Raw genomic sequence first — 57,671 nt, forward strand, 5'->3', positions numbered from 1 at the left:
GAAGAAGATCAGGAAAACGCCAGCGCAGCGCAACACTCCATATACTCAGTAATGGAATGATGAGGGCAGTTAAGCTAACCAATAGGACAAATATTGATTTTCCCGGTAAGCGAAATGCTTTTCGACCAGACCAAAGCCATTGATTGATGCCTTTGGTGAGTAACCATTCAATACAGAAGGCTGCGGCTAATAATAGTGAACCTAATGCAAACAGTATGATTGCCCCTGCTGCGGCGCGAGGCATAAGTTGAAGATCGGGATCGCTAAACCATTGCCACACTAAAACTGCAAATGTCGGTGGATTGGTTGGGCCAACAATTTGAGCAACATCAACCACCGATACGCCATAAGCAATGACGGCAAAAATGGCAAAGCGTAGCTTCGATAACCATTGCGGAAACACGCATTTTAACCATGTTTGGGCACGGTTATAGCCTAATGAGGCTGCCACTTGCTCTGTTTGCTGCACATTAAGTTGCTTGAGTACCGATATACTCATTAGCAGTAAAAATGGGGTCTCTTTGAGTGCTAATACTAAAATAAGCCCAAGTCCGTAGGGATCTTGAATGAGTAATGGTGTATTGCTGGTGGCATCGAATGTCGGGTCGATAAGGGCATATAACGCACGTATCCCCATGCCTGTCGGAGCAAATAGAAACGCAAACCCAATCGCAAAAGCCACATGGGGAATGGCTAATAGTGGGTTTAGGGCTGCTTCAATACGTCGCCACCATCGGGCTCCCCAACTGCTTTGTAAAATCGCAAAAGTAAAAAAACAGGCGAAATAAGTGCTTAATAGGGTGATGAAAAAAGTTAATCCAAGGCTATGTCCAATCCCTTGCCACTGGAAGACTTGCGCAAAACCCTGCATTGAAAAGTGATGTAACCCTAGTGCTGGCATATAGCCTAATGCAGCCATGATAACGCCTATCAGCCCAGGTAGGGTTGGCAAAATACATACTGCAATCAGGAATATGTAAAGCGCAGGTAACATACCGTGTTCTCATGGTTAGGGAGTGAACGCCACAGGTGCAGAGCTGTGATAATAGGGAGCTTGATAGTAATTATTATTACTTAATAATCAATGAGATTTTAATAATTCAGCTAATTAATATTCGGCTCTGACAATAAAGACCTATAAATGCAATCTTTTCTTTCATTTGCCGAGGAAAGTAAGAACTTACGTACAATAGCGATTCTTTCCTTTTACATTGGATATTCACGTGTATAGCGATCAATTCATGATGCTGTTAGCGGTATTTGAGCGTGCCGCATTGTTATTAATGGCACTGTTTTTATTAACCCAAACTCAGCACTTTCAGTCGATTGTTAAAAAGCAGCATCGTCGACCAGCAGAAACCGCAATGATCTCTCTTTTGTTTATCCTTTTTGCGGTTTTAAGCACTTACACAGGGGTCAAAGTCGATGGCTCGCTAGTTAATGTTCGCATTATAGCAGTGGTATCCGGCGGCATATTATTTGGCCCTTGGGTGGGGATTCCTGCTGGGATCATTGCTGGTATTCACCGTTATTTAATTGATATTCATGGCCCGACATCGGTAGCGTGTCTGCTAACTAGTATTTTTGCTGGTTTATTGGCGACATGGATCCACGTGTCTTGCCAGAAAAAAAATTATGCCCAATTAGGTATTTTGGCTGGCATGGTGTGTGAGATCTTAACCATGGTGCTGATTGTGACGCTGTCGGAAGATAAAGCGCTGGCGTATAACATTGTCTCGCACATTAGCTTTCCAATGATCATGGGAACCGTCTGTATTGGCTTGATCATCAAACTGGTGCAAGGACTGGATGAAGAAAAAGACATTGTCGCAGCACGGCAAGCGAAACTGGCGTTAGATATTGCCAATAAAACCCTGCCGTATTTTCGGATCAATAGCCGAGAGTCGCTACAAAAGGTATGTAATATTATTCGTGAACACACTCAGGCAGATGCGGTCGCCATTACCGATACTATCGATGTGCGGGCTTATGTCGGCAGCGGTGAAGAGAACTTTCTTGATGCTCACCATCAGATCAGTGGCATGACGCGCCAAGCGGTAACAACGGGTAAGCAGATCATCAGTAATAATTTAAATGTGCATGAGTTTCGATCCTTGTTGATCATTCCATTGTGGGAAAATGGCGAGGTGAGTGGCACATTGAAGATCTTTTATTGTCGCCCTGATCAAATCCGTTTATCGCTACGTGAAATGGCGATTGGTTTATCGCAAATTATCTCGACTCAAATGGAAGTGTCGCGAATTGAGCAGCTAAAAGCGATGGCAAGCAAAGCTGAGTTTTCAGCGCTACAAAGTAAAATCAATCCGCACTTTTTATTTAATGCATTGAATGCAATTTCGACCTTAATTCGTATTCGTCCCGATCATGCAAGAGAGCTGATTGCGAATTTAGCCGATTTTCTGCGATATAACCTAGAACGTGACGTTGAATTGATCGATATCCAAGAAGAGCTGCAGCAAGTGCGCGATTATGTCGCCATTGAGCAAGCCCGCTTTGGTAATAAACTCGACGTTATTTTTGATATTGAAGATGTTCATCCTCATATTCCTTGTTTGCTGATCCAACCGTTAGTGGAAAATGCGATTTTGCATGGTATTCAGCCATCCCGAGAGCCGGGAACAGTGACGATTTCTGTGAAAACTGTCGGTGAGAAAATTGCCATCATGATCCAAGACACTGGTGTTGGTATTTCGCAAAAAGTTATCGATAAGCTGTACAACGGTAATGTGGATTCCCATCGTATTGGTCTAAATAACGTCCATCAGCGTTTATTGCTACTTTATGGTGAAGGCTTGCATATTCGTCGCCTTGAGAAAGGCACTGAAATGTTGTTCTACGTAAAATAAAGGTTATGCCATGCTAAAAGCACTGATTGTTGAAGATGAATATTTAGCGCGTGAAGAGTTAACATATTTAATTCAAACCCATAGTCACATTCAGATTGAAGCTGCTTTTGAAGATGGATTAGAAGCCTTTAAGTTTTTGCAAACCAACCAAGTCGATATTGTTTTCCTCGATATTAATATTCCGTCGATTGATGGCATGTTGCTGGCGCGTAATATTTCGCAGTTTAAGTACAAGCCGCACATTGTGTTCACCACCGCTTATAAAGATTATGCAGTTGATGCGTTTGAATTAGAGGCATTTGATTATCTACTCAAGCCGATCAGCGAAGCGCGAGTGAAAGGGCTGTTAGCGAAATTAGAACAACAGCATCAAGCGATATATCAGCAAGAGCAACAAGCATCAGCGCAAGTACGCCATCAAACGGTAAATTTGATGAAAGATAACCGGATTGTGATCACCCCGATTGAGGATATTGATTATGCCGAAGCCAGTGAAAAAATCACTAAGGTGTATACCGCTGATGGCTGTTTTATTGCGCCGATGACGATTAGTGAGCTGGTGGCGAAATTGCCAGAATCTGAATTTTTTCGTTGTCATCGTTCTTATTGTATTAATGTGGCACGGGTGCAGGAAATCATCCCTTGGGTTAACAGTACCTACCTGTTGAAGTTGCAGCATCATGATCAACAGGTGCCAGTCAGTCGTAGCAATATTAAGTTGTTCCGAGAACGTATGAAGCTGTAATAGCAAAGCGACAAAATGCATTTCATGCGGATATATTGCATTTAATTCCACTGAGCAGGCAGCTCATTTTATAGTTTTTCCATCCTATTGTTATCTTCATTCATCGTCGTATGTTGGGGGCAGGAAGCGGTAATTCATTAGGTTATCGCCAGCGTTATAAGTCCCCTTGGAGAGTACGACGATGAGCACTCACATCGCGAATAGAACACGTGTTCTAACCTTAATTGGCACCATTATTACCCAATTTGCATTAGGTTCGGTTTACACATGGAGTTTGTTCAATGCCCAACTTGCTGACAAGCTATCAGAGCCTGTTAGCCGCGTAGCATTTTCATTCGGTATCTTGAGTTTGGCACTTGCTGTTGCTTCTTCCATGGCGGGTAAAATGCAAGAGCGTTTTAGTGTGCGTAAAGTCACCATTGGTGCAGGCATCTTACTTGGGGCGAGTTTATTACTAACAGCCCACGCTACGAACCTTATTCTGCTATATGTGTTTGCTGGCTTCTTAATTGGCTTTGCCGATGGTACGGGCTATTTAATGACCCTATCTAACTGTGTGAAGTGGTTCCCTGAGCGTAAAGGCTTAATTTCGGCTTGTGCTATTGGTGCTTACGGGTTAGGTAGTTTAGGTTTTAAATTCATCAACATGTATCTGCTTGAGCACAATGGCTTGGAATCAACGTTCGATGTTTGGGGCGTGATTGCGATGGTAATGGTGATCATCGGTGGTTTGATGATGAAAGATGCACCAAAACAAGAGATCTCAGCGGTTGAAGCAGCCGAAGGGGTACGTGATTACTCATTAGCTGAATCAATGAAATGCCCACAATTTTGGATGCTGGCACTCGTGTTCTTAACTGTATGTATGAGTGGTTTATACGTTATCGGTGTAGCGAAAGATATTGGTCAATCATACGTGCATTTATCTGTTGAAGTTGCCGCTTCTGCTGTGGCGATTATTGCGGTGGCTAACCTTGGCGGTCGTTTAGTACTTGGGGTGTTATCAGACAAAATGGCACGTACTAATGTAATTGCGATTGCACTAGCGGTATGTCTACTGGGTGTTTGTGCACTACTGTTTGCTCACTTAAATATGATGGTGTTCTATTTTGCGGTAGCGTGTATTGCATTTAGCTTTGGTGGCACGATCACTGTGTTCCCATCATTAGTCAGTGACTTCTTTGGTTTAAATAACCTAACTAAAAACTACGGTGTGATTTACTTAGGCTTTGGTATTGGTAGTTTTATTGGCTCTATCGTAGCGTCAGTGTTTGGCGGCTTCATTGCTACGTTTTATTTGATGTTCGCACTTTTGGTTGTGTCTTTAGTGATTGCACTAACGATTAAATTACCGAACGGTGAAAGTGATGCCCAGCTAGTGGCGAATAACTAAGTTGCCAGTAACTAAGCAATAAGTAATTTATTCTTTTGTGGAATACCTTTAAATCCGAGCGCTTATGCATGATAAGTGTTCGGATTTTTACTATCTGCATAGAGCGAAATAAACAGTATGGTTCAATACTGGTATCAATAAATGATTACACTGGCTGGTTTGAATAAAGGTAGTTAAAAACACTATTTTACTTGTGAAAATTAGTTACTAGAATGAAAACTTGTTTCAAATATAGTGTCTTATTTTGGTTAAACTCTGATTTAATACGCAAATAAACTGCTTAAAAATTTAAAGGCAGTGAGGGTCACTCTATACAGAGTTATTGTTAGCGTATTATTTTGTGAGATCTTGCTATGTCAGTGATTAAGTTGCCTTTAAAGTATAGAAGTGCCGCTGCAGACACCTTTGCAATGGTGGTATTTAGTTTTGCTGCTGGCATGATGATTGAGATTTTTATTTCAGGCATGTCGTTTGAGCAATCATTAGCATCACGAACCTTATCTATTCCGATCAATATCGCGATAGCTTGGCCTTATGGTGTGTTTCGTGACTTTATGATCCACCAAGGTACGCGCATTTCATCGAAGCGTTGGATGAAAGGAGTATCAGATATGGTGGCGTATGTACTATTCCAATCGCCTGTATATGCGGGGATCTTGTTTGTCGTTGGCGCAAACGTTGATCAAATCGTAACAGCTGTTACCAGTAATATTTTGGTATCAGGTGCTTTAGGTGTGGTGTATGGGCAGTTTTTAGAAATGTGTCGTCGTATGTTCCGTGTACCGAATGCGGCATAACTGAAAATAGTTAACAGAATAAAAAGCAGGGGCGTAAAGGTTAACCTTTACGCCCCTGTTGTTTTTAGGTTTATAACTTTTAAGCTTTAAAACCTTACTAAGTTACGATTACTTATAGCCACCTTGGATTTCAGGTTGCTGTTGTTTTAATACTACTTTATTACGTTCAATTGCCGCTGATGGTAAGCCAATAAAACCATTTTTGATCAATGTCTGCTGAGCTTCTGGTGTCATCACGTAATTTACAAAATCGGTTTGCTGTGACGATAGTGAGCTATTGGTAGGCTCAAGATTTAGATACATGTAGTAGACATTAGCAAGCGGGTAACGGCCAGATAAAATTGTTTCATGATCTAAACCGAAGCTTTCACCGTTTTTATCAATAATATCAATGCGTTTAATATCTTTATCTTGGCTTTGATATACCGTGTAACCAATAGCATTTTCTTTTGATTCAATGGTATCGATTAAGTCATCACGGTTGCTTAGCGATTTTGTCGCTGTTTTTTGACCGTCGTAGCAGGTGATCATCTTGGTGAAATTACGGTGTGCTGATAAATCACCATTTACCGAATAAGCTTGCACTTGAGTTAGCTCAGAATGATTGGCAAGGATTGGATTAACACTTTGCCACTGAACTGGTTCTAATGATGATTTACAGCCAAAAATATCAGCCAGTGCATTGATTGAAATCGACTTTATTGGATTATCTTCATTGACTAAAATCGCTACCGCATCGGACGTAAAGTACAGCTCGGTTGGTTTATAACCGTATTTATCTTTAAAAACCGCGACTTCGCTATCTAACCAACGGCGAGAGCTAATACCAATTTTTACGCCGTCTTCAATCATCACTTTTTGAATATCATTGCTTTGTTCAGTCAACAATTGATTGTTCAGTGTTGCGGTTGAAAGCAGTTCATTAACCACGGTGTTTAGCTCATTTTCTACCGCAATGGTTTTATGACTATCGGCATAAGCAGAAGCTGCAAACAACGCCAGTGGTAGCATGTAAGTAAAAGTTGATTTATTCACGAGTATTCCCTCACTGTGCCGTTGATGCGTGTTGTGCCGATTGCTCAGAGCTGTAAATCGTCCATTTCTTGACTGGCTCCATTTGATTGCTAGTGATCACTGCAATGGTGCGTCGCTCACGCTTTTTAAGGTGCTTAGTTAGCTCTGTTACCTGTGTGAACTCTTGCTCTGAAATACGCTCTGGGGCAATGCCATTTTCAATCAGGGCGTCTTTAATCACCCCTGTACGGCGTTGCGCTAATGCTTTGTTGTATTGATCCGTACCTTCTGGACTAGTATCACCAACAAGGATCACTTTTGCCTGTGGTTTTTGCTCTAACAGATTAAACAATAAGGTGTAAGTTTCGTTTTGATCTAAGCGAATATGGGCATCGTCATAGTTAAAGTAAACCGTTTGAATATCGTATTTCGGTTTCACTTCCCATGGTGCGCAGCCTGTAATATCTACTTTTGTACCTGTTGGCGTATCGGCACACATATCTCGTTGGTTGATCACGCCATCTTTATCATGATCACGAAGATCATCAATTTGATGACGAGTAACTTGGGTATCTGGCATTTGTGCACAGCCAGCTAAAAGCAAAGGCAATAAAATAAGAGAAAGTAGTGATTTAGTCATGATTATTGCTCCTTCGCTTGCCATTGTTCTGGGTATTCAACACGTAACGCGTAGGTTAATTTACCCATCGCATTCAGAATGCGATATGCCGCTAAGGTGTGATCATATTCAGTATTGATGTAGTTTTTACGGGCAAGAAATACTTCGACTTTGGCATCCAGTACATCAAGTAGGCTACGGCGACCTAAACGAAATTGTTCTTCGTATCCCATTTCAGCGGCTTTGGCGGCATCAACGTTTTGCTTTAATAGTTTCTTTTGTTGTTCCAGCATGTTGTAGGCATTCCAGGCAAGTGTCGTACCTTCAACCACTTCACGCTCTGCACGTAAACGAATAGTACGTGCTTCTTCATGACGCCATGCAGAAGCTTCCGTATCTGCATTGGTTTTTCCGCCGTTATAGATGTCGTAATTCATAGTTAGCATGACACGGGCATCTTGATCAGGACCAAGCGTATTACCCACGTTATCGTTGGCATTTGCGTGTACTTCTAGCTTAAATTCAGGGAAGTAGTTGCCTTTTTCACGACGGATTTCTTCACGTGCCGCTTTAATATCCGCGATGGCTGCTTGAATTTCAGGGTGCTGCTCAATGCCTTGTTTAATAGCAACTTCTTTGCTGTTAGGTAGTAGGGCAGTATCTACCACAGGGTCGACTAAACCTGAAGCAGGCTTACCCACTAAGCGCATGAATTGTGCATCGAGATCGTAAAGGTTATTTTCAGCGGCAATCAGTGACGATTGAGCCGTTGCAACACGGGCTGCAATTTGCGCTAAGTCAGAGTTACTGCTTAAGCCTTTTGAGTTTTTATCGAGAATATCTTGATAGATCGCTTCATGTTCACGGACGTTGCGTTGGGTTAACTCATGAATGGTTTTTGCTTTTAGTACTTCAAGGTATAAACGTGTGGTATCTAATGAGATATCTTCGGCATCAGATAATAAAGTTAAGCGCTCAGATTCTGCTTCATAGGTTAGGCGATCGGTATTGGCTGAGGTTTTGAAGCCATCAAAGATCAACTGTGAGGCTTTTAAACCAATTTCAGTACGGTTCATACCACGATCATCTTTGGGGATTTTATTGCCGCTGTTATAACGGGTTTCTTCATAACCTGCCGCAGCATAAAGATTTACTTGGGGTAAGTAATCCGCTTGTGCACCATCGACTTCACGTAGTACAGATTGAAAACGAGCATACTGCCCAGCAATTTGTGGGCTGTAATCAATGGCTGAAGCAACGGACTCTTCTAAAGAGAGCGCATGTGCAGCACTAGATGAAAATAGCGCAGCCGCTATTAAAGATGATAAACGCATTCCTTTTCCTTTATCTTTTAGTTCTGTATGCCGTATTCATTGGCAAAAATCTGTTTGTTATAAATTATTTAAGGTTCTCTTAATGCACTGGCTTTGGCGCGTAACAGCGGTTTTAACCAGTAGCTTAAAACGGTTTTTTCGCCTGTTAAGATATCCACCATGGCTTGCATGCCGGGAATAACTTGAAGACGAGTGTCAGGATCATCATGGAGTTGGATATGAGCACGGTAATAGGCAGTACCATCTTCCGTTTGCAGCGCATCAGCACTGACATAGGTCACCGTTCCTTTACGTCCACCGTAGACAACAAAATCGTAAGCAGTAAATTTAATTGTTGCTTCTAAGCCCTTGCTCACAAAAGCAATATCCTGTGGTGAAATTCGCGCTTCAACGATTAATTTGCTGTCATTCGGTACCAGTTCCATGATGGGTTCACCGGGTTTGACGACACCGCCTAATGAGCGCACCAAGATATCTTTGATCGTGCCATCCATAGGGGCGGTGATTTCGGTACGTTTTAGCTGATCGGCTAATCCTTCTTGGCTATCTTCTAACTGGGCAAATTGGTTGGTTGCTTCATTAAGTTGTGCTTGTACAGACGTTCTAAATTCCAACGCAAGGTTACGACGCATCACAATGGCTTCACGTAAGGCTGCTGATGCTTTTTGTTGAGCGACTTTTGAGCTGGCAATTTCACCGCGTATTTTGACTTGATCGCGGCGTGTTTGGATCAATTCAACTTCTGCAACGGCCCCACGTTTTACCGCACCTTCGAGCATTCTTGCTTCTTTGTTCACTAAGCGAAGGCTACTGTTAAGGGTCGCGGTATTACTTTTTGCATCACGTAGTGCTTCGGTTTGTTGCTCAATGGTGAGTTGCGCTTCTTCAAGCTGTGACTCAATTTGGCTAATACGCTCGTTGTAGTTGGCTTTGGCATTAATTTGTGCACGCTTACTTAAATCATCAAAGTCGAGAGCTTGATGGTTAATGGTGATTTGCTTCTTCCAGTCTTTTTCTCTGGTATTGACTTTAACCGTCTCTAATTCGGCTTTCAGACGTTTGATTTGCGCTTGTAGCGTACGGAAATGCTCATCAGATTCCTGAAAGGCAGTGCGGAAACGAGTATCATCCAAAATAAGTAGGGTTTGACCTTGTTTGACTTGTTCACCGGGACTTACCAAGACTTGCTCGATAATGCCGCCTTCTAAGCTCTGGATTTTTTGAATAGCCTGAGTTGGTACAACCTTACCGTCACCAACCACTACCTCTTCTAATTTGGAATAAGCAGCCCACGTAATAATCGCGATAACCAATAGCGAGCAAAGCCAAATTATCTTACGAGAGCGATAGGCGTGTTTTTGGTTAGCCCATTTTAAATTACTGCTCATTACCGCCTCCCTGAACAATGCTGACAGAGCGAACACGACTAACTGGACGTTGTGGCTTCTGTTTGGCGAGAATAGATTTCGCATCACCATCCGCGACAATTTGCCCACGTTCTAACACGATAATACGATCACATTGCGTCAAAATAGATTGACGGTGAGAACTGATCACCATGGTGATATCACGCGGTAGGCGATGTAATGCCTGACGGAAACGCTCTTCTGCTTGTTGATCTAAAGCGCTCGTTGGTTCATCCATGAGCAATAGACTTGGAGCACGGTATAAAGCGCGAGCCAGTGCAACCGCTTGGCGCTGACCACCAGATAAGTTACGTCCATTTTCACCGACTTGGGTTTCTAAGCCGTTAGCAAGGCGATCCATAAAGCCGTTTAGGCCAGAGGTGGTAATGGCATGACTCAGGCGTTTTTCATCGACGTCATCACAGCCAAATAAGATGTTTTCATAAATGGTGCCGTAGATAAGCGCAGGTTGCTGTCCAACCCAACCGATATTGTTACGAAGTGCGGCAGGCGGCCATAACTGGGCATCAATACCTTCGAAATACAATTGTCCTGAACTTGGACGATATTGGTAAGAAAGTAGAGCTAATAGGGTCGATTTACCTGAACCTGCTGCACCAATAATACCCACTCGCTCGCCTTGGCGAATGGCTAATTTGATATTGCTAAGAGCATTAAACTGTTGTTCAGGATAAGCGAAGTTCGCATCATCTAGCTGTACGTTACCGTTAAATTCACCACGATCCATCACCTGATGTTCATTGCTTTCTTGCGGTAATGCCATCACTTGATCAAGCCCTGTGATTGCTGAACGGCTTTGCTGATAGCGCAGCATTAACATGGATAATTGATTGATTGAACTCGCGGCACGACCACTCAGCATCACAATAGCAATTAAGCCACCCATACTGAGTAAGCCTTCAGAAATGCGGTAAACACCTATGATAATCAAACAAATGGTGACGATCTGCTGACTACTCATCACTGAATGAGACACAACGTTGGTGTATTTACGGGACTTAATGTGCCAATCCGACAGTGCAGAAACCGTTTGCTCCCAACGACGTTGGATTATGCCTTCTGCATTGTTTTGTTTGATATCTGAAAGGTTATATAAGCTATCTAATAATTGGGTTTGTTTCTGGGTCGATAAGCGAGCGGACTCATCTAAGGTTTGACCGATCTTGCCTTTCATAATCGTGCTGATAAGCAGTAATACAATCATCACTGCAATAGGAACAAACATCATAGGGCCGCCTAACCAGCCGATTAATGCAAGGAAGAATAGGGTGAAGGGTAAATCCACCAAGGTAACTAAAGTGACTGACGTGAAAAACTCTCGCACACTGTCGAAATCTTGAATTTGACGCGCAAATGCAGCGGCTGATTGGGGACGATGTTCTAGTTTCATCCCCAATACTTTTTGCATCAAAATGGCCGATAGTTTGGTATCAATATGATGCCCAGCCATGTCAGTGATAGCACTTCTCGCTTCGCGTAATAACCAATCAAATATCAACGCAATTGATACCCCAGCCGCTAACACCCATAAGGTATTAAAAGCTTGATTTGGCACCACGCGATCGTAGACGTTCATGGTAAATAACGGCACAACCAGAGCGAGTAGGTTGATAAAAATAGAGGCAATCAGTAGATCACGATACCAAGGTTTTACCTCTGAAATCGCTGCACGCAACCAGTGTTTTTTCGGTTTTGGTTTGATGTCATCTACTCGAGGATCAGCCATTTGCATTGGTGAGACTTGCCATACATCATCGCTGAGCAGATGTGTTAATTCATCACCTGATTGCTGCGAGACAATAGGCGTTGGGGCATGCTCATCATTGGTTTGAAACTGGATCGTTTTAAAGACACCATCAGTGCATTCACTAATAATGATTGGCGTGCCAGTCTCGGTAATACCAACGGCAGGTAAGCTTGCAGTAGTTAGCTTATTTTTCGGGTGCAAACCAACGTCCAACTGAGCTTGGTTGGCTGCACGTTCAAACAGAGAATCGTCAAGTTTACCCTGTACTAAGGGTAAGCCTGTGGTGACTTTCAGACGATGACAACGAATACTGTAATGCTGGCATAGCCACAAAATAGAGGCGAGCCAGATGTCATTATCTAACGGCGGATTTTTACTACTCATACCATCCCTAGCCAGAAATTAGATTATTATCATCTATCATTTTTTGTAGGATCTCTGCTTCCGTTGCAGAGCTTGCGTCAGCGCCATAAAGCACATCTTTACTTACAGTGTCTAACGTTATCTCTTGTGTAACATCTGCACCATTATCTTTAACATGTAATGTGACGGAACCGTTATTTTCAGTAATATCAATATAGTTATCGGCTGAAATACCATCAGTTACATTTGATAAAATAGCGCTTAAGTCGATGTTGTCGCTATCTTTTGTGGTATCAAAATCTAAAATAGTATCTTGTGCTGGTGTAGCGCTTGTACCGAGATCTTCCGATTTAAAGACGAAACTGTCACTGCCCGCATCACCTGACATTATATCGTCACCTTTACCTCCAATAATTTCATCGTTGCCTTCTCCACCGAGAATCAAATCGTCATTGGCTGTACCTACTAGAGTATTGTCACTAGCCTCTAAGATTTTGAAATCGATGGTTTGCGTTGTTCCCGTTGCGGTTTGGTTGCCGATGCTGGCATTTGGCTCAATTGTTAAGGTAAAGTCCTGTGCGCTGTTGCCCGTCATAGTGAGGTTGGCAATATCAGCAAGTTCGACTTCCCAACCACCATCTTTTGCTTTACCTGCAGAGAAAACATAATCACTTGGAAAGCCTGTGATCATGATAGTGCCTTTCTCATTAGGGGCTGGGTTTTGCATGATGAAATCAATATTTAAGGCTATCGCTGAATCCGTTTCGGCAATAATGCTGGTGTATTGCGCCGTTAATTCAGGCTCATCAGGCACAGCATCAATGGTCAGTTTGATCTCTTCGGTAGCAATAACGCCATCATCAGTGTAGTCAGTGCCTAATACTGTATTTGAATCAATGGTGTTGGCTTCTAAGGTGATTGTCATTTCGCCATAAGCATCGCCAGGGTAGAGCTCAAACTGATCTAACGTGCTGGCATTGATAACCACAGTGGCAAACCAATGATCGCCTTTTTGAGCAAAGGTAATTTCTTGCCCGCCAATAACGATTTTATCTAATCCTTGCAATTGAGCCGGATCGGCGGCACTGATGTTAACGGTTAAACGTAACGATTCATCACTGTTTGTTTCGTAGCTTTCTAAATTCACTGGAATAGTGAAACTATCGCCTTCAGTCCCAGCAAGCGTTTCAGGCACATCGAAGAACTGCACATCATCGCCAATGGGTTTCACACCAACAATCAGATCTGTAGTGGATGTTTTAATGTCGTTGGTGCCAATTTCATTAGTGATGGCTTCTAGTTTGAGCTTCATATCACCACTAAAATCCAGTGGTGGACGGATATAAATTTTATCCATCAAGCTTGGTTCAAAATTCCATGACTGGCCGTTATTGGGTAGCTGAATAAAGTTATTGCCACCATCCGGTGAAAAGAACAGTACAGCCCCATTAGGAAGACCTGAAATATTTAGCGAAATGCTTTCTGAACCATCATCATCAAATAAAATCGCATCGAGTCCAGTAATGTGAATATAGCTATCTTCATCACCGAGGACTTCGATTTTATCTGGCATTTTGGCGTAATCAGTTACAGGTGCAACGTCGATGACCACCGATGCGGTTTTAGTTTGGGTATCGGTTTGGGTTGGGCAATCGGCTTCATCGGTGATATTTGCTTCAACATTAATTGTTAATTCACCACTAAAGTTAAGAGGTGGCACTAGGGTCACTTCACCTAAACGAGTTGGATCTTTAATTGTCCAGCTACCATCATTGTTGTCTTGTATGATTGAAGCATCACCATAAAGTTTTGCATCAGCAGATAAAGTAATTTTAAGCCAGTTAATGGTTTCTTTACCTGTTGCTGATTCACCTTCGCCACTGATGGTTTGGCCTGCGAAAATATTATCACCCAGCACTAACTCAAGGTTGATAGCAGATTCGGTATCTTCCTGAATCGTGGTTTGTCCGGCATTAACAATGATGTCATCAACAACAGGCACGACTTCAATTTTAATCTCTTGGCTTGTTGTTGATGTTTGACCATTACAAGTAGACGTTTGGGTGATCTCAATAGGAAAAGTTAGACATCCAGCCCAGTCTTCATCTAACCCAACAAAGACCATATTCTCTAAGCCGCTTGGTGTAATGGTATAGCCAAGAATTTCACCGATGGCATTGTATTCAGGGATAACGCCATCGCCTTCAATTTCCACACCTTCGGGTAAGTCTTTTACGCTGATAAAGAAAGATAGTTCGATTTCAGGATTATCATCAATGTTGCCATCCAGCAGCCCTGATAAATCAATATCTTCACCTTCTTTAGCAATAATATCGCCACTTTGGATATTGTCAGGATCGTCAATTGGTAGACATGAACCACCGCCACTGTGACCCGTAATTTGGATTTGAAGAGGGGCTTCAATGTAGCGTGAGTTCTCATCATCAATGACGTGGGCAATCACACGTAAATCAATAATGTCAGTATTAAAGCTAGAGCTAATGGTTGCCCCAGCTAAGATATCTTTCATCGCTTCTTTGACGGTATCGCTAGTTAAGCCTGTTGCTGGAATCAACCAGTTACCACTACCGTCAATGGAAGCGCCATTTGGGTGTTCAACGATTAAGTTAATACCATCAGGAATAACGATAATTATGTAATCAAGATATTCAGAGCCATCGAGATCTTCATCAATAAAGTGAACTGCATTAGTTAAATCAATAGGGCTGGCATCAGTGCTGGTGAGAACTTCTGATGTTGATTCTAAACGGGTGTCGTTTTCGACAATACCTGCGACATCAAGCTGAATGGTTGCGTTAATATCTTTTGCTGAAGTTTGTCCTGTTGGTGAGGTGTCAGTGACTTCGTAGCTGATTGAAATAGTAAATAAGCCACTTAAATCTTCATCAGCAAGTACAGTAACACGACCACCGTTAATGAATTCTGCCCATGACTCAGCGCCTTTATAGCTCGCCAGATCTAATCCACCAGCAGGTACAGACACTGCAGCACCATCAATAAAGAGTGTTAATCCAGCAGGTAATCCGGTGATCTTATAGCCTGTTAAACTCTCACTGTGATCAATATCTTTATTGATCTCAGGCTCAACTAAGAAACTTGCATGTTTATCTTCAGTACCTATGGTTTCGAGTACTGCGCCGTCTTTTTCATCAACCACTGGCAGTACATCAATTTCTACTTTGTAATTGAATTCGCCACTGTCTCCATCAGGCTCAGTCGATACCACGTTAACATCAAAGTTAAGTTGGCTACTGAAGTCTTTAGTTGTTTGTAAGAAAGTGGCTTTAAGTTGATCGTTGGTGATCTGGTAGATCACACCTGTCGATGCGCTTTCACCTACGATCTCTAATGTGATCGGATTACCGCTGCTATCAACAAAAATGACTCCGTCTGGAAGGTTGGTGATCATAATGGTGATCTCTTCCGATTTGTCATCATCGCTGGTAGTGATCATGAAATCTAACGGTAATGGGCTATCTTCGTTAAAGCCTGATGTACCTTTGATTGTGCCTTTAAAGCCAGTGGAATTATCTGTGCTAACAGCAACATATTCCCAATGACCATTGCCACTATCAGCAACATTAGGACGATCAATTACACCTGTTAAATCAATGGTAATGGTTTTGGTATCACTTACCGCGTTGACATTAACGGGATCAAGTCCATCAACGGAGGTTTCGGTTGATACAGCTGTTACTTCAATGGTCAGTGTTTCTGTCCACGAGCTTATATCTTCTTTTGGATAAAGTAGTGCTTCACCACTTTCAATAGCTTCAGCACTAATAATGTAAATCCCAGAACCAGCTGGTTGCTCAACAGCCCCACCGCCTTGAATAGACCAACCATCTTGCACTTTGATGTGATAGCTTAAACTTTCTGAACCATCGGTATCGGTAAGCTTGCCGATAAGTACTTGGCTTAAGTTAATCGGTTGATCTTCAATACCTTTAATGTTCTTCACCGATAGCGTCGGTGTATCGGCATCTGGATTGATATTAACGATAATTTGATGGGGTGTTTCTTCGGTTTTATGTTCATTTTTATCAATGAACTGATTACCTTTTTCCGTCGCAATAGCGGTTACGGTAAATTCAAATTTACCTGCAAGGTTTTTATCTGAAACGACAGTGACTTTATTTAGTTGGTTTTGATTTAAAACATCGCCGTCTTTGACGACATTGCCATTGAGTTTCAATGTAATGCCATCTGGAATACCTGATATGCGATATTTAAGGCTTTCTGAATTATCCGTATCGGTGAGGTTTGCGGCAATATCGAGTTTAATACTGCCGTTATCATCCTCAACACCAGTGTATTCGTAGTCTTTTGTTTCATCCCAAACAGGTGCATCAGCGTTTGGATATACCTTAATAGGCAGATCTTTATTTAAATCAGTTGTTCCTGAGTCTCTTGAAATAGTCGCGGTAATTTCAAGGTTTACCATACCTTGCTGATTGATCGCTGCATCAGGGGCTGGTTGATAGGTAAGTTCACCGTTTGGTGAATAGAAATTACCATCTTTCATAAAATCAGTAATTGTGATTACACCGCCGACTGCAGTGAGTAATGTGCCATTAAGGTAAAGCTGCCCACCAGCTAGCGAGCTTTCACTGATGGTGATGCTGGTAAGAGTTTCATTCTGATCTTCATCACCAGGGAATACTTTAATTGAAAGTGGTGCAGTACGTGTATCTTCCAGCACTTCCATTAGCTCTACTTTGATGTGACCTGGGTTATCGCCTAAGACCAGCTTTGCTGTGCGATCAGCGGTATCACTGTCACCATCTTTGACTGTGTATGTGAGGTTATCAACAATTTGCCCATCAAGTTCTGTGGTAGCGAAAGTGGTAATTTCAACCGTGCCATCTGCATGTACTGTCATGGTGCCGTATTTCTTCGAAGGCGTAACTGATGTATTGATCAAATCAATCGGCTTACCGTCCACAGTGTAAGTGGCACCGTTGTAAACAAAGCTGACAATTTCACCACCGTCAGCACCTGTTATGGTGTCAGTCAGTAGTTGTAAGGTTTGTTTTTGTCCTTCGACTAAGGTTAGGGTGCCATCATCACCCGATAGAGGAATATCATCGGTTACATTAACGTCGAATATAGCGGTAGATGAGGTGTCTCCATCACTGTCAGTAAGAATTGCACCAAACTCGAATATGAGCGTATCTTGCGATGTGGCATCTGGGTGGTCAATTGGCGCAAACAGATCAAATTGCACCGTACCATCAAGATTAACTTTTATTTGGAATACTTCTTTACCCGCAGCGGTAGCGATATACCAGCCATCAGCGTTAGGTGTGCCAAGGGTGATTTTATCGTCTGCACTGGTGTAATTTTTACTGTTAAATGGGGCGGTATCTAAGGTGACGGATACCACATCATCACTGCCTGTATTAAAGCTTAGTGTTGGTGTTGCTGTATCAGAGGCATCACTGTCTATACCATCATCCAGTAAATCATTTTCTTGAACATTTAAGTTGCCATTAACGATGATTTCTGGCTTCAAACCATCCCAAATCGTGACCGTTACATTAGAGGTGCCGATACTGCCATCACTATCAGTCGCTTGAACAGGAAGAGTGATATCTAGTTTGGTGTCTTTGCCATTAAGGTGATCGATAAAGTCATTCAGTACAATGGTAATAGTTGCATCTGCACTGCCACCAGCAGCGATAGTGCCAATGTCGGAAAGGTTGATGGAAAAGATCACCGTACCGTCAGCTAAAATCGCATCATAGTTATTACTGCCATCGAACTTCCATGTCAGCGCTTCGCCGTTATGAGTGATTGCATCACCATCGCTAGTTTTAACTGCGCCAGCTAAAGCCAGTTGCAAATCAACAATAGGATCTTGCCCAGCGGTAACAGAAATTGTTGAGCTTGCTGTTTCTGTGGTGCCTGCTGGTGGCGCATCTGGTGCTACAGCAATTGGGTTTTCGGTAATTTCTAATGTGGTGTCAGTAATGACTGGCGTGTCACCATCGGTAATAGTGACAGTGATATTGGCTTGGTTAACGTCGCCATCGTTATCGCGAATAAAGACTGGAATGGTAATGGTTTCAATGCCACTCTGATCGGTTTGGTCGATAGATTGATACAGGTTGAAGGTGTACTCGACCGTCGAGTTACCTTCAGCATCTGGCTTTTGTGTAATGGCAATATCAAAAACTTTTTCACCATTGACCCATGCTTCAATCATTTGACCTGTGCCAGTAAAGGTGTAAGTAATGATATCGCCGCCGCTGGTTAATCCTGATGGTAACTGGGTTTGATCAAAGTACAACGGGCTGAGAGGGGAAAGACCATCTAAGCCATCACTGCCTACAACAACATCAATAGTGCCTGTTTTTGAAATTGGCTTGTCTGATAGGTTGGCTTCATCAAATGCCAGCTCTTGATTTACGATTAATTCAGGATCAGCGCCATCTTGGATATACCAATCAAATTGTCCTGTTGGGGTTTTAGTCCCATCAAGATCGGTTGCATCAATGAGCAGTGGTAATTTGATGACATCACTGGCATTAGTGTGATTTAACGGACGATGTTGAACCAAGGTTACAGTCCCTGTTACATCATCAACATCGGTAGCACCTGTCAGGGTTAAGGTGAAGATGGTTTCTCCGCCAGAGGTTGCTGTAATGGTTTTTCCATCGCTACTTAATGTGTATTCAAGATATTTAACTGAAATACCTGATGTTAGATTTAAAGCACTTAAAGTAGCAATGGTTTGGGCGTTAAATGTGATGCTATTAGGATCCGGATTATCTGAACCGGCTTTAATGGTAAAGTCACCTGTAAAGGTATCTGTAGGATTAGAAATTAGCCCTTCAACATTACTATCACTGTTATTGATGATGGTATTTGCTTCGCCATCTTTGATGGTAATGGTGAGATCGGCATTGCCATAGTCATAATCTTTATCGCCTGCGATATAGCTAACCACTAAGTTAATATCACCTGAGCTATGGTCGAGATTACGATTGGCAGTAAAAATCCAGTGACCATTTTGTTGAATGGTTAAACTACCTTCAGGTAGTTCAAATGTTGCCGAACCACTGGTGAGGATCTTGCTTTCACCGTTTACAGTAACGCGAACAACTGAGAGTGGAGCATCAAGATCACTGTCATTATTGAGCACGTTGCCAGAAGTGATATTGCCTTCAATCACACAGCTATTGTCATCTAAAATATCAGGCTCTGAATCACGGATATAAATTAAAGCGGGAGCAACAACGGTTTCTTTGGTGCCGTCCGTATCGGTTTGAATGCCGTCAATTAATATTGCAGATTGAGTGCTATTAGAGCCTGGTTCAGCATCGACAGGTTCAAATAAAGTAATTTTAATGTCTTGAGTGGCGGTTTGAATAGTTGCCGTTAACACAGTAACGCCATTACTTACCGCAGTTAGTGTGAGCCCGTCAGAAGACACAGTTACAGTTATTGGATTACCGTGAGAGGTGAGTTGTTCTAATAAACTTTGATTGGAATTAAACGTAAATTCGGCAAACTCGATATTGATAATAGAGGTTGCTTCTGACGATGATTGGTACTCTAAGGTTGCTTCGTAAAAAACAGAGCTATCAGGACGAGTTAATGTCGGCATGTCATCCATCGCCGAATTACCAGCAGCATCGGTAACCGTCGCTGACATTTCCCATGTTTTTTGGACATTGAGTTGGCTTAGATCGAAATCTTCGATACGCCAATTTCCTGCACTATCAACGGTAGTTGTTAAGACAATTGTCTCAATGCCATCACTGAAAGTGACTTCGACTTTATCACCTTCCTGAGTGCCCGTTGTTGTACCTTCTAAAAACTCGACATAACCAAGTTTGAGTGCGGTGATATTCAGTCCGCCCAAATTGTAATTGCTGGTAACAATATCGATAGTTGGCGGCGTGGTATCTTTAATGATTGTATTGCTCGATATCGCTGGGTTACCTGCGATATCCATAGTTTCTGCGGTGATAGTGATATCGCCATCACTAAAATCACTAAGGTCGACATTCGCAATATTCCAACCGCCATTGGTCACAGTAGTTGTAAACGTTAAATTATTATTGCCTTGTCCAGAAACGGTAATGGTAACGGTTTGCCCATTTTCGACATGATTAACAGTACCAAAAAGATTGGTACTTTTTACCGTTACGCTGTTTAGATAATTATCAGCAATTCCATCGTTATTACTATCAAAAGCGGCGGTGATCTCGGCAAGGGTATCTTTGATTATTGTGTTGGTAGCTGATGCTGGATTGCCAGCTATATCGATTGTTTGAGCTACAATAGAGAGTTCACCTTCGGCTAACGAGGACAGATCTGTGGCGCTAATGTTCCAAGTTCCATCAGTGTTAGTCGTTTCAAAGATGATGGTTTTACCTTGGCTATCGGTGACGGTAATCGTCACGGGTTGGTTATTTTCAACAAAGGTGATATCACCTAATAAATCACTAACAACGATTTCAAATTGGTTGAGATAGTTATCACCTTTACCATCAAATTCAGCGGTAATTTCAGCGAGCGTGTCTTTAATAGTGTCATCTGTGGCATCAACAAAATTGCCATAGTAGTCAGTGACAGAGGCATAAACATCTAACTGACCTTCAGCGAGTTCACTTAAATCTTGATCGTTAATGACCCATTTCTGATCTTTAACGACAGCACTTGTAGTAAATACTTTGCCATTTATATCAGTAATAGTTACAACAACAATACGTCCATTTTCAACATCAATGGCATCACCGAAGAGATCAACGGTAGGGACTTCAAAACGGTTTTCATAGCCGTCGCCACCATCAACAATGGTGACAGTTAAAGCGGCAGAGTTCCTAAGTGGTAAAATATTATCGCCAATTTCATCACGTTGGTTTGGGTCTTGTGACGTCGTTGGGCGTGTGGTGAATCCTGCTTCAGGTAGGGTTTCAGCCAGTGTTGATTTGATTCGGGTAATAAAGGAAACGCCATCACTTGAATTAACATTCGATTCTGAGGTGTTTTGCGAGTGACGAGGGGCTGTGTCAGATTGTTTTAATGTAACAATATCATCTTCGTTATCAGGGGTATTTATAATATCACTGACTTGTACATTTTCGGAGATGAAAGGAATGGAATCATCGATAACTTCTGATGAAGGAACCAGAACCCACTCACCATTTGCTGTTATTTTCCAGATAACGCCTTCAACAACTACATACATTACTGGCTTCATCCTTGGCCCCTGCGTTTTATTATTTATTGTGGAAAAGTGTGGCGAGTGTTTGTTAAATCCAATGCACAATCTCGCAACAATAATTAATATTAGAGAGCAAAAGGATCGAAAAACATTATTTTTACAAAACCTACGGTGCGGACATTATTTTCTGTGATGCGGGTTACATAATTGTTAATAAAAATGAGTGAATTATGACCACTAAAATTGTGGTTATAACTAAAAATATTATTAACAATCAGTAGGATTTAGATATTTATATCTATAGCTACTTAAAGATATGTTTCAAAAGTTGCGTACTACTATTGGGCTAATAGCAGTACGCAAGGTGAGTTAGTTTCAACGTCTTAAGTTGATAGCGTCGGATGCCTAAAGAGAGTCATTATCCAGCGAGTAAATTATTATCATATATCATTTTTTGTAGGATCTCTGCTTCCGTTGCAAAGCTTGTGTCAGCGCCATAAAGCGCATCTTTGTTTACGTTTTCTAACGTTATCGCTTGGGTAACATCCTCGCCGTTATCTTTTATATGTAATGTCACAGAACCATCATTTTCAGTGATATCAATATAGTTATCAGCAGATATTCCATCTGTAACATTGTTTAAAATCGCGCGTAAATCGATATTGTCGCTATTAGCTGTGACATCGAAATCTACAATGGTATCTTGTGCCGGATCAGAGCTTGTTCCTTGATCTTCTGCTTTGAATACAAAGCGATCATTGCCGCCACCGCCCGTCATGTTATCGTTATTGGCAGTACCAATGATCACATCATCATTTGCAGTGCCGATAAGCGAATTATCATTTTTATCAGTGATGCTAACGTCGATGGTTTGCGTAATCCCCGTAGCCGTTTGTCCATCGATAGTTGAAATTGGCTCAATAGAAAGAGAGAAATCTTGCTCGCTATTGGCTGTCATCGTCAGATCGGCAATATCGTCAAATGCAACTTCCCAACCATCTCCTTTCACTTGACCTGCTGAGAATACGTAATCACTAGGGTAACCTGTGATAATTATACTGCCTTGCTCATTAGGCGCAGGATTAAACATTGATAGCTCAAGGTTTAGCGCAATCGTCGTTTCGGTTTTAGCTATAACGCTGTTGTACTCAAGATTAAGCTCTGGCGCATCGGGCATAGGCTCCAGAGTCAAACAGATATTCTTTTCAACAGGTTGACCATAATGCGTAGTTTCTGAGCCTAAGATAGTGTCGGTATCAATACTGCTGGCTTTGAGTGTGATATTAATGTCACCAAAAGCATCACCGCTAAATAGGGTTAATTGGTCTAAGGTACTGCTATTTACTATTGCAGTCGCAAGCCATATATCACCATTTTTAATGATACTTATCTCTTGATCACCGATTTGAATTTTATCTAAGCCTGCTAATTGAGTTTGGTCAGCCGCACTAAAGATCACTTCTAATAATAATGTTTCATTACTATTGGTTTCGGAACTCTCAATATCGACTGGAATCGTGAAGCTTTTACCTTCATCGCCCGATAGGCTCTCTGGCACACCAACAAATTGAATATCGTCACCAATAGGATTGACGCCAATAACAACCTCAGAGGTTGATGTTATTATTTCCGTTGTACCTATTTCGTTAGTGATCGCATCCAACTTCAATGTGATATCACCACTGAAATCTGTTGGTGGACGAATATAGATACTATCGGCTTGCGCAATATCAAAGCTCCATGATTTTCCGGTATTCGGTAATTGGATAAAGGTAGTGCCACCGTCGGGTGAATAGAACATCACTGCACCATCAGGAACACCGGATAGATTCAGTGAAATAGTTTCAGAGCCATCATCATCGTATAAGATGGCTCCTAGTCCAACGATATGAATGTAGCCATCTTCATCACCTTGTTCGGTGATGGTATCCGGCATGGTGGCGATATCAGTCACAGGCTCAACGTTAATAATTACAGAAGAGGTTTTGGTCTGAGTATCCGTTTGCGATGATGAATCAGATTGATCTGTGATGTTGGTTTCAACTTTGATAGTTAAATCGCCGCTGTAGTTATGAGGTGGCTTTAAAAGCAATTCGTCTAAGCGACTTGGATCCAGTACTTGCCAACTATCATCGGGATTCTGGGTCACTATCGCTGAATCGCCAATTAATTCACCACCAGGTTCTAAGGTGATTGTCATCCAGTTGGTGGTTTCTTTACCTGTCGCAGAAGTACCTTCACCCGTGATGGTTTGTCCGTTACTTACGCTATCACCTAACAGCACCGTTAAGTTAATTGCGGTTGCGGTATCTTCCAAAACACTCGTGATATTTGTTGTTGTAATGATGTCATCAACGACCGGAACAACGTCAATTTTGATGTGTTGTGTGGTGGTTGATTTTGTACCATTACAGGTCGATGTTTGAGTGATAGTGATCGGAATATCTAAAGATCCAGCCCAAGCTTCATTTAATCCAATGAATGTCATATTGGAAAGACCATTTTCTGTGATGGTGTAGCCAATAATTTCACCCGCATCGTTATATTCGGTAATGATACCAACACCTGTAATTTCAACATTGTCAGGTAAATCATTAACGTCAATAAAAAAGGAGAGGGCGATTTCTGGGTTATTATCAATATCGCCATTTAGTAGACCTGATAAATTAATATCTTCGCCTTCTTTAGCAATAATCACATCACCTTGAATTTTATCTGGCGCTTCGGTCGGAGGACATGAGCCTCCGCCTCCCGTTTTACCTGTGATCTGGATCTGAACAGGAGTTTTTAAAAAGCGAGAATCGTTGCCGTCAACCACACGGGCTTTAACCACAAGATCAATCACTTCTGTATTAAAGCTAGCGCTCACGGTTGCTCCAGCTAAGAGATCTTGCATCGCTTCTTTAATGCTATCGCTGGTGAGGCCTGTAGCTGGAATAATCCAATTACCGCTACCGTCAATATTGGCACCGTTAGGATGATCGATGATGAGGTTAATGCCAACAGGTACTTCGATCACGATGTAATCTAGGTACTCTGAGCCATCCAGATCTTCATCAATAAAGTGAACCGCATTGGTTAAATTAATAGGGCTACCATCGGTACTACTTAGTAGATCTGTTGTAGATTCTAAGCGTGTATCGGTTTCAACGACCCCAGCAACATCAACTTGGATAGTTGCATTGATGTTTTTACTTGCTGTTTGTCCGGAAGTTGATGTATCCGTTACTTCATAACTAATAGCGATATCAAAAATGCCACTGAGATCTTCATCAGCAAGAATTGTCACGCGACCACTGTTAATAAATTCAGTCCATGATTGGTTGCCTTTATAGTTAGCAAGATCGAGCCCATTAACAGGAATAACAACTTCTACATTATCAATAAATAGGGTTAACCCATCAGGTACATTAGTGATTTTATAACCTGTCAGCTTTTCACTGTTGTCGCTATCTTTGTTGATGGTCGGCTCAACTAAGAATGAGATATGTTGATCTTCAAAACCTGTGCTTTGCAATAAAGCACCATCTTGCTCATCAACAACGGGTAACACTTCAATATCTACCTTGTAGTTAAATTCACCACTCGCACCGTCAGGCTCGGTAGAAATTACATTAACATCAAATGTTAAGTTGCCACTTATGTCTTTAGGTGTGGATAAATAAGTCGATGTTAATTGATCGGATGTGATCCGATAGATCAACCCCGTTGAAGCGTCCTTACCGACAATTTCAAGGTTTAAAGGATTACCATTAATATCGATAAATTTCACACCATCAGGCAAGTTGGTGATTAAGATGGTTATCTCTTCTGATTTATCGTTATCACTGGTGGTAATTAAAAAATCGAGCGGTAGTGGCTGATCTTCATAAAAACCATTAATGCCTTTAATAGTGCCTTTAACCCCAGTGGTGTTATCTGTACTGCTGGCAATGTATTGCCAATGTCCATTGCCGCCGTCTGTAATATCTGGGCGGTCAATGGTGCCTTTTAAGTTAATAGAAATAGTCTTGGTCGCACTCTCTGAACTGGTAGGGTAGAGCCCGTTAATAGCGGCTTCAGTAGATATAGCAGTTACTTCAATCGTGAGTTTTTCAGTGTGTGAACTGATATCAGCTTTTGGATGAAGCTGTGCTTGACCATTTTCAATATACTCTGCACTCACAATATAGATGCCAGAACCGGCAGGCTCTTCTACCGCATCGCCACCTTTAATTGACCAACCATTTTGCACTTTAATTCGGTAACTTAGGCTTTCTGAACCATCGTTATCGGCTAATTTACCAATAATGGCCTTACTTAGATCAATAGGCTGATCTTCATGACCTTTAAGGTTTTTAACCGAGAGTTTTGGCTCATCAGCTTCAGGAATAATATTTACTGTGATAAGACGTTGCGATTCTTCTGTTTGATCGTTCGTTTTATCAATAAATTCATTAGCTTTTTCGGTAGTGATTGCAGTAATGGTAAAGGTAAATGTGCCTGCTGAGTGTTTATCAGAAAATATCTTCACATCATTGATTTGATTAGCAGAAATGATTTCACCGTCGCTAATTATGGTGTTACTCAGTTTGAGTGTAATGCCGTCTGGGATCCCTGAAATACGGTATTTAAGGGTTTCTGAACCATCGGTGTCTTGTAGATCTGCTGCAACATTTAGTTGAATGCCATTACTATCATCTTCAACTGCGGTGTATTCATAATCTTTAGCCTCGTCCCAAATCGCAGCGTCAGCATCAGGCAACACCTTGATAGTGAGATCTTTGGTGAGTGTTTTATCTTGGTTATTCGTTGATATCGTCGCTGTTATTTCAAGTACAACCATATCTTGTTGATTAACCGCAGTATCAGATGCAGGTTTATACGTCAGCTCACCGTTTGGCTTGAAGAAATCACCTTCACTAATAAAATCGCTAAGGGTAATTACGCCATTTGTTGCCGTTAGCAAATGGTAATCTAAATACAGCTGTCCACCCGCTAATGAGCTTTCACTGATTGTGATAGTGCTAAGCGATTCATTCTGGTCAATGTCGCCAAGGAATACTTGAATAGTGAGTGGGTTACTTATGCTGTCTTCAAGGATCTGCTCTGCATTAACCTCAATACGACCAGGATCATCTGAAAATGATAGTTTCTTGGTTCTTACCGCAGTGTCACCATCGCTGTCTTTAATGGTGTAGCTGAACTCATCACTGATCTCGCCACTACTTTCATCCGTTGCAATGGTGTTAATAACAACAGTACCATCAGCATTGACTGTAATGGTTCCATATTTAGTGTGTGGGTCGGTTTGAGTATTAATTAAATCAATTGGGTTACCGTCTGCTGGGTATTCTTTGCCACGATAGTTGATACTGACGACCTCACCACCATCAGCACCAGTAACGTCTCTAGATAATAGGCGTAGTGTCTTATCAACACCTTCAACAACAGCAAGCTCTTCATCACTACCAGCAGCAGGGATATCGTCAGTAACTGTTACTTCAAATGGTGTAGTGGCTGATTTATCACTGTCTCTGTCTGTGGCAATGGCGCCAAACTCTAAATTAAGCACGCCTTGACTTGATGATGACGGGCGATCGATTGCTTCGAAAAGATCAAATTGCACGGTACCATCTAGATTGACTTTAATACGGAAAATATTATTACCGTTTGCCGTTGCGTTATACCAACCGTTCGTATCTGCTGCGCTAAGTGTGATGTTTTCACCACCACTGGTATAGTTTTGACTATTGAACTGCGCAATATCTAGATGCACTGAAGCAAGCTCATCACTGCTTTGGTTAAAGCTGAGTGTTGGTGCTGAAGTGGTTGACGCATCAGCGGCTAAATTATCATCCAGTAAGTCATTTTCGTGAACGTTAAGGTTGCTGTTGGCGGTAATACTAGGCACTAAGCCATCTAAAATACTCACCGTTACATTTGATGTGCTCGAGCTGCCATCACTGTCTTTCGCTTCAACGGGCAGTAATAAATTAAGTTCGGTATCGTTACTATTGGTATGGTCGATAGACTCATTAAGCGTCACTGTGATTGTTGCATTTGCTGCACTACCCGATGGAACTGCACCAATATTTGATAAATGGACAGAAAAGATCACTGTGCCATCAGGTAATGATGCGTTATAGGTGTTACTGCCATCAAATTGCCAAGTTAATACTTGTCCTTGGTAGGTGATGTTATTGCCATCACTGCTTTTCACCGTACCCGATAAAACAAGATTTAAATCGACGATAGGATCTTGCCCTGCGGTTACTGTGATTGTGGCGTCTGCTTGGTTTGAACTACCTGCTGGTGAAGAAGCACTAATCGGCGTTTCTGATATTTCTATTGGCGTTGTATTAATAACAGGGGCACTACCATCAACAATGACAACATCGATAGCAGTTTGGTTAATATCTCCGTCGTTATCTTTAATAAAGACCGGAATAGAAATAATTAATTCATCATTTACGTTGGTTTGATCCAGTGCCTGATGCAGGGTAAAAACATAGTCAACGGTTGAGTTCGCTTCTGCATCTGGGCGAGAAGATAAGCTTATTTCAAAGACTTTACCTGAGCTTGTCCATGCTTCAATGGTTTGATTATCATCAGAGATCACATAAGAAATCGTCTCTCCACCACTGGTTAAACCAGTTGGTAGTTGGCTTAAATCAAAATACAGCGGACTTTGCTCTGTAGTGCCATTTAAACCATCACTGCCAATGGTGACGGTGATCGTGCCTGTTTGTTGCAATGATTGATTGGGTTGATTTGACGGATTGGATAGATCCGTTTCTTTAAACTCTAATTGCCCAGATGCGGCTAATACTGGATTCGCGCCATCTTCGATAACCCAATCAAATTTCCCTGTTGGGGTAGCGGTACCATCACTGTCAATTGCATCAATAAACAGAGATAGGGTGATAGCATCAGCTAAACCTTGTTGATTGAGAGGAAAGTGTTGTACAAGGGTGACAGTACCCGTCGCGTTATCGCCTGAAGCGGTTGCCGATAAACTCAAGGTAAAAATAGTGTCGCTACCCGCTTTAGCGGTGATTGTTTTACCATCGGAGCTGACGGTGTAACTAAGCGGTGATGTTGAAATACCTGAATATAAATTTAGAGCTTCAAGCGCCGTTATTGTCTGGGGATTGAATGTTAGGCCACTTGGATCAGGATTATCTGATCCAGCCTGTACAGTAAACTCACCCTTGTAGGTAGCGCTTCCTGTGGTAATTACACTTTCAACCGCCTGTGTATTTCCATCGAGTATGACATTGGCAAGACCATCTTTGATTGAAACCGTAAGGCTTGCATTTTTCTCGTATTGATCTTTATCTGAAGCAACGTAATCAATAACAAGGTTTATATCACCTTGGCTATGACTAAGATTGCGATTGGCGGTAAATGTCCATTCGCCATCACTATTTATGGTGAACTTTCCTTCAGGAAGCTCAAAGGTAACCGATGTGTTATTCAGTGCCTTTGTCTCTCCATTAATGGTGATACTTTTAACGAAAAGAGAAGCATCCACATCATTGGTTAGTACATTACCTGTAACAATATCGCCTTCAATAACTTCACTTGTATCATCGACAACCTCAGGTGCGGCATCTTGAATATTGATCTCGATTGGCACGATGACAATTTCACTTGTACCATCATTATCCGTTTGAATACCGTTAATGAAGATCAATGTTTCAGTATTAGGGTTGCTTGGGGAGTGATCAATTGCAGCACTTAATGTTGTTTTTACTGTTTGAGTGCTAGGGTCAATAACTGCAGTGAGTACTGTTGTGGTGGCTGTTTGTACAGTTAGCGTTAAACCATCAGCAGAAATAGTAACGGTAACGTCTTTACCATTAGAAGTTAACTGCTCTAAAGCGCACTGCGCTGCGTTAAAAGTAAATTCGGCGAACTCAATATTAATCGTTGAGCTTGATTCAATTGAAGATTCCGTTTCTAGCTCTTTTTCAGAGAAAGTCATATCGCTTGAGCTCGCGAATGTGGGCATATCGTCACTAGCAGTATTACCTGCAGCGTCTGTAACTGTGGCGATCATCTGCCAGGTTTGCTGTGGATCTAATTGAGACAATTCAATGTATTCTATACGCCAATTACCTGAGCTATCTACTGATGTTGTCAGAGATATAGTATCTACTCCGTCACTAAAGGTAACTGTTATCTTATCGCCAGCTTGGGTACCCGTTGTTGAACCTTGTAGGTAAGGTACTTGACCATTTTTTAATGCCGAAACATTTAAGCCACCTGGTTGGTAACTGTCTGTATCAATATCAATGGTGAGTACTGATGTATCTTTGATGATGGTATTGCTTGTTTCTTTGGTGTTGCCCGCAATATCAATAACTTCAGCAGTAACGGTTAACTCGCCCTCAGCAAGCGCAGATAAATCAATATCATCAATTTGCCATGAGCCATTGATAACTGAAGTGGTAAGGGTGATAGTTTTACCATTGTTATCTGTTACTTTTACTGTGACTGGTTGATTATCTTCAACAAAATCAACATCACCAAACAGGGTGGTTTTAGCGTCGATTTCGGATTTATTTAAAAAGCTATCACCATTAGCTTCAAAGTTCGCTGTAATTTCAGCAAGGGTATCTTTGGTAATGGTATCAGTGGCCGATGTTGTATTGCCTGCAATATCGTTAGCTGTGGTCGTAACGGTGAGTTGACCTTCAGCGAGCGTTGTTAGATCCGCGTCATTCACAGTCCATTGACCGTTATTTACCGTGGTAGTGTAAATTTTCTCAGCACCGCTGCTATCTGCGATGGTAATAGTTACGGTTTGCCCGTCTGCTATATTTTCAACAGTGCCAAATAAATCGGTTATGGGCGTTTCAACGATGTTGAGATATTCATCGCCTTTACCATCAAAGCGGGTTGTAATATTTGCCATAGTATCTTTGATGATAGTGTTGGTAGCAGAAGCTGGGTTGCCAGCAATATCGCTAGTTTCAGCCAGAACGGTAAGCTCACCTTCTGCCAAGTCGGTTAAGTTGGCATTGTTAACTGCCCATTTACCTGCGTTGATAGTACTTTCAAAGGTTTTCTCTAAGCCTTGGCTGTCAGTGACGGTAATAGTTACAGTTTGTCCATCTTCAATATTCGTGATACTGCCAAACAGCTGAGTTCTTGATGCTTCGGCTTGATTGAGAAAGCGATCACTGTTGCCTTCAAAATTCGCCGTAATGGTGGCTAATGTATCTTTTATAATAGTACTGGTGGCTGAAGCAGGATTACCAGCAATATCGACGGTTTCTGCTAGAACAGTGAGTTCACCTTCAGCAAGAGAAGAAAGATCAGCATCATTAATTTGCCAAGCAGCACCATCATTGATGGTTTCAAAACGTAGTGTTTTACCTTGGCTGTCGGTGATAGTGATTGATATTGGCTGATCACTTTCAACAAAATTTATCTCACCTAATAAATCACTATTTGTAATTTCAGATAGGTTTAAGTAAGTATCACTTTTGCCGTCAATTTTTGCGTTTATTTCAGCAAATGTATCTTTGATTGTTGTGTCTTTGGCATCGACAATATTGCCGTAGAAGTCAGTGACAGAGGCATGAATAGAAAGCTCACCTTCAGCAAGCTCACTTAAGTCTTGATTTATTATCACCCATTTTTGATTTTGTACTATCGCTGAGGCTGTGAATACTTTGCCATTAATATCCGTCACATTGACGATAACAATTCTACCGTCTTCAATATCAATAGCGTTACCTAATAGCGTTGCTGCTGGTGTTTCAAATCGACTTTTATAACCGTCGTTACCATCAATAATCGAAGCTGTTAATGCTGCTGAAGCACGTAGAGAGGGTATAGCATCAGCGATAGATGTATTTAGGGTATTTTCTGTGGTTGTTGTTGATCGGGTACTAAATCCAGCACTTGGGAGAGTTTCAGCTAAGGTTGCCTTTATCTGGGCAATAAAAGAAGCGCTATTACTGGATATGGGGTCTTGGTCAACATTGGCATCAAGAAAAAACTGAGTACGATATGTAGAGCTCTCGATAACAGGGGCGTCATCTTGGTTGGCTTTTGTTTTTAGAATGTCATTGATGTTGGCTCTTTCTTCAATGAATGGAATCGACTGGTCTATAACTTCTGAAGCTGGTATCTGAACCCATTCACCTTTATCTGTAATTTTCCAGATAATGCCTTCAACAACAATGTACATGATTGGCTTCATCCTTGGCCCTTTTCTTTATTCTTATTCTAGAGTTAGCAGTAAGAGACTGTTTTGTATCTCAAATATTCTATTGATATAAGTGTTTATAGTAATTTTAAAAACATTTCAAAAACATAATTTTTACAAAACAATTTTATCAATAGCTTTTTTCTGTGATGTTGCCTACATAATTACCTAGTTAATGAGTGAATAATCATCATTTAATCATTCATTTTTAACAAAAATAATTAGAAGATAATGAAAAGGGAGGATAAGGCGTGTAGTGGGAATAGGCGTACTGCTATCTATAAATAACAGTACGCGAAATGATTAAGCTTTGTTGCTGGTGGCTGGATGATATTGCTGACCTTTCATTGTCACTTCTAGCTGAGGTGAAGCTATATCAATATGATGTTTCATGAACTTATTCTTAATTCGACAGTGAAGATCATGGGTTAAACTTAAACGATGCCCCGTTTCTGCTGCATAAGCACGTAATTCAAATTGCTGGCAATTAGCGGTTAATCCTAAGAAAAACACTTCCGGAGCAGGGTTATCGAGTACCAGTTCACATTCCTCAGCAGCTTCAAATAATAATTGTGTTACTAGCTCTGGATCGGCTTTAAATTTCACATTGATTGATAATTTTACTCGCGTGATAGCATCGGACAGTGACCAGTTAATAAATTGTTCAGTAACGAATGCTTTATTAGGTACTATGACTTCTTTTCTATCCCAATCGACAATGGTGGTTGCGCGGGTTTTTATTTTCGCGACAACACCAGTGAGATCGCGAATCGTCACTGTGTCACCAATACGGATCGGTTTTTCAAACAAGATAATTAAGCCAGAAATAAAGTTGGCGAAGATCTCCTGCATACCAAAACCAATACCAACACCAAGGGCGGCAACAAGCCACTGCATTTTGCTCCAATCAAAACCAATTAAAGCAGAGCCAACAATAATTCCAATAAATATCGCTAAGTAGCGGGTAACAGAAGTAATCGCATAACCTGTACCCGGGCTTAAATTTAAGTGTTGTAGAATTAACAGCTCCATCGCACCGGGTAAATCTCGCGCTAAAATAGCGGTTAAACCAAAGGCTAAAATAGCCAGCAATACACTTTGTAGCGTAATGGTATTGAGTTCTTCAATGCCATTAATGGTATTGGTGACATCCCATAGCGTGACACCTTCCAATAAGGAGGTGGCTTGATAAAGATCTGAAAATAACCAACTTAGAATAAACAGATAAATTAGAGAGAGTAGTGAGCGTAATAAACGCAAAGACTGCGCACTGATCTTATCTAAATCAACTTTTGGCTCTTCAATTTCAATAGCGAGATCATTCGTTAGATGGTGCTCGTCTTTATCTTCCTGCATTTCAGCTTGGCGTTGGGCAATGATTTCTTGGCGCTTCGCTTTAGCACGTTCAAAAGCAAGACGACGCTTTTGAATTAACATCAAACGTTTGATCAGGTAGTAAACGAGCAGGGTAATGACACCAATAACCGCACCTTGTTGAATGCGTAACATAATGGTTTGTGATGTTGCCAAGTAACCATTAAGTGCTGCGTAGTTGAGCACTTGTGGTGTGATGATAAGTACCCACCAAAAGATATGATGACCAATATGGGCTTTACCTTCAGGTAGTTCACCATAAGTCATAGGCATCTTGAGCTTCCACAAACGCCAATGGAAAAAACTGATCGCAATATTAGAGATAATAAACGCCAAGCGTCCGAGTGTTGCTGTGGTGTCCAACTCACTATTTAGCATAGTAAATTGCTGCAAAATAAGAGCAGGAACAAAGACAATCATCAGGCGACGATAGTCATACAGCGCACTTTTAATGATGCTTTCAGACCAGCCAAAATGGCTCATGAACAGTCCGTTTTCTCGGCATAGTTCACGGATAAAGAAGTATACAATCAGTGCATAAGGCAGCGTTAGAGCATGACCTAAATGGAACACAAAAGGCAGTTGCCAAGCCAGACTTAACGTATGCCCGGTAATAAAGATCACCAGTGGGATAGGCCAAGCCAGAAGAAACGCAATAGCCACATTGGTATAGCTATAACGAAACTTATCTTCAGTAACGCGGTTAATGCGCTTACTGGTTCTTTCTAAATATGCCAGCCAACGTTTTTTTGCTAAGTATAAGAAACCGAGTAAACAACAAATAGCAAAACCGCTGCCAAATAGTGCATAAGGGCTTACAAAAGAAGGAATTTTAACAATGTTTATCCATTGAATTGGTGAGAAAAACCACTTAATTTTTTCTCCCATTTGTTTAAGCAGATCAAGGCTCAATGGATTGGTGTTTGGTGCCCAAAACAGTAACTTTGCCGAATCATTTTTGATCCGTGTCAGCATGTTATTTAAACGATCGTAAATAACTTTCAGCTTAGCTTGTTGATAAATTAGCGTTTCTGACGCTTTGTTAATATCACTGTAAAGAGTAAGGTTATCTTGTATCAGTGCATGTAGCTGTTCAACTTGTTCATCCGTTAAATTCTCTGTACTGATTTTATTTTTATTATTTTTAAGCAGATCAGATTGTTGCTGGTAGTCATAAAGGCGGATTTGGTTACGTGCAACATCACGATTGAGCATATCAATCGGTGGATTAGGGGGTAAATCTTTTAAACGGTTACGCAAGTTTTCACTAATGATAGGGCTAATTTTTAGCCAATCTGCCATTACTTTTAGTGCATCTGCTGTCTGTGTTGTTTCTGAAATTTGATCATTGGTGGTACTGATAGTTTGCTGCGTTTGCTCAATATTGGCTGTCAGTGTTGTTAACTCAGACGATAAACGCTTATTTAAGGTGAGCTGTTGCTGAATAACTTCAGGTTGATTTTGGATGTCTGCTTGCAGATCTTGGTTTTGCTCATTATTTTCAGAAATGTTTGAGCGCAAAACACGGTTAAGTCGGTTTTGTAAGTTATTACGATAGGCTTGGTGTGACTCAATTAATAGGTTTTCATACTGTAGGTGTAACTTTGTAAGGGCACGACGATTTCCTGCGCTGAGTTGCTCTGCCTCCAGCATAAACAGCTTACTTATCGTATATTGCTCAGCGATTTGTAACAGCATAATCGCTTCAGTGTCATTAACAAGCCTAGCTTGTGTTAACTCATTGGTGATCGTCTTTTTCTTTGTACGTATTTGATTGGATTGATAAGAAAAATCATCAATACCATGTTCAATCTCAATCAAAATATTACGGTAAGACTGGCGAGAGATTTCGAGTTGCACCAACTTGGTATCTTGCTCTGCGATTTCAAGTGTTAACTGATCGTGATCCCAATCATTAAACTCGGGAAATTCAGTCGCACTAAAGTTATCAATCTTCTGTTTTATGGCTGCTTGCTGCTCAGGAAAAGTGCTCATTAACTTTTCATAGCGGCGCGTCGATTGATTAAAATGCGAGGTCTTCTCTAATTGCGTTTGTGCTGTTTGATAAGCTTCAAGCTTCTTTATCGTCTCAGGTGTTTTCTGCTGACTTTCTAATTGCTTAATTTGGTTTGCAATGATTTGCTCAGATGAAGAAACTTCTTCTGCATAAAGAGGTGAGCAGAAGAGAACAAGGAACAGACACAAGAGTGAGAACAGTCGCATAAAAAACCTGTGATTGAGTGCTATGAAGACGTAAAGCAGATCATGTAAACATTCTGTTATAGTAATTGAAATTGAAGAAAAACAATAGATTGGTATGAGAATAGAGCTAATTGATCTATAAGTCGGCGAATGAATAAGAGAATAGGAAAATACCTTGACCGATATCGCATAAGTGATTACATTAGCCGCCGTTGAAACGCACTGCGGTTCAGCAACAACGTGGTGAGGTGTCCGAGTGGCTGAAGGAGCACGCCTGGAAAGTGTGTATACGGCAACGTATCGAGGGTTCGAATCCCTCCCTCACCGCCATCTCTTATTTAATAAGAGAACACAATTTAGGAGAGATGGCTGAGTGGTTGAAAGCATAGGTCTTGAAAACCGGCATACGTTAATAGCGTATCTAGGGTTCAAATCCCTATCTCTCCGCCATATTAAAGAATGCTGCTGAGTTGAATTCTCAGCAGCCTTTTTACTTTGGGTCATTTATATAGTTAAAGCAGGGTTCAAATCCTCTAATACCCAGAACTGCTCCGCCATATATAGAAAAAGCCGCTGATGAAAGTCAGCGGCTTTTTTGCATTTGATATAAATGGTGACTTATAAACGCGAATTTAACCAATTGGCTGTTATTTCTAATAGTTCTTTACTTTGATGTGCCTTTGGGTTAAAGACATTAAAGATATGATCACCATCTTTCATGGTAACAGCTGTGGCGTCTTTACTGCCTGATGCGGTGATCAGCGTATTCGCATTTTCCCAAGGTAAAACGGTATCGTTAGTACCTGAAATCGCTAATAAGGATCCTGTAAATTGCTTCATCAATGTTAGTGATTGCTGGGCTTTTAATTGCTCAAATCATGTTAGGTTCACTTTAAATGGTGAACGCCAATCATATTTAATTAATGCGTAGCCGTTTTGTTTTGCCTCGTCATAGTATTGTTCAAAAAAGGTTTTCATTGGCGCAATGCCATTACCAACAGCAGGAGACCAAACAGCGAGTGATTTAATGTTAGGCTCTTCGATAACCAATAATTGTGAAATTAATGCACCTTGACTAAAGCCGATAACTCCAATGCGATTTTTATCGATTTGTGGATTATCTTGAAGATAGTTAAAAGCGGTTTTGCTATCGAGAACAGCAGAAGATAAAGAGTATTCTAGATCTGATGTTTTACTGTCGCCACTGCCTGCAAAATCGAAACGAATAGAGGCAATCCCCATCGCTTCTAATTTTTCACTGAGAGATTTGTATAAATTACCCACTTCATCTTTTTGTGATCCTGTGCCGTGGAGCATGATCACCGCAGGTATTTGCTTATCTATTTTCTTATCAGGTACAGAAAAGATGGCTGGAATATCATAGCTGCCGTTATTTAGAGATATTTGCTGAGAGTCGGCAAAGGTCATATTAGAAAAGCTTAATAGTAATGAAGGGATGATGATTTTTTTAAACATGATAGAGATTAAAAATGAATAATATATTGGTAATTTTAAATTAATTTAGTTTATCTGTCTGAATTTAAAGTTAAAAATTAGATGTCTATTGCAAATCATGAGTCGTAAAAAGCACAAAGGTCTAGCACTATCACTAGACCTTTATTGTGTCGAACTCAGTGTTAGGGCTATCCCATAAACTTCGTCATAAAGTTGCTGATGTTTGAAAGGCTAGCTGCAGCCATTACCACCACAATTAATACACCTGTAACGGTTAGGTATATCGGGTGTTTGTAATCTCCCACGATATCTTTGCGGCGAGTTGCTGCCAGTACCATAGCTAATACCACTGGCAGAATAATACTGTTGATAAGACTGACTAACATCAGCAGTAGAATAGGCATGTTCATGGTCACGGTGCCAAGACTGGTGATGATGATAAAGCCCACACACCATGCTTTTTCATTGCGCGCAACCACAGGGAATAGGGTCTTAATTAGCGAGATTGCCATGTAAGAGTTACCAACCACCGAAGTAATTGAAGCGACGAACAGCACTAAACCAAAGATAAAGTAACCTACTTCGCCAGCACCTTGACGGAAAGCATCTGCGGCAGGGTTGGAGGTATCTAATACCGCACCTGTTGCAATTACACCAAATACCGCTAAGAACAGCAGAATACGAATTACTACTGCGATTGAAATGCCTGCCCATGCCGCTTTTTTGATGGATGCTACGTTGTCTTTACCTTGTAAACCTACATCAACTAAACGCTGCGCACCTGTGTAGTAACCACCTACAGCACCACCAACGATGGTTAATGTTGGCAGTAATAGGTTACTCATATCGGCTGGCAATACGGCTGCTTGTAGTGTTTCACCCATTGGCGGTAGGCTGGTCATGGCGACATAAGCAATCAGCACAATCATAAACAAGCCAAGGTAGCGCGCCATTTGATCCATACGTTTTGAAGCGTTATGAACGACAAACAGTAAGCAGCCTACAACGCCAGTAAACAGTGCGCCCCATGTGGTATCAACACCTGTTAAAACATTAATGCCTAACGCAGCTCCACTGACGTTACCGAAGTTAAATGCTACAGCACCAAGTGCCAGCAGAATACCCACAACATAGCCCATTCCTGGTGCCACACGGTTAGCAATGTCTTGGATTCGCAGGCCAGATACACCGACAATGCGCCATAAGTTCATCACAATACCAAAGGTGATGAACATCGAAGCGAAGACAGGAAATGCCATGTCGATTTTGTAGATGTTAGTAAAAACGGCGGTTTGAGTCAGAAAGCCGGGACCAACAGAAGTGGTGGACATTAAGAATGCTACGCTCAAAATCGCTTTGTTTTGCCAAGAAGTGTTTTGAGTGGCAGCGGGTGCTGCAGAAGTCATCGTTGTCATGTTGGTCTCTAAAATGTTGTCTCTCTCTTTATAGAAAAAAAGAAAGACAACTGACCAAGATCAGCTGACTAAAAGAAAAGAATAAAAAACGTAAAAACAGGCAGTTACGAGATGTAATCGTTTGCTTGACGGCGGATTCTAGAGACATAGAGCAAGACTGTCAACGAAAAAATAGAATAAAAATTGTTTTTGTCTGTTTGGGTAAGATTTATTTTTGAAAGGAATTTTTCGTGATGGTTTTATGCCGTGTGGTTTGGTTTTGTCAGCAATTAGAGAGCTGAAAAGAGAAAGTCGCTGAATGAAGATCAGCGACTTTGCGTGGAAAGCGTTACGATTTTAGCGCTAATACTGTACCGAAGGTAACGAGTCCAGCACCACATAATTGGTTTAGGAGTTTCTTCATATTCAATAAGCGTGTTTGCAGTGCTTTTGAGGTAAATAGAATCGCAACAAGGCTAAACCATAAAAAGTGCATCGCAATCATATAAGCGCCATATAGCAAGGCAACATGGTTATCGCTTGCATTTGTCGACACTACTTGGCTAAACACACTTAAGAAAAACAACATGGTTTTAGGGTTTAAGGCGTTACAAAGAAAGCCTTGTGCCAGAAAGTGTTTGCCACTTTTGCTTGGTGCAGTGTCGCCTTGTAGATCGGTTTTGTTGTCAGAAAAAAAGATCCCTTTAACGCCTAAATAAATTAAGTAGGCAGCACCTGCATAGCGAATGGCATTAAAGAGCATTTCATTTTGTGAGATAAGGTAACTGATCCCCAATAATGAATAAGTAATGTGTATGGTGATTGCAAGGCTAATACCAATTGCTGTCCAGATCCCTGCTGAACGCCCGTGGTTAAGGCTGTTTTTTAACACTAATACGAAGTCAGCACCCGGGCTGATTACAATCAATAATCCTAAAATCGCTAAGCTGATCAGTTCCATTTATCCCCCAAACAAGTCTGTAATGACGTTATTGTATGCGTGCGATGGCTATGTTTTAATCGAAAAGAAGTGGAATAACATGTGAGAAAAATTCACAGATGAGATATCTTAAAGCATTTCATGTATTCGATGTGTCAGCGTCATGTTCAAGTTTTAGTGAAGCAGCACTGCAATTGAATATTACGCATGGCGCGGTGAGCAAACAGATCAAAACCTTAGAAACCTATTTAGGGGTTGAGCTCTTTTATAAGAAAGGGCGCAATGTTTATTTAACGACACAAGGGGAAAAGTTAAAGGTAGCGACTCGGCAGGCATTTAGCGAATTAGAAACTAGCGTTCATGAATTACGTCAATCTCAGACTCAAGCGTTGGAAGTCTCTTGTGAACCTACATTAACCATGCGTTGGTTAATGCCTCGGTTAGCGGATTTCTATGAAAGATCAGGAATTGATGTGCGGCTATCAACTGCGGGTGGGGCAATTGAATTAGGGGCTAATGGGTTATCTTTGGCTATTCGTCGTGATGATTTTGAGTGTCTTCGTGATTACCATAAAACACCGTTAGTGGCGGAATGGGTTGGGCCTGTGTTTTCACCTGAGTATTGGGAGAAAGTAAAACATGATCTGCGTGAAATAACGCTAATTCATAGCGCCACTAGACCGACAGCATGGCAGAGTTGGCAAGACAAAAGCCATCATTGCCTTGATATAAAAGGGAAGCATCAACAAACATTTGGTCACTTTTATTTTTGTATTCAAGCGGCGATTGATGGTTTAGGCGCGGCGATGGGCTCATATCCTTTTGTGATGGATGATATAAAGCGTGGTGTGCTTGTTGCCCCATTTGGTTTTGTCCCATCAGGTTGTGATTATATGTTGATGAGTACAAAAACAGAGTTAGAAGGCGCTGAAGCATTATTTTCAACATGGCTTGCTGAGCATTTATCGCAAGCAATTCCGACTCGTGATGAGCAAGAAAAGTGACTGTATTTGAAACAAGAAAGCCGCTTGAATACAGCGGCTTTTGTTGTTGTAAGTTAGCTATTGCCGTTAAGCTTCACGGGCAATTAAGTTTGGTTCTTGGGTATTTCCTTGATAGGTATTAATTGCGATAACACGTTTAGTCATACGAGGATGGCTAGAGGTGATTTCTTGGAGAAAACCAAAGACTGCAGGCACGCTTAGCTCTTGTTGTACAAAGCTATCGTTATTGGTAGCAGCTAATAGCTCTTTACTGCCTGAAGCTAATGCAATCAGCGCGTTCAGGCTGGCTTGTTTATTGTTCACGATTTCTGCTGCAATGCGGTCACAGGTTAGTTCACAAGCACGGCTATAAGCTGAACCTAAGAAAGGAACGAACATCGCAGGTTTCATGAGTAGGTTGATCCAAAAGTTTACGTGACCTGCGGCGTGGTGTGCGAGTTCATGGGCAATCACAAAACGTAGTTGGTCTTGTTTTTTCTCTTCCCATAATAAATCAACTAAATCACTAAATAGCAGGGTGTATTTACGAGATAAAAACTTCACGGCTAAAGCGTTAGTTAAACCTTGCGCGTTAACAATAAACATTTCTGGTTTGTTTTTAATACTTAGCGCAGTGGCAATTTCGTTAGCCATGGTATTTAAGCTGGTATATTGATTATTATTTACGTGAACCGCATTACCAAAAATACTGGCTTGGAAAAATTTACTAGATAGCCATAAAAAGAATGCTATTGGGATAAGAAAAACAAGAATGCTAAATAAAGTACCGAGCAATAATGCTGCCCAAATTAATCCACCAATAATAATGCATAACATTCTATAAAGGTTTTCTTTAGGGTGACGCAACGCTGAAACATTCATTAAGCAATTCCTTATACGTTAATTTAGATCCAAATAAAGTGGCAAAATAATGCGTCAGATTTGAATGTTGGTGCAATTAAGTAAGTATAAAAATGCGATGTTAGTAATAAAAATGTATAATTATTGTGAAATTAAAATAATTATCTGTAGATTCACTCTGTTAGATATTTCTATGGGGAATGAAATACTTATAAACCGCTATCATTAATCAATGTTTTTTTAATTGAGCTTACTCACGTTTTTTAAATTTTTTTCTTGCTGATTTTTATTATTGTTTACGCATTGAAATAATATATTTTATTTAAAAGACAATAAGAAATGAATATTGAGAACAACGTCAAAGTTAAAATTTAAGTTCATTATGACGCTCACTTTTTTGTTTTAGATCAAATAAAACTAGTAACTAAGTCGGTAAAACAATCTTAAAAGGTATTTGATTATTCCTTTTTGTAATTAACGAAAGCATTTTAACAAGAGTGTTTTGGTAATTAGTTTTCTTGATATTAAGGTGAGTATTATGAGTAGTGCATTTTATATTCCTACAGTTAACTTCATGGGTGCTGGCTGTCTTACCCAAGCTGCAGATGCGATTAAATCTCACTGTTTTAAAAAAGCATTAATTGTTACCGATAAAGTATTGAACCAAATTGGTGTTGTCACTCAAGTGGCAGTATTGCTCACTGAGCGTGATATTGACTCTGTGGTTTACGATGGCACTCAACCAAACCCAACCATTAAAAATGTTGATGAAGGTTTAGCGTTATTAAAAGAAAACCAATGTGATTTTGTAATTTCATTAGGCGGTGGTTCGCCACATGACTGCGCAAAAGGTATTGCGCTATTAGCTGCGAATGGTGGTCAAATTGGTGACTACGAGGGTGTTGATCGCTCTGCAAAAGCACAGCTACCTGTGGTTGCTATTAACACTACAGCGGGTACTGCATCTGAAATGACCCGTTTCTGTATCATTACTGATGAAGAGCGTCATATTAAAATGGCGATCGTGGATAAGAACACCACGCCATTAATGTCAGTCAATGATCCACAATTAATGTTGGCAAAACCAGCATCACTAACCGCTGCAACAGGTATGGATGCATTAACTCATGCTATCGAAGCGTATGTTTCAACAGCCGCAACGCCAATTACTGATGCTGTGGCAATTAAAGCGATTGAGTTAATTCAACAAAACCTACGTACCGCAGTGAAAGAAGGTCAAAACCTTAATGCACGTGAGCAAATGGCGTATGCGCAGTTTATGGCAGGTATGGCATTTAACAACGCATCACTTGGTTATGTACATGCGATGGCGCACCAGTTAGGCGGTTACTACAATCTTCCTCATGGTGTATGTAATGCGGTATTACTTCCGCATGTTCAGCGTTATAACGCACAAGTATCAGCTGAGCGTTTACGTGATGTTGCTAAGGCAATGGGTGTTGATGTTGAAGGTATGACAGCAGAGCAGGGTGCAGACTCAGCACTTGAAGCAATTGTGGCGTTATCTAAAGATGTAGGTATTCCATCAGGTTTAAAAGAGCTTGGTGCGAAGGAAGAGGATATTGCATTGTTAGCTGATAATGCGCTGAAAGATACTTGTGGTTTCACTAACCCTAAACAAGCAACGCATGAAGAAATCTCACAGATCTTTATGGCTGCAATGTAATAACTAAAGTCATGGGATAGTAAAAAGGCAATCAGATGATTGCCTTTTTTATTACTCGTTGTTTATTGCTTGTTTAATTAAGCATGATTTACAACAGAGGACTAAACATATAGAAGGAGCGTTCAACGAGTTTGTTCTTCATCGAACGTTTACTCCATTGTTCTTTATTTACTTCATCAGAGTCTGCAATGTAGCTTTGCTGTAGTTGGCTTAGCTCTTGGGTAAAGACAATATTATCGACAGCCATGGTGACTTCAAAGTTGAGCCATAAGCTGCGCATATCCAAATTCACCGTACCAATTAAGCAGTGGCTTTCATCAATCACAACAGATTTGGTGTGTAATAGACCACCATGAAAACGATGAATATGTACGCCTGATTCTAATAAATCACTAAAGAACGAACGGCTTGCCCATTCCACCATCACAGAGTCATTTTTACGTGGGATCACAACATGTACTTCAACACCACGTTCTGCGGCACCTTTCATCGCATGTAATAAATGCTCACTTGGAACAAAGTAAGGTGTGGTGATCACTACAGAGCGTTGAGCTTGGTAAATACTCAACAGTAATACTTGATGAATAATATCATCGGGCATACCTGGGCCTGATGGAATCACTTGTACCGTATCTTTATGCGCTGTATCGAAAGAGCATGACGGTAAAGGTGGTAAGAAGCGCTTACCCGTTTCTACTTCCCAATCCCATGCTTGAATACAATTTAATACCGATACGGTAGGGCCAGAAATTCGCACCATCACATCAACCCATTGCCCAACACCAGCATTGATTTTAAAGAATGCAGGATCGACCAAGTTCATTGAACCTGTGTAAGCAATGTGATCATCAATCACGACAATTTTACGATGTAGGCGCAGATCAAGACGACGGAAGAACATACGAAATGGTGAAACTGCTAAGGCTTCAACCAATTCAATACCTGCGCCACGCATCAGTTTAGGCCAATGCGATTGGAAGAAACGCATACTGCCAGCAGAATCTAATAATAAACGTATTTTTACCCCACGTTTACTGGCTTGAATAAGTGCAATACCCACTTCATCCGCCAGACCGCCAGGATTCCAAATATAAAATTCAAGATGGATAGAGTGTTGTGCTTGGTTAATATCAGCGACCAGTGAGCGTAAAATTTCTTGCGGTGATGATTGCAGCGATAGGTCGTTGCCAATTAATCCTGGAATGCCTAAGCGATTTTCACATAAATCACTGATTGGTTTGGCAACAAGGCTCATTTGTTGTGGTTGATGCCCCGGACAATCATTGAGTTGCTTAAACCAGTTACCAAAAGGCAAGAACATTTCACGAGCACGTTCAGCACGTTTTTTGCCAAGGTTTAATTCACCAAATAATAGGTATGCGATGACCCCACCGATAGGTACGATGTAAATGATCATCATCCAAGCGAGTGAAACACCCACAACTCGACGTTTAAAAACGACACGGACTGTGACTGCTGCAATCAGCAGCCAATAAGCGAAGACGCCAATCCACGTTAAGACTTGATAAAATTGTTCCATCAAAAGACTTCGTTGTTAAAAAAATACGTTATCGACATATAGTGCATTGAAATATCAGAAAATCCTAGTATGCAGTTTATCTATTAACTCAAAATGCGTGAAAAATCAGTTTTTATATGTTTTAAATCATGCATTTTTTGTACCTGTCATGTTTTCGCTAGGTGAAATACGATAGGGATAATATCCACTATAAGACCTTCGATATGTGCGTTTATTTTTAGCACGACTTTTTCTTTTTTGCTGAGCTAGTTATACTCGCCCGCTCATTTTCAGTAGGAAATTCCATGTTTACTCTTGTTTACCAGCATCCTGATTTTCTTGTGATCAATAAACATCCCGGGATCAGTGTCCATAAAGATGATAATGATCAGCCGTTACTTGTCGCTGTTGCTGAACAAACAGGGGATGAAAAACTGTATTTGATCCATCGTCTCGACAAGATGACATCAGGATTATTGCTATTAGGGCGTAATAAAGAAGCGGCGTCGATTCTGTCTTCTAATTTTGCTGAACGTGTCGTCGAAAAGTTTTATGTTGCGATTGGCACTAAAAAGCCGAAGAAAAAACAAGGTGTGGTGATTGGTGATATGTCACGTTCACGCCGTAGTAGCTGGAAGTTAGAAAGCACTAAAGAGAACCCTGCTGTAACGCAATTTTTCTCTGCTGCGGCAGGAGAGGGGCGTCGCGTCTTTTTATGTAAGCCACATACAGGAAAAACCCATCAGATCCGTGTTGCTTTGCGCAGTGTCGGTTCAGGCATTACTGGCGATGATATTTATGGCACAGAAGCGGCTGATCGTGGTTATTTACATGCTTATGCCTTGTCATTTCCTTATAAAGGTGAAACGCAACGTTTTATTTGCCCGCCAACTGAAGGCGAATTATGGCAAGTGGCAGAAACGCAACAAGCATTAACTGAGTGGCAGCAGCCTTGGCAATTAGCTTGGCCAGTATTACCGCATAAAAAGTAATATACCCAAGTAACTTCAAGATGCAGTGTTCAGCGAGATGACCTTAGTTCTCAGGCGCGGCAACGATTAGCAGATATAGTGGTTCTACATTAAGAATCTATATACGTTATTTTGGTGATTTTCCGCAGTTAACTTTGCTAGAATCAGGAAACTGCGGAAATCACGAGCGATTAATCTGCGTATTTACCTGAACACTATCACTCTGAGTAGGGTTAACGTATAATGACCGCCTAGGATTAACCTAGCACAGAGAAAAACCATGCGTATTGCCCGTACACGAAACCGTAGAAAGCAAATCAACAACAAACGACAGCAACGTCATTGTCGTTATCGGGCTCAGCAGTTCTTCCACTCCATAGATACTTCCCATTATTCTCCTTATTCCCCAGCGCATCCTGCCGCTAATGCTTCTCCTTTTCTTGTATCACCTGTTCTTATTTACTGTAATTACCCAGCGTTCATTCCTTCTTTTATTAATAGTGAAACGTCCTCGACACCAATGCCATGCGCTATGTTACTCGCCGCATGAATAATACTCAGTGCAGAAACTGGCATTCTTGTTGTCAGTGGTTAAAATAGCGCTCTTAATTCACTATATAGTTTGAAGTTATGGAAATAAGTGCATTACCCACTTTAGAAGCGCATCTAGTCGCTGCATTGTCTACACCACCAACAGAAGTGCGTCGACTATTTCATGGTCGTGGACGCTGCTGGCAAGGACTAGAGCAGATCACTGTTGATTGGTTGCAAGGTCAAGTACTTGTTTCTTTATTTAAAGAGCCTTCTCCTGAGTTCTTAGCTGAACTTACTATTTTGCTGAATAAACTGACTGAAACAGCAGAATGGCAAAACAGTGGTGCAACATCGTTATTGCTTCAGCATCGTGACCGTCTTGGCTCACCAATGGACGTGATTTGGGGTGAAACTTCTGAATATCAAGATGTGATTGAAAGTGGCTTAGTGTACAAGTTGGATCTTGGACGTAAGCAAAATAATGGCTTATTCCTTGATATGCGCTTTGGTCGTGATTGGGTTCGTGAGCAAGCTGAAGGTAAGCGTGTACTTAACTTATTTGCCTACACATGTGGTTTTTCTGTCGCGGCAATTGCTGGTGGTGCAGAGCATGTGGTGAACCTTGATATGGCGAAAGCGGCATTAAACCGTGGTCGTGATAATCATCATTTAAATAAGCATGATTTAAAGAAAGTGAGTTTCTTAGGCCATGAGCTATTTAAATCATGGGGCAAAGTGCGTAAATACGGCCCGTATGATCTGATCATTATCGACCCGCCATCATTCCAAAAAGGCAGCTTTGCGTTAACGAAAGATTATCAAAAAATCTTACGTCGTCTGCCTGAGTTATTAACGGAAAACGGTACAGTATTAGCTTGTGTCAATGATCCTAGCATCACTTCTGACTTCTTAATTGAAGGAATGGCAGCAGAAGCACCAGAGCTAGTATTTGAAAAGCGTTTAGAGAATCCACCTGAGTTTAAAGATATTGAACCTGAGGGTGGTTTAAAAGCTTTGGTATTCCAACGCAAATAATTGCAAATCACAACATAGTTACAACAACTTTCTTATCCCTTATGTTTTTAATGTAAGGGATTTTTTGTGCGTTTTTTATACTAAATCCAGTGGTAAAAATGGAGGAAGTATCACATCACCATATATTCAACCTTACTAACCTCTTCATTATTAAGACTAATGTTGCAATTTTGTAGCGCCTGACAAATACTGAAAAGACGGAATATAAAAAATAAAAAAACGTAGGAAAATGTTTTAGCTGGTTTAGGTTAACCACATAGCGAACATACATTAAGGATGTGTAATTATGTTTAAGTCTTTTTTTCTCGATCGCCGCTGGTTTCTATGGTCGATTCTTGGTACTGCCTTAATTCTGTATGTGACTTGGTATAAGGTGCAGATAGACGTTGAGGTGAATGAGTGGTTTGGTACTTTCTATGATTTGATCCAGAAAGCACTCGCTAAACCTAATGCTGTGACATTTGAAGAGTTTTTGTCTAGCTGTATCGACTTTTTCAACATCGTTTCTATTTACATCATTATTGCTGTAATGCTTGATTTCTTTGTTCGTCACTATGTTTTCCGCTGGCGAACCGCAATGAATGATTACTACATGTCACATTGGGATAAAATTCACCACATTGAAGGTGCATCTCAACGTGTGCAAGAAGATACCATGCGTTTTGCTAGGATTGTGGAAGGGCTAGGAGTGAGCTTTATGCGCTCGCTAATGACGCTGGTTGCGTTCTTACCGATCCTATGGGTATTGAGTGAAAATATTACTGAATTACCTTGGATTGGCGAGGTAGATCGTTCTTTGGTTTACCTTGCTATTATCTCGGCATTATTTGGTACCGTACTGCTTGCCATCGTGGGCGTGAAATTACCAGGACTTGAATTTAAAAACCAAAAAGTAGAAGCGGCATACCGTAAAGAGTTGGTTTTTGGTGAAGATCAAAATAACCGTGCCCAGCCTGAAACAGTTGGCGAGTTGTTCTTTAATGTGCGTAAGAATTATTTCAACTTATACCGCCATTACCTTTATTTTGATATCGCGAAATGGTCGTATATTCAGTACACGGTGATTGTACCTTATATCGCACTTGGTCCTGCGATTGTATCGGGGGCGTTAACGCTTGGTGTGTTACAGCAGATTTTACGTGCCTTTGGTAAGGTTGAAGAATCATTTCAGTTCTTGGTGCATTCGTGGAGTACGATTGTTGAATTGATGTCGATTTATAAGCGATTAAAAGCGTTTGAAGTTCAAATAGATGAAGCGATTGCAGCCGAAAACGTTGCAGTGGACGAGCAAATATAATCGTCACTTTTAAGATACAAAAAGCCCGTGTAAATAAGTCATTTACACGGGCTTTTTTAGTTATGCTTCAGCGCTTTATTTAATTGATTCGCAGAAGTCTTTAGATACGGCTTGTTGTGCCATTGTACGACCACTGATGTCCTTGATCGTAATTTGGTAATTCACACCACTATCAAATAATGGAATGATTTCTGAGTTACGACAGTAGTTTGCCGCCGCTGTTTTTGCAGCACGAGATGGCGTAATACGGCTCTTACCACCATAGATAATATTGATTTTTACGGTACTACCAGAGGCATAAGCCTGAGTGATTTGGTAAGCATCAATTGTAGGGTAAGGCGCTTTGCTATCAATAGCAGCAGCACGGCTTTTGGCTAATGACTCAGCAACTTGTTGTTTCTCATGAGAAGCACAGCCACTTAATAGTAATACACCGAGAGATGCAGTAATTAGCGCTTTGTTGATGGTTAATTTCACGATCTAGTCCTTAAGCTGCTAATTATGGAAGCACTTTTTTAAATGGCTTCACAATGACATTTGCGTAAACGCCTGCATCAATATAAGGATCGGCATCAGCCCATTGTTGTGCTTGCTCTAAAGAGTCAAATTCAGCAATAACTGTTGAGCCAGTAAAGCCTGCTTCACCAGGGTTATCACTATCAATTGCTGGCATTGGACCTGCAACTAATAGACGACCTTGCTCTTGAAGATCTTTTAAACGTGCAAGGTGTTTTTCACGAACACTCATACGGCGCTCTAGGCTATTTTCTACGTCTTGAGAAAAAATGACGTACCACATTATCGTTCTCCCTAATAAATACAGAGGTGATAGCAATTAATATCTGCTATCTATCTTGTTATACCCAAGCAACCTCAAGATGCCGTGTTCAGCGAGACGACCTTAGTTCTCAGGCGCGGCAACGATTCGAAGATATAGTGGTTCTACATTGAGAATCGTTAACAAAGTTTGAGAGCTAAGGACGCTCGCCCTTTGGGAGCTTGTCACTGAGCCGACTTCTTGCGTCAGACAACTTGGAAAGAGCTCGCTATTCCGCTTCGTTGTCTTCCTTGAATTCAACTCAGTGACTTCGCTCTGAATCAGGCATCTTGAGGTCGCTTGGGTATATTTTATTTCTCCATAGTAACCAATAAAAAAAGCACTAACTAGGCGTTAGTGCTTTTTTGTCGGCTAATGTTGTACTTGTAGGCAAAAAGTGTTGCTAACAACTAGGCTTTTGCGATTGGGCGAGGGCGACCTTCGCTATTAATAGCAACATAGTTAAAGGTTGCTTCACAAACGCGGTAGCGATCACCAACAGCCTCAACATCGACAGGTTTAACCCATACTTCTAGTGCTACACTCATTGATGTGTTGCCGATACGTTTACATTCACCGTAGCAGCACACAACATCACCTACACTTACAGGCGCTTTAAATTCAATTTTATCAACAGATACGGTCACAACACGACCGCCTGAGATTTCTTTCGCTAAGATAGCGCCAGCTAAATCGAGTTGCGACATGATCCAACCACCAAAGATATCACCGTTGGCGTTGGTGTCGGCTGGCATGGCAAGCGTGCGAAGCAGAAGCTGTCCGCGAGGGATATTATTTTCAGTGTTCATGGTTCTACAACTTTTTACTGGTTATTGTCACTTTTCGGCAAGTGGCGATAAATGTAGCCACCTGTTAAGAAGGTAAAGAGTAAGGTTAAAGCAAGTAACCCAAATACTTTAAAATCTACCCAAATATCGAGTGGGAAATTGAATGCAATATAGACGTTTACTACAGCACAGACAACAAAAAACACACTCCAAGCAAGGTTAATTCGTAACCAAACTGCTTCTGGCAATGTAATTTCTTTACCTAGCATACTTTTGATCAATGGTTTTCCCATAAATTGGCTGATCAATAGCGCTATAGCAAAGATGGCATAGATGATGGTGACTTTCCATTTGATGAAGTTTTCATCATGAAGAAAAATGGTTAAACCGCCAAAAATAGCGACTAAGACAAAGGTCACTAACTGCATTTTTTCGACTTTTTTGTAGATGAACCATGTCACTACAATTTGGACTGCTGTTGCCGCAATTAATGCGCCTGTCGCAATAAAAATGCCGCTCGTTTTAAATAAAATAAAGAAGATAATAAGGGGGATAAAATCGATTAATTGCTTCATTACAACAACTCATTTCTAAGAATTATTGACAGTATACCTTTTTAGAATCACGAATGAAAAACGATCAAAAAAGCTACTCTCCATCATTGGATGAGAGAGTAGCTTGAGCGTTGTGAATAGGGTTTATTTTTGAGTCGGTTGCTGTTCGATAAGATTATCAACAATGACAGCACAAGCTGCATCACCTGTAATGTTTAATGCAGTGCGGATCATGTCAAAAATACGATCAAGGGCGAACAGCAGTGGTAGACCTTCAATGGGAATACCTGCGGCAAGTAATACGGCAACAACTAGAAATGAAGGCCCCGGAACACCAGCTTGACCAACAGCACCAAGGGTAGAAGTCAGGATTATTGCGACATAGGCTCCAAGGCTTAAATCGACTTGGAAAATCTGGGCAAAGAACATGGCGACTAAGCCATAATAAATCGCATTACCGCTCATATTAATCGTTGCACCTAAAGGTAAAACAAAAGAAGCGGTAGAGTTACGCACTTTTAATTCTTCTTCACACACTTCCATGTTTACAGGCAGTGTTGCCATTGATGATGCCGTTGAAAGAGCGACAATCTGAGGCTTTTTCATCGCAGAAAGAAATGCTAATGCTGATGTTTTACTTAATGTTTTAACCAGCAGCGGGTAGAAAATAAAACCGAAAATAGCGATAGCCGCAACGTAAACCACAAATAGCTTAAAGACTACCATTAGGGCATCAAAACCAAAGGTGCCAACAGCATCTGCCATGAGACCAAATACACCGAGTGGCGCAATTTTCATTACGATATTGATCATCCATACCATGGCATCAACAATCGCACTAATACCGTTCACCAGCGGCTCTCGACGTTCTTTTTCCAGTTTAGAAACGGCAATACCAAAGAAAAGGCAAAAGACTAGAATTTGTAAGATATTGGCTTCAGTGAGTGATTGGAAAACATTGGTCGGGATCATGCCCAATACAGTATTCCAAAATGTCGGGAGTTCGCCTTTATCGGCGTAGGTTTTAGCAAACAATCCTGACACTGCATTTATGTCTATACCAACACCTGGTTTGAACAAATGCCCCATACCCAGTGCTAAGGTAACGGCAATGGCAGACGTTAAGGCGAAAAATAGCAGCGTAGTGACACCGACTTTTCCTGCTGAATGGCTATTTCCAAGACCTGCAGCGCCGGAAATAATGGCAACGGCAACGAGAGGGATCACTAACATTTTGATCAGGTGAATAAAAATACTGCCGAGCGGTGCGAAGATAGAGGCTTCATGGCCCATCATGGCACCAACTAATGTCCCCAAGAACATGGCAATAACAACTTGAACACCAATATTCTTTATTAAATTTCCGTTATTTTGCACGATAGCGACCCCTAATTGTGAATGCAAAAGCCTTTGGCGGAAGTAGTAACATAAGGTGTTAATATTGTTTTAATTGTTACACCAATATTTCATGGTTGTGTCTTTTACATGCAACAACCAGCAATGGCAACGGTTAGATTCGATATTTTCTGCTGAGCTTAGAAAAATAGACGAAGTAATATGCAGCAAGAGGAGTAATTTTGTGCAGGTAGAAATAGTAAAAAGCCTATCAATGAGAAAGTGGTTCTCAGTTGATAGGCTTTTATTAATAAATGTTGTTAAGGTTTTTAGCGTTTACTTGCCGCTTTCATTGCTGAAATAAATTCAGCCAGTTTTGCTAGCATTTGTTGGTTGTCATCAAGATTTTGCTCAATAATTTTCACCACAGCAGATCCTGATATTGCACCAGCTGCACCCGCTTCAATGGCATCACGCACTTGTTCTGGTGATGAAATACCAAAGCCTAAAATAGCGGGTGGTGCATTATGTGCTTTAAGGCTTGAAAGCAAATGGTCAATTGGCATGCCTGCTTTTGTTTCAGCTCCTGTAACACCTGCACGTGATAATAGATAAGTGTACCCACCGCCTAGCTCTGATACAGCCTGAAGTGTGGTTTCGTCTGCATTTGGTGGCGCGATAAAAATGGGATGAACGCCATATTTTACTGCTGCTTCACGAAATTCTTGTGATGCATTGACAGGAACGTCAGCAATCAACACTGAATCCACACCAGCTTCTGAGCACTGTTGGTAGAAGTTTTCTATACCTGCAGCAAATACGAGGTTGGCGTACATCAGCAAACCGATCGGCATTGTTGGGTATTTCTGACGAATTTGCGTAAGCATTTCAAAACATAAGACAGGGGTTGTGCCTGATTCTAGTGCACGAATTGTCGCCCCTTGAATGGTTGGGCCATCTGCTAGGGGATCAGAAAATGGAATACCTAGCTCTAATGCATCGGCACCAGATTCAACTAAAGTATCGATGATCTGCATTGATTGCTCAGGATTGGGATCACCAATGGTAACGAATGGAACAAAGGCACCTTCATTGCGCTCAGCTAACGTGCTGAATAACTCTTGATAACGATCCATTACAGTGCTCCCTTGTCCTTTAAAATATCGTGAACAGTAAAGATATCTTTGTCACCACGACCTGATAAATTCACAACCAATAGTTGTTCTTTTTCAGGCTCTTCATTAATCAGTTTCATGGCATAAGCTAATGCGTGTGCTGATTCCAATGCAGGAATAATACCTTCATTACGTGCTAGTAATTGGAATGCTTCCAATGCTTCATCATCTGTTACCGAGCCATATTCAGCACGACCAGTAGCATTAAGGTGTGCATGTTGTGGACCAACGGATGGGAAATCGAGACCTGCCGATACTGAGTAAGACTCTTCTACTTGTCCGTATTCATCTTGCATCAGAGGTGCTTTCATACCAAAGAAAATACCTAGCTTGCCATGTTTAAGTGGTGCACCGTGCATGTCGGTATCTAAACCTTTACCTGCAGGCTCTACACCAATTAACTTAACGTCAGTTTCTTTAATAAAGTCCGAGAACATACCGATGGCATTTGAACCACCACCAACACAAGCAATCACCGCATCAGGTAGACGACCTTCTTTTTCAAGAATTTGTGCTTTGGTCTCTTCACCAATGATGTGTTGGAACTCACGTACAATCGTCGGGAATGGGTGAGGACCTGCCGCGGTACCTAGCAAGTAGTGGGCTTTGTCGTAACTTGCCGACCAATCTCGCATAGCTTCGTTACAGGCATCTTTTAGCGTTGCAGAGCCTGAGTGGACAGGGATCACTTCAGCGCCCATTAGCTTCATGCGAAATACGTTTGGGCTTTGACGCTCAACATCTTTTGCGCCCATGTAAACACGACATTTTAGACCTAATAGGGCGCAGGCAAGGGAGGTTGCAACACCGTGTTGACCAGCACCTGTTTCAGCGATGATTTCGTTTTTGCCCATGCGTTTAGCAAGTAATGCCTGACCTAACACTTGGTTAGTTTTGTGTGCGCCGCCATGCAGTAAGTCTTCACGCTTTAGGTACAGCTTAGTGTTGGTACCTTTGGTTAGGTTCTGACATAGTGTAAGGGCGGTTGGGCGACCAGCGTACTCTTTTAGTAGCGTAATGAATTCTTGTTGGAAACTTGGATCTTGTTGCGCTTCGATAAACGCATCTTCCAGTTGGTCCAAAGCTGGGACTAAAATTTGTGGTACGTACTGACCACCAAATTCGCCAAAGAAGGCATCTAATTTGCTCATAATTATTTATTGTCCTTAATATTTTTGATTGCCGCGAATGCCGCATCCAATTTATTCGGGTCTTTTAGCCCTGGCGCACTTTCCACACCAGAGTTTAAGTCAAGGCCATCAAATCCTAATGCTGCTGCTTGTTGTGCGTTATCTGCATTTAGGCCACCAGCCAGTAATATACCTTTTCGATCGCTACTTTGGATCAATGACCAATCGAAGCTCGTTCCAGTACCACCACTTTGGTTACCTACTTTACTATCAACAAGGTGTTTATCAACGGTAAAATCCTTCAGTTCAGGAAGGGTATCTGTCACACCGTGCGCTTTCCAAATCTGACACTCTTTCGGTAAGGTTGCTCGAAGCTCTGTAATGTAATCTTGGGTTTCGTCACCATGAAGCTGAACCGCAGCCAAAGAGAGGTGGTTTGCAACATGGCTAACTTCTTTAACTGCTGCATTTTGGAACACACCGACAAAGTGAAGCGGAGCGCCTGTCATTACATGGCGAGCTTGTTCAATATCAATGCAACGAGGTGAGGCAGGAACAAAGATCAAACCACCGTAAACGGCACCATTTTGATAGGCAGCTGTGGCATCTTTCGCTTGGGTTAAACCACAGACTTTGTTTTCACCAAACAGTACGCGACGAACCGCAAGATCAAGGTTATCCTCTGCCATTAACGAGCTACCAATTAAGAAGCCGTTAGCAAATGCCGCGAGATCACGAACTTCTTGATTGGTGTAAATACCTGACTCTGAAATCACAATGGTGTCTTGCGATAGTTTAGGCGCAAGCTGTTTTGTGCGGTCTAAATCAATGCTTAAGTCACGTAAGTTTCGGTTGTTAATGCCGACAACTTTAGCGTTAAGCTTGATTGCGCGTTCAAGCTCTTCTTCGTTACTGACTTCAGTTAAAATGCCAAGGTTCAACTCATTAGCAACCGCGGCAAGGGTTTGATATTCCTCGTCATTAAGCACAGATAGCATCAGTAAAATCGCATCGGCTTGATAGTGACGTGCTAAATAGACTTGGTAGGTATCAACCATGAAGTCTTTACACAATACCGGCTGGTGTACCTGACTACGAACTTGAGGTAGAAACTCAAAGTTACCTTGGAAGTACTTTTCATCTGTTAAGACTGAAATAGCACTGGCGTAGTTATTGTAAACAGCGGCAATGTAATCAAGGTTAAAATCATCACGGATCAAGCCTTTCGATGGTGATGCTTTTTTACATTCCAGAATAAAAGCAGGGCGCTCTACACCGTTATCGCTGTTTGATGCTAAGGCTTGGTAAAAATCACGATCACTTGGTACGAGATCATCTACAAATGAAGCCAGCGGCTGTGACGCTTTACGTGCTTCTACCCAAATCTTTTTGTCAGCAACAATTTTTGCTAATACTGTTTCCATGATTATCCTCGTGCTGCCAATTTTTCTACCAACTCAAAAGCCTTACCTGATTGCATGACTTCAATGGCTTGTTGTGTATTTTGTTTTAGATCTTCTTGACCAAATAAGCGTAACAGCAGTGCTACGTTAACAGCGACTGCGCCCACTTGGGCTGGCGTACCTTTACCCGTTAAAATGTTGGTGATAATGGCACGGTTTTCTTCTGGCTCACCGCCTTTGATTGCTTCTAACGGGTAAGTGTCTAAACCGAAATCAGCAGGGGTTAGGGTGTATTCTGTGATTTCACCATTAATGATTTCAGCGACATGGGTTTCACCATGAATTGCCACTTCGTCTAAACCGCTACCGTGAACTACTGCCGCACGTTTCATACCCATGGTTGCCATGGTTTCAGCTATTGGGCGAACGAGGCTGTTATCGTAAACACCCATCAACTCAATGTTAGGTTTTGCAGGGTTAATTAAAGGCCCCAACACATTGAAGATGGTGCGGGTTTTTAATGTTTGACGTACAGGCATAGCATGACGAACACCACCATGGTATTCAGGGGCAAATAAGAAACACACGCCTAGTTCATCTAATGCGCCACGGGCGTTTTCTGGTGTCATCGCTAGGTTGATCCCAAACTTATCAAGTAGATCGGATGAGCCAGATTTACTGGAAACGCCACGGTTACCGTGTTTCGCTACTTTAATGCCACATGCAGCAGCAACAAATGCAGCAGTGGTTGAAATATTGATGGTATTGGCACCATCACCACCTGTGCCGACAATATCGGCAAAGTCGTAATCAGGGCTAGGGAAAGGGTTCGCATTAGCCACTAAAGCGCTTGCGGCACCTGCAATTTCTTGAGGTGTTTCACCTTTGATTTTTAGCGAGGTTAATACCGCAGAAAGCAAGATAGGATCCACCTCACCTTTGATAATGGCATCAAATAGGGTGTGGCTATCTTCTTGGCTCAGAGATTCTTGGTCGTAGAGTTTATTGGCAATGTCGTAAATTTTGTTATCCATAATCATCATCCTTAATGCTTTGAATTTATTCGTTTTCTTTTGGGTTTTGGCTTGTTACCCAATTTAAGGTGTGTGTTAGAAGCTCCGCCCCTTGGGTCGTTAAAATTGACTCTGGGTGGAATTGAAAGCCACAAACCTTATCTTCTTCGTTAAGTACTGCCATGACTAAGCCATCAACATCAGCGATAGTTGCTAGGCTTGCAGGTACTTCTGTTGCAACCAAAGAGTGGTAACGAGCAATAGAAAGCGGGTTAGGCAAGTGACCAAACACCTTATGTTGGTTATGGCTCATCATTGCCGCTTTACCATGGACAATTTCACCAGCGCCGGAAACTTTACCGCCGTAGGCTTCAACAATGGCTTGGTGGCCTAAACAGATCCCAATCATCGGGACTTTGCCTTTTACACGCAGGATTAATTCCGGCATACAGCCAGCATCGGCTGGTGCGCCAGGTCCCGGTGATAGCACTAAAACGGGATTTGTTTTTTCAGCCAGTGCGTTTTCAACTTGCTCTGCGGATAAGTTATTACGGTAGATTGTTACTGGGTGACCGAGTGAGCGAAATTGATCAACAAGGTTATAAGTAAACGAATCAAAGTTATCGAGTAGCACAATATGGGCTGGGGTTGCGTTTGTCATTGTGGTTCTCCTTAACCTTGATGTGCAGTGCGAATGGCGTTAATCACAGCTTGGGCTTTACCGCGTGTTTCATCGGCTTCGGCTTGAGGTACGGAATCGTAAACCACACCAGCGCCTGCTTGGACACTGGCAATGCCATTTTCAACGTAAGCAGAACGGATCACGATACAGGTATCCATATCACCATGACCTGTAAGGTAGCCGACAGCTCCGCCATAACTACCACGACGGCGTTGCTCAACATCACGGATAAGCTGCATAGCACGAATCTTTGGCGCACCTGTTAATGTGCCCATGTTCATACAGGCTTGATAAGCATGCAGGGCATCAAGATCGCTACGCAGTTGACCAACCACACGAGAAACTAAATGCATTACGTGGCTATAGCGATCAACTTTGAGTAAATCTGCAACATAACGGCTTCCTGCTTCACTGATCCTTGCGACATCATTACGAGCTAGATCTACCAGCATCATGTGTTCAGCGTTTTCTTTGGTATCGCAACGCAGTTCCAGTTCAATGCGACCATCTAAATCAAGATTGATTGAGCCATCGCTATTTTTACCACGAGGACGTGTTCCTGCTATTGGGTAGATTTCTACCTGATTTGAATCAGAGCAATATTTGAGTGCACTTTCAGGGGATGCGCCAAACAAGGTGAAGTCTGAGTCTTGTAAAAAGAACATGTATGGACTTGGGTTGCCAACTTTAAGCGCTTTGTATGCCGCCAGTGGAGAAGGGCATGGCAAGGTAAATTGGCGTGATGGCACTACTTGGAATACATCACCACTGATCACGAACTGCTTGAGATTATCGACCGTTTGGCAGAAATCT

The 57,671-nt window shown here is 41.4% G+C and carries 36 protein-coding genes and 2 tRNA genes (2 of these 38 running past the window's edge); 12 read left to right on the forward strand and 26 right to left on the reverse strand.

Features of this window, described 5'->3' with window-relative positions; translation table 11 throughout:
• Positions 1-994 carry the 5' portion of an ABC transporter permease gene (locus tag Q7674_RS12310; protein ID WP_045063941.1) on the reverse strand. 689 nt of this gene lie to the left of the window's left edge, so only the first 994 of its 1,683 coding nucleotides appear in the window; its start codon is at positions 992-994; the stop codon falls past the left edge of the window.
• Between the two features lie 247 nt (positions 995-1,241).
• Between Q7674_RS12310 and Q7674_RS12315 the strand changes: the two genes are divergently transcribed.
• The 4 genes from Q7674_RS12315 (at position 1,242) to Q7674_RS12330 (ending at position 5,802) form a co-directional block, all read left to right on the forward strand.
• A complete protein-coding gene (locus Q7674_RS12315) occupies positions 1,242-2,867 on the forward strand; it encodes a sensor histidine kinase (protein ID WP_045063986.1) in 1,626 nt (541 codons plus the stop codon).
• Between the two features lie 10 nt (positions 2,868-2,877).
• The gene (locus tag Q7674_RS12320) at positions 2,878-3,612 is read left to right on the forward strand and encodes a LytR/AlgR family response regulator transcription factor (protein ID WP_045063939.1); all 735 of its coding nucleotides are present in this window, start codon (positions 2,878-2,880) and stop codon (positions 3,610-3,612) included.
• A 181-nt stretch (positions 3,613-3,793) separates the two neighbouring features.
• Entirely contained in the window at positions 3,794-5,005 is a 1,212-nt protein-coding gene (locus Q7674_RS12325; protein ID WP_045063937.1) for an L-lactate MFS transporter, read from the forward strand.
• Between the two features lie 353 nt (positions 5,006-5,358).
• Positions 5,359-5,802, forward strand: coding sequence for an L-alanine exporter AlaE (locus Q7674_RS12330; RefSeq protein WP_045063935.1), 444 nt, complete (start codon positions 5,359-5,361; stop codon positions 5,800-5,802).
• 108 nt (positions 5,803-5,910) lie between these two features.
• Here Q7674_RS12330 and Q7674_RS12335 read toward each other — a convergent pair whose 3' ends face one another.
• The 8 genes from Q7674_RS12335 to mscM form a co-directional block, all read right to left on the reverse strand.
• Entirely contained in the window at positions 5,911-6,837 is a 927-nt protein-coding gene (locus tag Q7674_RS12335; protein ID WP_045063934.1) for a PstS family phosphate ABC transporter substrate-binding protein, read from the reverse strand.
• A gap of 10 nt (positions 6,838-6,847) precedes the next feature.
• Positions 6,848-7,456 (reverse strand): OmpA family protein, encoded by a 609-nt coding sequence (locus tag Q7674_RS12340; protein WP_008986636.1) that lies wholly within the window; start codon positions 7,454-7,456, stop codon positions 6,848-6,850.
• Between the two features lie 2 nt (positions 7,457-7,458).
• On the reverse strand, positions 7,459-8,769 hold the full coding sequence (locus Q7674_RS12345; protein ID WP_045063932.1) for a TolC family outer membrane protein: 1,311 nt from the start codon (positions 8,767-8,769) through the stop codon (positions 7,459-7,461).
• A gap of 68 nt (positions 8,770-8,837) precedes the next feature.
• Entirely contained in the window at positions 8,838-10,157 is a 1,320-nt protein-coding gene (locus tag Q7674_RS12350) for an HlyD family type I secretion periplasmic adaptor subunit (protein WP_045063931.1), read from the reverse strand.
• Positions 10,147-12,327: a type I secretion system permease/ATPase gene (locus Q7674_RS12355; RefSeq protein ID WP_045063929.1), complete on the reverse strand. Its 2,181-nt coding sequence runs from the start codon at positions 12,325-12,327 to the stop codon at positions 10,147-10,149. Before Q7674_RS12355 ends, Q7674_RS12350 begins: the two co-directional genes overlap by 11 nt.
• A 7-nt stretch (positions 12,328-12,334) precedes the next feature.
• Complete coding sequence (locus Q7674_RS12360) at positions 12,335-21,541, reverse strand: T1SS-143 repeat domain-containing protein (RefSeq protein ID WP_305423878.1); 9,207 nt, start codon at positions 21,539-21,541, stop codon at positions 12,335-12,337.
• 382 nt (positions 21,542-21,923) lie between these two features.
• On the reverse strand, positions 21,924-31,703 hold the full coding sequence (locus Q7674_RS12365) for a T1SS-143 repeat domain-containing protein (protein WP_305423879.1): 9,780 nt from the start codon (positions 31,701-31,703) through the stop codon (positions 21,924-21,926).
• Positions 31,704-32,012: 309 nt separating this feature from the next.
• Entirely contained in the window at positions 32,013-35,306 is a 3,294-nt protein-coding gene (gene mscM, locus Q7674_RS12370) for a miniconductance mechanosensitive channel MscM (RefSeq protein WP_305423880.1), read from the reverse strand.
• Positions 35,307-35,527: 221 nt separating this feature from the next.
• Here mscM and Q7674_RS12375 point away from each other — a divergent pair.
• A tRNA-Ser gene (locus Q7674_RS12375) sits at positions 35,528-35,615 on the forward strand.
• Positions 35,616-35,644: 29 nt separating this feature from the next.
• A tRNA-Ser gene (locus tag Q7674_RS12380) sits at positions 35,645-35,735 on the forward strand.
• A 168-nt stretch (positions 35,736-35,903) separates the two neighbouring features.
• Here the strand turns inward: Q7674_RS12380 and Q7674_RS12385 are convergent.
• The 4 genes from Q7674_RS12385 to Q7674_RS12400 form a co-directional block, all read right to left on the reverse strand.
• The gene (locus Q7674_RS12385; RefSeq protein WP_045063927.1) at positions 35,904-36,125 is read right to left on the reverse strand and encodes an alpha/beta hydrolase family protein; all 222 of its coding nucleotides are present in this window, start codon (positions 36,123-36,125) and stop codon (positions 35,904-35,906) included.
• A gap of 36 nt (positions 36,126-36,161) precedes the next feature.
• Positions 36,162-36,713 (reverse strand): alpha/beta hydrolase, encoded by a 552-nt coding sequence (locus Q7674_RS12390; protein ID WP_045063925.1) that lies wholly within the window; start codon positions 36,711-36,713, stop codon positions 36,162-36,164.
• Positions 36,714-36,928: 215 nt separating this feature from the next.
• Positions 36,929-38,155: an NRAMP family divalent metal transporter gene (locus Q7674_RS12395; protein ID WP_305423882.1), complete on the reverse strand. Its 1,227-nt coding sequence runs from the start codon at positions 38,153-38,155 to the stop codon at positions 36,929-36,931.
• Between the two features lie 328 nt (positions 38,156-38,483).
• Entirely contained in the window at positions 38,484-39,095 is a 612-nt protein-coding gene (locus tag Q7674_RS12400; RefSeq protein WP_023932880.1) for a LysE family translocator, read from the reverse strand.
• Between the two features lie 98 nt (positions 39,096-39,193).
• On the opposite strand from Q7674_RS12400, the gene Q7674_RS12405 reads away from it, so the two are divergent.
• Complete coding sequence (locus Q7674_RS12405) at positions 39,194-40,078, forward strand: LysR family transcriptional regulator (protein ID WP_045063922.1); 885 nt, start codon at positions 39,194-39,196, stop codon at positions 40,076-40,078.
• 66 nt (positions 40,079-40,144) lie between these two features.
• Here Q7674_RS12405 and Q7674_RS12410 read toward each other — a convergent pair whose 3' ends face one another.
• Positions 40,145-40,939 (reverse strand): M48 family metallopeptidase, encoded by a 795-nt coding sequence (locus tag Q7674_RS12410; RefSeq protein WP_023932878.1) that lies wholly within the window; start codon positions 40,937-40,939, stop codon positions 40,145-40,147.
• Between the two features lie 517 nt (positions 40,940-41,456).
• Between Q7674_RS12410 and yiaY the strand changes: the two genes are divergently transcribed.
• Positions 41,457-42,605 (forward strand): L-threonine dehydrogenase, encoded by a 1,149-nt coding sequence (yiaY, locus tag Q7674_RS12415; RefSeq protein ID WP_045063921.1) that lies wholly within the window; start codon positions 41,457-41,459, stop codon positions 42,603-42,605.
• Between the two features lie 88 nt (positions 42,606-42,693).
• On the opposite strand, the gene cls is transcribed toward yiaY, so the two are convergent.
• Complete coding sequence (cls, locus tag Q7674_RS12420; RefSeq protein ID WP_045063919.1) at positions 42,694-44,145, reverse strand: cardiolipin synthase; 1,452 nt, start codon at positions 44,143-44,145, stop codon at positions 42,694-42,696.
• 284 nt (positions 44,146-44,429) lie between these two features.
• Between cls and Q7674_RS12425 the strand changes: the two genes are divergently transcribed.
• The 4 genes from Q7674_RS12425 to sbmA all read left to right on the forward strand — a co-directional run bounded on the left by Q7674_RS12425 (position 44,430) and on the right by sbmA (position 47,961).
• Positions 44,430-45,116, forward strand: a complete 687-nt coding sequence (locus Q7674_RS12425; protein ID WP_107229572.1) for a TIGR01621 family pseudouridine synthase — start codon at positions 44,430-44,432, stop codon at positions 45,114-45,116.
• A 259-nt stretch (positions 45,117-45,375) separates the two neighbouring features.
• The gene (locus Q7674_RS12430; protein ID WP_080892207.1) at positions 45,376-45,645 is read left to right on the forward strand and encodes a hypothetical protein; all 270 of its coding nucleotides are present in this window, start codon (positions 45,376-45,378) and stop codon (positions 45,643-45,645) included.
• 80 nt (positions 45,646-45,725) lie between these two features.
• A complete protein-coding gene (locus tag Q7674_RS12435; RefSeq protein WP_008986654.1) occupies positions 45,726-46,664 on the forward strand; it encodes a class I SAM-dependent methyltransferase in 939 nt (312 codons plus the stop codon).
• A 286-nt stretch (positions 46,665-46,950) separates the two neighbouring features.
• Positions 46,951-47,961, forward strand: a complete 1,011-nt coding sequence (sbmA, locus tag Q7674_RS12440; RefSeq protein WP_008986655.1) for a peptide antibiotic transporter SbmA — start codon at positions 46,951-46,953, stop codon at positions 47,959-47,961.
• A gap of 75 nt (positions 47,962-48,036) precedes the next feature.
• On the opposite strand, the gene gspS2 is transcribed toward sbmA, so the two are convergent.
• From gspS2 to Q7674_RS12495, 11 genes are all read right to left on the reverse strand, one after another.
• Entirely contained in the window at positions 48,037-48,438 is a 402-nt protein-coding gene (gene gspS2, locus Q7674_RS12445) for a type II secretion system pilot lipoprotein GspS-beta (protein WP_023932874.1), read from the reverse strand.
• 22 nt (positions 48,439-48,460) lie between these two features.
• A complete protein-coding gene (locus Q7674_RS12450; RefSeq protein ID WP_023932872.1) occupies positions 48,461-48,760 on the reverse strand; it encodes a YciI family protein in 300 nt (99 codons plus the stop codon).
• Positions 48,761-49,188: 428 nt separating this feature from the next.
• Positions 49,189-49,587, reverse strand: coding sequence for an acyl-CoA thioester hydrolase YciA (yciA, locus tag Q7674_RS12455; protein WP_008986658.1), 399 nt, complete (start codon positions 49,585-49,587; stop codon positions 49,189-49,191).
• Positions 49,588-49,601: 14 nt separating this feature from the next.
• Entirely contained in the window at positions 49,602-50,141 is a 540-nt protein-coding gene (locus Q7674_RS12460) for a septation protein A (protein ID WP_008986659.1), read from the reverse strand.
• A 123-nt stretch (positions 50,142-50,264) separates the two neighbouring features.
• Positions 50,265-51,443 carry a dicarboxylate/amino acid:cation symporter gene (locus tag Q7674_RS12465; RefSeq protein ID WP_045063058.1) on the reverse strand — a complete coding sequence of 393 codons (1,179 nt, stop codon included), beginning with the start codon at positions 51,441-51,443 and terminating at the stop codon, positions 50,265-50,267.
• A gap of 341 nt (positions 51,444-51,784) precedes the next feature.
• Positions 51,785-52,591 (reverse strand): tryptophan synthase subunit alpha, encoded by an 807-nt coding sequence (gene trpA / locus Q7674_RS12470; protein ID WP_045062965.1) that lies wholly within the window; start codon positions 52,589-52,591, stop codon positions 51,785-51,787.
• Positions 52,591-53,781: a tryptophan synthase subunit beta gene (gene trpB, locus Q7674_RS12475; protein WP_045062966.1), complete on the reverse strand. Its 1,191-nt coding sequence runs from the start codon at positions 53,779-53,781 to the stop codon at positions 52,591-52,593. Before trpB ends, trpA begins: the two co-directional genes overlap by 1 nt.
• A gap of 2 nt (positions 53,782-53,783) precedes the next feature.
• Positions 53,784-55,184 carry a bifunctional indole-3-glycerol-phosphate synthase TrpC/phosphoribosylanthranilate isomerase TrpF gene (gene trpCF, locus Q7674_RS12480; RefSeq protein WP_305423887.1) on the reverse strand — a complete coding sequence of 467 codons (1,401 nt, stop codon included), beginning with the start codon at positions 55,182-55,184 and terminating at the stop codon, positions 53,784-53,786.
• Between the two features lie 2 nt (positions 55,185-55,186).
• Positions 55,187-56,197: an anthranilate phosphoribosyltransferase gene (trpD, locus tag Q7674_RS12485; protein ID WP_045062968.1), complete on the reverse strand. Its 1,011-nt coding sequence runs from the start codon at positions 56,195-56,197 to the stop codon at positions 55,187-55,189.
• 25 nt (positions 56,198-56,222) lie between these two features.
• Positions 56,223-56,837, reverse strand: a complete 615-nt coding sequence (locus tag Q7674_RS12490) for an aminodeoxychorismate/anthranilate synthase component II (RefSeq protein ID WP_045062969.1) — start codon at positions 56,835-56,837, stop codon at positions 56,223-56,225.
• Between the two features lie 11 nt (positions 56,838-56,848).
• Positions 56,849-57,671: the 3' portion of an anthranilate synthase component 1 gene (locus tag Q7674_RS12495; protein ID WP_045062970.1), read on the reverse strand. The gene runs 773 nt beyond the window's last position; the window shows 823 of its 1,596 coding nt (coding positions 774-1,596); the start codon falls outside the window, past its right edge — the gene reads right to left on this strand; its stop codon occupies positions 56,849-56,851.

The organism is Photobacterium leiognathi (assembly GCF_030685535.1).
Lineage (GTDB): Bacteria > Pseudomonadota > Gammaproteobacteria > Enterobacterales > Vibrionaceae > Photobacterium > Photobacterium leiognathi.

Excerpts from the sequence above, each read along its gene's own strand:
- Q7674_RS12430 (WP_080892207.1), top strand. The coding sequence starts at position 45,376 with ATGCGTATTGCCCGTACACGAAACCGTAGAAAGCAAATCAACAACAAA.
- Q7674_RS12410 (WP_023932878.1), bottom strand. The coding sequence starts at position 40,939 with ATGAATGTTTCAGCGTTGCGTCACCCTAAAGAAAACCTTTATAGAATG.
- Q7674_RS12450 (WP_023932872.1), bottom strand. The coding sequence starts at position 48,760 with ATGTGGTACGTCATTTTTTCTCAAGACGTAGAAAATAGCCTAGAGCGC.
- Q7674_RS12405 (WP_045063922.1), top strand. The coding sequence starts at position 39,194 with ATGAGATATCTTAAAGCATTTCATGTATTCGATGTGTCAGCGTCATGT.
- trpCF (WP_305423887.1), bottom strand. The coding sequence starts at position 55,184 with ATGGAAACAGTATTAGCAAAAATTGTTGCTGACAAAAAGATTTGGGTA.
- Q7674_RS12315 (WP_045063986.1), top strand. The coding sequence starts at position 1,242 with ATGATGCTGTTAGCGGTATTTGAGCGTGCCGCATTGTTATTAATGGCA.
- Q7674_RS12390 (WP_045063925.1), bottom strand. The coding sequence starts at position 36,713 with ATGACCTTTGCCGACTCTCAGCAAATATCTCTAAATAACGGCAGCTAT.
- Q7674_RS12465 (WP_045063058.1), bottom strand. The coding sequence starts at position 51,443 with ATGTTCTTGGGGACATTAGTTGGTGCCATGATGGGCCATGAAGCCTCT.
- Q7674_RS12320 (WP_045063939.1), top strand. The coding sequence starts at position 2,878 with ATGCTAAAAGCACTGATTGTTGAAGATGAATATTTAGCGCGTGAAGAG.
- Q7674_RS12350 (WP_045063931.1), bottom strand. The coding sequence starts at position 10,157 with ATGAGCAGTAATTTAAAATGGGCTAACCAAAAACACGCCTATCGCTCT.
- mscM (WP_305423880.1), bottom strand. The coding sequence starts at position 35,306 with ATGCGACTGTTCTCACTCTTGTGTCTGTTCCTTGTTCTCTTCTGCTCA.
- Q7674_RS12340 (WP_008986636.1), bottom strand. The coding sequence starts at position 7,456 with ATGACTAAATCACTACTTTCTCTTATTTTATTGCCTTTGCTTTTAGCT.
- yiaY (WP_045063921.1), top strand. The coding sequence starts at position 41,457 with ATGAGTAGTGCATTTTATATTCCTACAGTTAACTTCATGGGTGCTGGC.
- Q7674_RS12360 (WP_305423878.1), bottom strand. The coding sequence starts at position 21,541 with ATGAAGCCAGTAATGTATGTAGTTGTTGAAGGCGTTATCTGGAAAATA.
- Q7674_RS12345 (WP_045063932.1), bottom strand. The coding sequence starts at position 8,769 with ATGCGTTTATCATCTTTAATAGCGGCTGCGCTATTTTCATCTAGTGCT.
- sbmA (WP_008986655.1), top strand. The coding sequence starts at position 46,951 with ATGTTTAAGTCTTTTTTTCTCGATCGCCGCTGGTTTCTATGGTCGATT.
- Q7674_RS12355 (WP_045063929.1), bottom strand. The coding sequence starts at position 12,327 with ATGAGTAGTAAAAATCCGCCGTTAGATAATGACATCTGGCTCGCCTCT.
- Q7674_RS12395 (WP_305423882.1), bottom strand. The coding sequence starts at position 38,155 with ATGACAACGATGACTTCTGCAGCACCCGCTGCCACTCAAAACACTTCT.
- Q7674_RS12490 (WP_045062969.1), bottom strand. The coding sequence starts at position 56,837 with ATGACAAACGCAACCCCAGCCCATATTGTGCTACTCGATAACTTTGAT.
- trpA (WP_045062965.1), bottom strand. The coding sequence starts at position 52,591 with ATGGATCGTTATCAAGAGTTATTCAGCACGTTAGCTGAGCGCAATGAA.
- Q7674_RS12325 (WP_045063937.1), top strand. The coding sequence starts at position 3,794 with ATGAGCACTCACATCGCGAATAGAACACGTGTTCTAACCTTAATTGGC.
- cls (WP_045063919.1), bottom strand. The coding sequence starts at position 44,145 with ATGGAACAATTTTATCAAGTCTTAACGTGGATTGGCGTCTTCGCTTAT.
- trpD (WP_045062968.1), bottom strand. The coding sequence starts at position 56,197 with ATGGATAACAAAATTTACGACATTGCCAATAAACTCTACGACCAAGAA.
- Q7674_RS12425 (WP_107229572.1), top strand. The coding sequence starts at position 44,430 with ATGTTTACTCTTGTTTACCAGCATCCTGATTTTCTTGTGATCAATAAA.
- trpB (WP_045062966.1), bottom strand. The coding sequence starts at position 53,781 with ATGAGCAAATTAGATGCCTTCTTTGGCGAATTTGGTGGTCAGTACGTA.
- yciA (WP_008986658.1), bottom strand. The coding sequence starts at position 49,587 with ATGAACACTGAAAATAATATCCCTCGCGGACAGCTTCTGCTTCGCACG.
- Q7674_RS12460 (WP_008986659.1), bottom strand. The coding sequence starts at position 50,141 with ATGAAGCAATTAATCGATTTTATCCCCCTTATTATCTTCTTTATTTTA.
- Q7674_RS12365 (WP_305423879.1), bottom strand. The coding sequence starts at position 31,703 with ATGAAGCCAATCATGTACATTGTTGTTGAAGGCATTATCTGGAAAATT.
- Q7674_RS12435 (WP_008986654.1), top strand. The coding sequence starts at position 45,726 with ATGGAAATAAGTGCATTACCCACTTTAGAAGCGCATCTAGTCGCTGCA.
- Q7674_RS12330 (WP_045063935.1), top strand. The coding sequence starts at position 5,359 with ATGTCAGTGATTAAGTTGCCTTTAAAGTATAGAAGTGCCGCTGCAGAC.
- Q7674_RS12385 (WP_045063927.1), bottom strand. The coding sequence starts at position 36,125 with ATGAAGCAATTTACAGGATCCTTATTAGCGATTTCAGGTACTAACGAT.
- Q7674_RS12400 (WP_023932880.1), bottom strand. The coding sequence starts at position 39,095 with ATGGAACTGATCAGCTTAGCGATTTTAGGATTATTGATTGTAATCAGC.